At 44.2% G+C, this 49,497-nt stretch carries 39 protein-coding genes and 1 tRNA gene; 37 read left to right on the top strand and 3 right to left on the bottom strand.

The genetic code is table 11. From position 1 onward, the window contains the following. Window positions 1-28 precede the first annotated feature (28 nt). A complete protein-coding gene (locus tag ACYQ5K_RS14640; RefSeq protein ID WP_459777822.1) occupies window positions 29-436 on the top strand; it encodes a LysR substrate-binding domain-containing protein in 408 nt (135 codons plus the stop codon). Here the strand turns inward: ACYQ5K_RS14640 and ACYQ5K_RS14635 are convergent. Next, entirely contained in the window at window positions 433-1,317 is an 885-nt protein-coding gene (locus ACYQ5K_RS14635; protein WP_173687767.1) for a LysR family transcriptional regulator, read from the bottom strand. The two genes, ACYQ5K_RS14640 and ACYQ5K_RS14635, sit on opposite strands and share 4 nt — an antisense overlap. A gap of 223 nt (window positions 1,318-1,540) precedes the next feature. Between ACYQ5K_RS14635 and ACYQ5K_RS14630 the strand changes: the two genes are divergently transcribed. The 16 genes from ACYQ5K_RS14630 to ACYQ5K_RS14555 all read left to right on the top strand — a co-directional run bounded on the left by ACYQ5K_RS14630 (window position 1,541) and on the right by ACYQ5K_RS14555 (window position 17,851). Next, entirely contained in the window at window positions 1,541-2,419 is an 879-nt protein-coding gene (locus ACYQ5K_RS14630) for a shikimate dehydrogenase (protein ID WP_173687768.1), read from the top strand. Window positions 2,420-2,491: 72 nt separating this feature from the next. Further along, on the top strand, window positions 2,492-3,706 hold the full coding sequence (locus ACYQ5K_RS14625; protein WP_459777821.1) for an MFS transporter: 1,215 nt from the start codon (window positions 2,492-2,494) through the stop codon (window positions 3,704-3,706). A 21-nt stretch (window positions 3,707-3,727) separates the two neighbouring features. After that, window positions 3,728-4,492 (top strand): type I 3-dehydroquinate dehydratase, encoded by a 765-nt coding sequence (gene aroD, locus ACYQ5K_RS14620; protein ID WP_459777820.1) that lies wholly within the window; start codon window positions 3,728-3,730, stop codon window positions 4,490-4,492. A gap of 286 nt (window positions 4,493-4,778) precedes the next feature. Further along, window positions 4,779-5,294, top strand: a complete 516-nt coding sequence (locus tag ACYQ5K_RS14615; protein WP_173687771.1) for a TRAP transporter small permease — start codon at window positions 4,779-4,781, stop codon at window positions 5,292-5,294. After that, a complete protein-coding gene (locus ACYQ5K_RS14610) occupies window positions 5,279-6,568 on the top strand; it encodes a TRAP transporter large permease (protein ID WP_173687772.1) in 1,290 nt (429 codons plus the stop codon). The genes ACYQ5K_RS14615 and ACYQ5K_RS14610 overlap by 16 nt, the downstream gene beginning before the upstream one ends. A gap of 11 nt (window positions 6,569-6,579) precedes the next feature. Then, on the top strand, window positions 6,580-7,587 hold the full coding sequence (locus tag ACYQ5K_RS14605) for a TRAP transporter substrate-binding protein (RefSeq protein WP_173687773.1): 1,008 nt from the start codon (window positions 6,580-6,582) through the stop codon (window positions 7,585-7,587). A gap of 143 nt (window positions 7,588-7,730) precedes the next feature. Next, window positions 7,731-8,288 (top strand): elongation factor P, encoded by a 558-nt coding sequence (efp, locus tag ACYQ5K_RS14600; protein WP_022220387.1) that lies wholly within the window; start codon window positions 7,731-7,733, stop codon window positions 8,286-8,288. Between the two features lie 251 nt (window positions 8,289-8,539). Then, the gene (locus tag ACYQ5K_RS14595; protein ID WP_173687774.1) at window positions 8,540-9,373 is read left to right on the top strand and encodes a DUF5688 family protein; all 834 of its coding nucleotides are present in this window, start codon (window positions 8,540-8,542) and stop codon (window positions 9,371-9,373) included. A gap of 562 nt (window positions 9,374-9,935) precedes the next feature. Next, window positions 9,936-10,649, top strand: a complete 714-nt coding sequence (locus ACYQ5K_RS14590; protein ID WP_173687775.1) for a response regulator transcription factor — start codon at window positions 9,936-9,938, stop codon at window positions 10,647-10,649. After that, complete coding sequence (locus ACYQ5K_RS14585) at window positions 10,636-11,796, top strand: sensor histidine kinase (RefSeq protein ID WP_173687776.1); 1,161 nt, start codon at window positions 10,636-10,638, stop codon at window positions 11,794-11,796. Before ACYQ5K_RS14590 ends, ACYQ5K_RS14585 begins: the two co-directional genes overlap by 14 nt. Before the next feature lie 69 nt (window positions 11,797-11,865). Next, a complete protein-coding gene (locus ACYQ5K_RS14580; RefSeq protein WP_173687777.1) occupies window positions 11,866-12,531 on the top strand; it encodes an ABC transporter ATP-binding protein in 666 nt (221 codons plus the stop codon). Beyond that, a complete protein-coding gene (locus tag ACYQ5K_RS14575; protein ID WP_459777819.1) occupies window positions 12,528-14,924 on the top strand; it encodes an FtsX-like permease family protein in 2,397 nt (798 codons plus the stop codon). Before ACYQ5K_RS14580 ends, ACYQ5K_RS14575 begins: the two co-directional genes overlap by 4 nt. A gap of 12 nt (window positions 14,925-14,936) precedes the next feature. Then, window positions 14,937-15,236 (top strand): hypothetical protein, encoded by a 300-nt coding sequence (locus ACYQ5K_RS14570; protein ID WP_195231583.1) that lies wholly within the window; start codon window positions 14,937-14,939, stop codon window positions 15,234-15,236. Window positions 15,237-15,445: 209 nt separating this feature from the next. Next, window positions 15,446-16,744, top strand: coding sequence for an AAA family ATPase (locus tag ACYQ5K_RS14565; RefSeq protein ID WP_178025719.1), 1,299 nt, complete (start codon window positions 15,446-15,448; stop codon window positions 16,742-16,744). Beyond that, a complete protein-coding gene (locus ACYQ5K_RS14560; RefSeq protein ID WP_178025720.1) occupies window positions 16,745-17,413 on the top strand; it encodes an RloB domain-containing protein in 669 nt (222 codons plus the stop codon). Window positions 17,414-17,452: 39 nt separating this feature from the next. Continuing rightward, window positions 17,453-17,851, top strand: a complete 399-nt coding sequence (locus ACYQ5K_RS14555; RefSeq protein WP_178025721.1) for a hypothetical protein — start codon at window positions 17,453-17,455, stop codon at window positions 17,849-17,851. A 169-nt stretch (window positions 17,852-18,020) separates the two neighbouring features. Here the strand turns inward: ACYQ5K_RS14555 and ACYQ5K_RS14550 are convergent. After that, window positions 18,021-18,092: transfer RNA gene (locus ACYQ5K_RS14550), tRNA-Arg, on the bottom strand. A 179-nt stretch (window positions 18,093-18,271) separates the two neighbouring features. Here ACYQ5K_RS14550 and ACYQ5K_RS14545 point away from each other — a divergent pair. The 6 genes from ACYQ5K_RS14545 to ACYQ5K_RS14520 all read left to right on the top strand — a co-directional run bounded on the left by ACYQ5K_RS14545 (window position 18,272) and on the right by ACYQ5K_RS14520 (window position 29,104). Next, complete coding sequence (locus ACYQ5K_RS14545; RefSeq protein WP_173687780.1) at window positions 18,272-18,895, top strand: hypothetical protein; 624 nt, start codon at window positions 18,272-18,274, stop codon at window positions 18,893-18,895. A gap of 251 nt (window positions 18,896-19,146) precedes the next feature. After that, window positions 19,147-20,913, top strand: coding sequence for an arginine--tRNA ligase (argS, locus tag ACYQ5K_RS14540; protein WP_173687805.1), 1,767 nt, complete (start codon window positions 19,147-19,149; stop codon window positions 20,911-20,913). A gap of 51 nt (window positions 20,914-20,964) precedes the next feature. Continuing rightward, window positions 20,965-22,110, top strand: coding sequence for an alanyl-tRNA editing protein (locus tag ACYQ5K_RS14535; RefSeq protein WP_173687781.1), 1,146 nt, complete (start codon window positions 20,965-20,967; stop codon window positions 22,108-22,110). Between the two features lie 19 nt (window positions 22,111-22,129). Then, window positions 22,130-22,909, top strand: coding sequence for a CPBP family intramembrane glutamic endopeptidase (locus tag ACYQ5K_RS14530; protein ID WP_173687782.1), 780 nt, complete (start codon window positions 22,130-22,132; stop codon window positions 22,907-22,909). A 147-nt stretch (window positions 22,910-23,056) separates the two neighbouring features. After that, window positions 23,057-27,592, top strand: a complete 4,536-nt coding sequence (gene gltB / locus ACYQ5K_RS14525; RefSeq protein WP_173687783.1) for a glutamate synthase large subunit — start codon at window positions 23,057-23,059, stop codon at window positions 27,590-27,592. Between the two features lie 12 nt (window positions 27,593-27,604). After that, window positions 27,605-29,104: a glutamate synthase subunit beta gene (locus ACYQ5K_RS14520; protein ID WP_173687784.1), complete on the top strand. Its 1,500-nt coding sequence runs from the start codon at window positions 27,605-27,607 to the stop codon at window positions 29,102-29,104. A gap of 461 nt (window positions 29,105-29,565) precedes the next feature. Here the strand turns inward: ACYQ5K_RS14520 and ACYQ5K_RS14515 are convergent, their stop codons facing one another. Continuing rightward, window positions 29,566-29,934: a VOC family protein gene (locus ACYQ5K_RS14515; protein WP_173687785.1), complete on the bottom strand. Its 369-nt coding sequence runs from the start codon at window positions 29,932-29,934 to the stop codon at window positions 29,566-29,568. Window positions 29,935-30,261: 327 nt separating this feature from the next. Between ACYQ5K_RS14515 and ACYQ5K_RS14510 the strand changes: the two genes are divergently transcribed. The 14 genes from ACYQ5K_RS14510 to ACYQ5K_RS14445 all read left to right on the top strand — a co-directional run bounded on the left by ACYQ5K_RS14510 (window position 30,262) and on the right by ACYQ5K_RS14445 (window position 49,447). Continuing rightward, on the top strand, window positions 30,262-31,440 hold the full coding sequence (locus ACYQ5K_RS14510; RefSeq protein WP_178025722.1) for a C40 family peptidase: 1,179 nt from the start codon (window positions 30,262-30,264) through the stop codon (window positions 31,438-31,440). 199 nt (window positions 31,441-31,639) lie between these two features. Then, a complete protein-coding gene (locus ACYQ5K_RS14505) occupies window positions 31,640-33,358 on the top strand; it encodes an ATP-binding protein (protein ID WP_173687787.1) in 1,719 nt (572 codons plus the stop codon). Beyond that, a complete protein-coding gene (locus ACYQ5K_RS14500) occupies window positions 33,355-37,695 on the top strand; it encodes a leucine-rich repeat protein (RefSeq protein WP_173687788.1) in 4,341 nt (1,446 codons plus the stop codon). Before ACYQ5K_RS14505 ends, ACYQ5K_RS14500 begins: the two co-directional genes overlap by 4 nt. Beyond that, entirely contained in the window at window positions 37,692-38,633 is a 942-nt protein-coding gene (locus tag ACYQ5K_RS14495; RefSeq protein WP_173687789.1) for an AAA family ATPase, read from the top strand. Before ACYQ5K_RS14500 ends, ACYQ5K_RS14495 begins: the two co-directional genes overlap by 4 nt. Window positions 38,634-38,637: 4 nt before the next feature. Then, complete coding sequence (locus tag ACYQ5K_RS14490; protein ID WP_173687790.1) at window positions 38,638-39,810, top strand: DUF58 domain-containing protein; 1,173 nt, start codon at window positions 38,638-38,640, stop codon at window positions 39,808-39,810. Window positions 39,811-39,823: 13 nt separating this feature from the next. After that, entirely contained in the window at window positions 39,824-42,148 is a 2,325-nt protein-coding gene (locus tag ACYQ5K_RS14485) for a transglutaminase-like domain-containing protein (RefSeq protein ID WP_173687791.1), read from the top strand. A 47-nt stretch (window positions 42,149-42,195) separates the two neighbouring features. Continuing rightward, window positions 42,196-43,050, top strand: coding sequence for a 4-hydroxy-3-methylbut-2-enyl diphosphate reductase (gene ispH, locus ACYQ5K_RS14480; protein ID WP_173687792.1), 855 nt, complete (start codon window positions 42,196-42,198; stop codon window positions 43,048-43,050). After that, window positions 43,031-44,110, top strand: coding sequence for a 30S ribosomal protein S1 (gene rpsA, locus ACYQ5K_RS14475; RefSeq protein WP_173687793.1), 1,080 nt, complete (start codon window positions 43,031-43,033; stop codon window positions 44,108-44,110). Before ispH ends, rpsA begins: the two co-directional genes overlap by 20 nt. 324 nt (window positions 44,111-44,434) lie before the next feature. Then, window positions 44,435-45,754, top strand: a complete 1,320-nt coding sequence (rsxC, locus tag ACYQ5K_RS14470) for an electron transport complex subunit RsxC (protein WP_173687794.1) — start codon at window positions 44,435-44,437, stop codon at window positions 45,752-45,754. Window positions 45,755-45,779: 25 nt separating this feature from the next. Continuing rightward, window positions 45,780-46,751 (top strand): RnfABCDGE type electron transport complex subunit D, encoded by a 972-nt coding sequence (locus ACYQ5K_RS14465; protein WP_173687795.1) that lies wholly within the window; start codon window positions 45,780-45,782, stop codon window positions 46,749-46,751. Next, entirely contained in the window at window positions 46,751-47,353 is a 603-nt protein-coding gene (locus tag ACYQ5K_RS14460) for an RnfABCDGE type electron transport complex subunit G (protein WP_459777818.1), read from the top strand. Before ACYQ5K_RS14465 ends, ACYQ5K_RS14460 begins: the two co-directional genes overlap by 1 nt. Continuing rightward, on the top strand, window positions 47,346-48,047 hold the full coding sequence (rsxE, locus tag ACYQ5K_RS14455; protein ID WP_195231650.1) for an electron transport complex subunit RsxE: 702 nt from the start codon (window positions 47,346-47,348) through the stop codon (window positions 48,045-48,047). Before ACYQ5K_RS14460 ends, rsxE begins: the two co-directional genes overlap by 8 nt. Window positions 48,048-48,061: 14 nt before the next feature. Beyond that, window positions 48,062-48,637, top strand: coding sequence for an electron transport complex protein RnfA (locus ACYQ5K_RS14450; RefSeq protein ID WP_055155598.1), 576 nt, complete (start codon window positions 48,062-48,064; stop codon window positions 48,635-48,637). 18 nt (window positions 48,638-48,655) lie between these two features. Further along, entirely contained in the window at window positions 48,656-49,447 is a 792-nt protein-coding gene (locus ACYQ5K_RS14445) for an RnfABCDGE type electron transport complex subunit B (protein ID WP_173687798.1), read from the top strand. Window positions 49,448-49,497: the final 50 nt, after the last annotated feature.

Here is a 49,497-nt window from a genome sequence, read left to right as displayed (position 1 = left end):
TTGACAGGTAGCACACCATTTTGTACCGATCGCCAAGGAAAAGCTGGTGGTTGTTGTTCCGAAAGGGCATGAACTGGCAGGAAGGGGATCTGTTGATCTGAAGGAAACACTTCCTTATCCGCAGGTGTATTTCACCAAGAACAGCGGACTCAGACCGGTGATCGACCAGCTGTTTGAACAGACCGGAGGGACACCGAAGATCGCTTATGAGATCGTGGAAGATGCTTCCATGGCGGGGCTTGTGGCAGAGGATTTCGGAATTGCAGTGATGCCGGAGATCCCGATCCTTAAGAATCTGGATGTGGATGTACTGGATATTGAGAATCCACCATATGAGCGTTATATTTATCTGGCAAAACTAAAAGAAAAGTATCTGGCGCCGGTTGTAAAAGAATTTATTGAATATGTAAAAGAAAGTAATGGGAAGGCACTTTAATAGGCCTTCCCATCTCTTTTGACAAACTGAATGAAACGTTTGACAGCGGGGATCTGGTATTTGTCGCGGATGTAGCCCATATAAACCGTATGGGTAAGATCGGCGTCGGCAAGCGGCAGAATCGTTACGTTTGCCTGGTCTACTGCGTCTACCTTTGCAACAAGGGCAATCCCAAAATCTTCGGCAACAAGAGCGGCGATCGCGTTCTCATCCGGGCATTCACAGACAATGTTTACTTTTAGCTTCTTTTCTTTATAGAAGTTACGCGTAAATCCACCGAGTCCGGAATAGCGGTCATAACCGATCAGAGGATATTCGGTGAGGTCACTGCAGGATACCGTATCTTTCTGCGCCAGGGGATGATTTTTCGGCGTGATCACAACCATGTCCTGATGCAGGATCGGGATAAAGGAAATATCCGGTTCATCCGCAACAAAAGAGCCAAAGATCACATCGTGGCGGTCGGATTTGAGTCCCTGGATCATATCGGCGGTATGTGTCTGGTTGAAATTGAAGGTAACGTGCTTGTTTCGGTCCAGATCCAAGAAGGAGCGGACGGTATGGGGAATATAGTAGTTCGCTAGAGGGAATACATAGGCAATATCGATGTGTCCGCCACTTCCGGCAAGCTGCTTCATCTTATGCTCGGCAATGTGCACCTCCTCGAGGATTCGGTTGACGTGTTCCAGAAAGACGCGGCCAGATTTGGTGAGGACAACATTACGTCCCTGATGTTCAAAAAGCATCAGTCCGAGTTCCTCTTCCAGAAGCGCCATGGACCGGCTGAGGCTTGGCTGGGAGATCTTGAGAGCTTCGGCAGCCTGCCGGAAATGCTGCAGGGTTGCTACTTTTTGGAAATATTCAAGCTGATTGAGGGTCATGATAAAAAATCCTTTCTATATTAAATAAAAAGATTGTAACATAACTGATGTTAAAAAGCTATCAAAAATGCATATAAGATGTATTTGAACTATCAAAGGATATCGTCTATAATTTAACTATCAAGAGGTTGTTTAAAAATTAACAAAAGTTGGGCAAACGTTAAAAACATTCTCAAAGAACAAAGAAACAAATTTCTATGGAAGAAGAAAAGGAGAACAAATCATGGCAGAGAGAATTACAGGACACACAGAACTTATTGGACTTATGGCTTATCCGATCAGACATTCAAGTTCACCGGCAATGCACAACGAAGCATTTGCTTACCTTGGACTGGATTATGCTTACCTTGCATTTGAAGTTGACAACAGCACACTGGAAGATGCAGTAAAAGGACTTCGTGCTCTGAAAATGGTAGGATCTAACGTGTCTATGCCAAATAAAACAGTTGTTGGACAGTATCTGGACAAATTATCTCCGGCAGCAGAGCTCTGTGGAGCAGTAAACACAATCGTAAATGAAGATGGTGTTTTGACAGGACACATCACAGACGGTATCGGATTCATGCAGTCATTAAAAGACAATGACATCGATGTAATCGGAAAGAAGATGACAATCGCAGGAGCGGGCGGAGCTGCTACAGCAATTGAAATCCAGGCTGCACTTGATGGTGTAAAAGAAATCTCCATCTTCAACATCCATGATAAATTCTGGGCAAACGCAGAAGAAACAGTAAGAAAGATCAATGAAAAGACAAACTGTAAAGCAACTCTTTACGATCTGGACGACAAAGAAAAATTAAGAGAAGAAATGAACGATTCTTACATTTTTGTAAACGGAACAGGTGTTGGTATGAAACCACTCGAAGGAATGTCTGTTGTACCGGATAAATCATTCTTCCGTCCGGAACTGATCGTAATCGATGTTCCTTACTCACCACTGGAGACAAAGATGCGTTCTATGGCAAAAGAAGTTGGATGTAAGACAATGAATGGTCTTGGAATGATGTTATTCCAGGGAGCAGCTGCATTCAAACTCTGGACAGGAAAAGAAATGCCGATCGAACACATGAAAGAAGTATTAAATATCAGATACGATGACTAATATCCGGCAGGCTGGTATTTAATTTAAGAAGAAATCGAAAAAAATTGAAAAACAGGAATGTGAGGAAAAGAGATGAATAAGAAATACATACCTAGCGCCTTGATACTTTATTTAAACTACTTTATCCACGGTGTTGGATGTTCCATCCTTGGACAGGCAGTCATCAAGGAAGCACTTGCTGCTTCCTGGGGCGTAGAAGTTATGGCAATCACTGCAATTTCGGCAGCACTTGGACTTGGACGTCTGATCGCGCTTCCGTTCGCCGGACCGCTTTCTGACAAACTCGGACGTCGGATTTCAACCGCGATCGGTAGTGGATCCTATGCAATCTACCTGATCGGACTTGCACTTGCATTTAATGCAGGAACAAATGGCGGATACCAGATCGCATATATCTGTGCAATCGTTGGTGGTATCGCAAACTCTTTCCTGGATACAGGAATTTACCCGGCTGTTTCAGAAATCATTTACAAAGCACCGGGCGTTGCAACTATGGGGATCAAATTCTTTATTTCTGTATCACAGATGCTTTTGCCGTTCGTACTTGGTGTAACTGTTGCTACCACAGCGACAGGAGCAACTTCTTACAACACGCTGTTCTATGCATGTGGAATCGCTTATCTTGTACTTCTGGTACTGGTTATGATCTTCCCACTCCCGGATACAGATCAGAAAGCGGCAGGAAAGAAAGAAGGACTGATCGACAGCTTAAAGCATACCCATTTCTCTGTAGAATCCATCGCAATGATCCTGATCGGATTCACATGTACAGGTACTTTCCAGTTATGGCTGAACTGTGCACAGAACTTTGCGAAAGAGAATGTAGGCTGGGCTGATCCGTCTATTATGCAGACATATTATTCAGCAGGAACAATGCTTGCACTTGTTGTAACTGCACTTTTAACAAGAAAGATCAAAGACGTAAGATTTATCCTGGGATACCCGGTAATCTGTCTTGTAACGATGATCGCTGTTCTGGTTGGAAAGAGCCAGACACTTATGATCGCAGGTGCATTCCTGATCGGATGGGCAGGAGCAGGCGGACTTCTTCAGATCGCGACTTCTGTATGCAACATGCTGTTCCCGAAGATCAAAGGAACCGTAACAGCACTTGTAATGATCGCATCTTCCCTGTGTAACTACACCATCCTTACCGCAGCATCCAAAATGCAGCCGGAACAGGTTATGGTTATGAATATTGTTCTTACAGCAGTCGGAGTCCTCCTTGGATTATTCGTAAACTTACGCTATACTAAGATGGTAGAACAGGCACAGGCTGACAACTAAGAAAAAGAGGAGAAAATAGACATGAGTAAATATGTAGAAGTTCGTGGCGTTGAAATCGGCGAAGGTGTTCCGAAGATCTGTGTACCGATCGTTGGAAAGACAAAAGAAGAAATTCTTGCAGCAGCAAAATCTTTTGAGGATGTTGCACTAGACGTTGTAGAATGGCGTGTGGACTGGTTCGAAGGAGTATTTGACTTTGCACAGGTTGAAGATGTATTAAAAGACCTTCGTCCGGCACTCGGCGAAACTCCGATCCTTTTCACATTCCGTACTTCCAAAGAAGGCGGCGAAAAAGCAATCGAAGCAGATGCATATGCAGAGCTTAACAAGAAAGCAGCAGCAACAGGACTGGTTGACCTTGTAGATGTAGAAGCATTTACAGGTGATGAAGTGGTAAAAGATATCATTGAAGGTGCGCATGCACACGGCGTAAAAGTTGTTGCATCCAACCATGATTTCGATAAGACACCGGACAAAGACGATATCGTAGGACGCCTTGTGAAAATGCAGGAACTCGGTGCAGATATCCCGAAAATTGCAGTAATGCCACAGTGCAAAAAGGATGTGCTCACACTTCTTGAAGCAACACGTGAAATGGCAGAAGAACATGCAGACCGTCCGATCATTACAATGTCTATGGCAGGTACCGGACTGATCAGCCGCCTGTGCGGTGAAGTATTCGGTTCCGCACTTACTTTCGGGGCAGTTGGAAAAGCTTCTGCACCTGGTCAGATGAATGCATCAGATTTAAGAGAAATCCTGACGCTGATCGATAAGAGCATCTAGTAAAGAAACATCCGGAGAAGTCCTGTGGCAGATCCGTTATGTTTAACCTGAATGAAGAGTGAAAAAAAGGCAGGATAATAACCCGCAGTCATACCGGGGATTCCGGTGAGACTGCGGGTTATTTATATCTGATGTTTGTTAAAAATCTAACCGATGCCCGGAGCGGAACGGTTATAGAGATTTTCACTATTTAAAGGGATAAAATCAATATGGAAAATAATAGACAACTTCCACAGAAATTGTTATCATTTTTCTATATGACTACATGAATGGAGGGCAAACGTGAATGAAGAAAACAGTAATCTGGCTGGATAACTATCTGGAAGAATTTCTCATGGTGGTCAGCCTGATCTTGATGACGGTGATCATGGGAATCCAGGTGTTTTCCAGATATGTACTCGGCTCAGCTCCGTCCTGGTCGGAGGAGATTACCCGATACCTGTTTGTATGGTCGGGCTTTTTGAGTGTCAGCTATTGTACGAGAAAGTGTATTTCTATTAAGATCGAACAGTTTGTGGCGATTTTTCCGAGAAGAGGAAAGGCAATGTTTAAATTGGTCAATCATACTTTTGAGCTTATGGTATTCCTCTATCTGATTCCATTTGCATTCAAGTATATGATGTCGGCAGTGGAGAGCGGGCAGGTGAGTCCGGCGTGCCACATTCCGATGTATTATGTACAGGCAGCACCGCTTGTCAGCTTTATCCTGGTGGCGATCCGTATTGTCCAGCGGTGGTTTGCAGAGTTAAAAGTCGTAAGAGATAAAGAGGAGAAAGGAGACAAAGCATGCCGGCAGCAGTAGTATTTATCTTATTTGTAATCTGTCTGATTATTGCCATTCCGGTATCGATCGCGCTTACGATCGCATCGGTTCTCCCGGGTGCTTTTGATCCATCTTTCACAGCCAGCGGACAGTTCGTGATCCGTTCCATGCTGGGAGGAATTGACAGTTTCCCGCTCCTTGCGGTTCCGATGTTTGTACTTTCCGGAATCATCATGGCAAGAGGTGGTATTTCCAAAAAATTATTTGATGTATTTTCGTATTTCCTTGGAAATCTGACAGCAGGTCTTCCGTGCGCGGTCATTGTAACCTGTCTGTTTTATGGCGCAATCTCAGGTTCCGGACCGGCGACGGTTGCAGCAGTCGGAAGTATGACGATCCCGATTCTGATCGAGCTTGGATACGATAAGGATTTTTCCGCGGCGATCGTAGCCGTTGCAGGTGGTCTTGGAGTTATTATTCCACCAAGTATTCCGTTTATTATGTTCGGAAGTGCTTCCGGCGAATCAGTAAGTGACCTGTTTATCGCAGGGATCATTCCGGGACTTCTGATCGGCGGACTTCTGATGGTTTATGTAGTCTATTACTGTAAAAAGAATGGAGAAGACAAAGAAAAGATCCAGAAAGTAGTCGGGGAGCTTCATGAGAAAGGACTTTTGAAGGTTTTAAAAGAAAGCTTCTGGGCACTTTTGAGTCCGGTCATCATTCTGGGATGCATCTATTCCGGAATCGCATCGCCGACAGAAGCGGCAGTCATTTCGGTATTTTATGCATTGATCGTCAGCCTGTTTATTTATAAGACGATGACGTTTAAAGATATCTGGCCGGCACTGGTGGAAGGGGTGCGTACTTATGCACCGATCATGTTCATTCTTGCGGCATCGATTGCGTTTTCAAGAGTTCTGACTCTGATGCAGATCCCACAGATGGTCAGCACCTGGATCCTGACGCACTTTACCAATAAGATCGTCCTTCTTCTGGTGATCAATGTATTCCTTCTGATCGTGGGAATGGTCATGGATACCACACCGGCAATCCTGATCCTGACACCGATCCTTCTGCCGATCGTAACAGCAGTCGGCATGAATCCGATCCACTTTGGAATCATGATGGTTGTCAACCTTGCGATCGGATTTGTAACACCGCCGATCGGGGTTAACTTATTTGTGGCAAGTTCGCTTACAGATATCCCGATCATGCGGATTTCCAAACATGCGATGCCGATGATCGGCTACTTCCTTGTTGCGCTTTTGTTAATTACGTTTATCCCGGCGATCAGCCTGGCACTGATATAGGAGGTGGCAGCATGAAGAAAGCAGTAAGAATGGCAGTAGCGGCAGGAATGTGTGCGGCACTTGCACTCAGTGCGGGATGCCAGAAAAAGACGGTTACGGATGATGAAGTACAGCGATATGCATGGCCGCTTGCAACGGCGAGTCCGGAGGATACCGTAACACAGATCTATGCAGAAAAATTTGCGGAAGAAGTAGAAGAATTAAGTGATGGCAAGATGAAGATCCAGGTCTATCCGAACGGTACGATCGGAGGGGACAGGGAGCTTCTGGAGAGTTGTAAGGATGGGGACATTCCGTTTGTGATCCAGAATACAGCTCCGCAGGTAACCTTTATGCCGGATCTGGCGGTATTCGATCTTCCGTGCCGTTTCAGCACGATTGATGAAGTACGTAAAAAGGCCGATGATCCGGAATTCTACGGACTTCTGGAGAATGTCTATGAAAATGGCGGATACAAGCTTCTTGGTTATGCAGATCAGGGATTCCGCGTGATGTCAACGAATAAAAAGGTCGAATCATTGGCTGATTTTAAAGGACAGAAGATCCGTACCATGGAGAATTCCTACCATATGGATTTTTGGAAAAAACTGAAAGCATCTCCGACACCGATGAGTTTCAGTGAGGTGTATATCGGGCTGCAGCAGGGAACCATTGACGCCCAGGAAAATCCATACGAGGTTATCGTATCCAACAAGCTTTATGAACAGCAGGATTATGTGGTGGAGACCAATCACCTGCCACATCTGATCTCTCTGATCGTCAGTGATGAATTTTTTCAGGATCTGCCGGAAGATAAGCAGGCGATCCTTGTAGAAGCTGCAGAGATCGCCAAAGAAGAGGCTCGCCAGGCATCGGATGACCGGATTGCGGACAAGATCAAAGTAATTGAGGACAGCGGAACACAGATTGTTACACTTAGTGATGAACTGAGAGTGGAAATCCGTGAGGCAGTGCAGCCGGTTTACGATGAAATCGAGAAAAATGTGGATAAAAAGCTTTATAATTCCTATATGAAATAGCAAAAAAATACGGAAAATCAGGGAAATCTGTAATTGATTGAAATTTTTTGTTGAAAAATAGAGTTTTTTATTATAGAATTATAAGTAATGTATATAAAAAAGTAAAAGGAATGCCTCAGGGCATATATAAGGAGGATATTACAATGATTTCAGCAGGCGATTTTAGAAATGGTCTTACAGTACTGATCGAAGGAAATATTTATCAGATTCTGGAATTCCAGCATGTAAAACCGGGAAAGGGAGCAGCTTTCGTTAGAACAAAACTTAAAAACATCATCAGTGGTGGTGTAGTAGAAAAGACTTTCCGTCCGACAGAGAAATTCGATACCGCTCATATCGACAGAAAAGATATGCAGTATCTGTATTCTGATGGTGAACTCTATCATTTCATGGATGTTGAGACATTCGACCAGATCGCAGTTGATGGAGATACAGTAGGAGATTCTCTCAAGTTCGTAAAAGAGAACGAGATGGTTAAAGTATGTTCACATGAAGGTAACGTATTCTCAGTAGAGCCGCCGATCAGTGTGGAACTTGAAGTTACAGAGACAGAGCCGGGAGTAAAAGGTGACACAGCTACAGGCGCTACCAAACCGGCTATCGTTGAGACCGGAGCAAGCGTTCTTGTACCTCTGTTCGTTAACCAGGGTGACAAGATCAAAATTGATACCCGTACAGGAGAGTACAGCTCAAGAGCATAATCCTTTCGTCATAATTCACAAAATTAAGACAGAGATAAAAGCCGAAAGCAGAGGCAAGTCCTCATGCTTTCGGCTTTTTTGCATGTCAATGCCATTTTGGAAGGGAAAAGAATGTTCTTGTAATCTGAAAAAAGGGCAGATATAATTGGCAGTACACACCTGCTTGAATGCAGGTGATATTCAAATCATAAGCTGCCTTAAGATGGCAGAAAAGGTTCTTTGCGGCGCATGGCTTTCGGGAAGGAGAACGGATGAATTATACAGAATTTATGAATGCTATGTTATGCGAGATCAGAGGACAGGTAGATGCGCAGGTGAGGACAGAGCTGTACACTGTGACAAAGAATAATGGAACCAGAAGAACGGGGATTCTTTTTAAGCAGGAGGACAGCAACCTTGCACCGACGATCTATCTGGAGGAATTTTACCAGAAGTACCTGAAGGGGCAGCAGGTACCGGATCTGGCGGATTCCATTTGCAGTATTTATCAGGAGATTCGGGTGAAGAAGACCTGTGATTGTCAGAATCTGTTTGATTTTAATCATGTAAAAGAGCATATCGTGTACAAGCTGATCCGGCGGGATGCCAACGAAGAACTGTTAAAGCAGATTCCTTATGAGCCGTTCCTGGATCTGGCAGTGGTCTATTATATCCAGATAGACAACACACGCTTTGGTTCGGCGGCGATCCAGATTCGCAACGAGCATCTGCGGTACTGGCGTGTGGAAAAGGAAGAGATCCGGCGTCTTGCCGAGAAGAATACACCGCGGATCTATCCGGTGCAGATCCAGAAGATCGTGCGCTTTATGTATGTGGCGACGAACGAGCAGTGCAGTCTGGGGGCAGCAGTGATGCGGTATCCGGATTTCTTGGAAAAGGTCTGGGGGATGATCGGAGAGGGGTTTTATATCCTGCCAAGCAGTATCCATGAAGTCATTCTGGTGCCGGAAAGCTTTGGAATGGAGCCGGAGCGGATGCAGGAGATGGTCAAAGAGATCAATCAGATCGGAGTGGCGCCGGAGGAAGTGCTTTCGGATTCCGTGTATTACTCTGATGGGGAGGAGATTCGGATCGTGGCGAAGTAGGGATAGATTATAAACGTGTATAGAGTAGGGAAAATTGACAGGGAAATATACCATTGTATAGCAGAGGATATAGTAACAGATGAAGTTATTATAACTGTTGTGCAGATTATGCATATTAGGGAAAGACATCCCAATGATTATGAACTTTTTTCTACATACAAATTCTTTACAAAAGAGAATAATATTGATATACTGAAAGTAGAGAAAAATTTATTCATATGATTATTTAAGGTGGAAGATTTCGTGCGATCCACACGCCGATGGTATAGACAGGGGAAACCTGAGAGATGCAGGAGAAGCGCACGCCTGCTGGATAATCATTTGAAGAAGACTTAAAGAGGTGTCGCAGGTTTGCGGCACCTTTTTGTGTATACGATGAGCCAAGTGCAGATTTGTGCTTGCACAAGAATCTGCATTTGGCGAATGTACATCATCTGGCTGTTAAGCGAGATGGTGTACAAAGTATACGAATCAAGTAGGAGTCAGCCTGCTCGATTATATAGATCAAGTAGGAGTCAGCTTACGCAATCATACAATAGAAATAAAGAAAGGAATTCCAAGCATGAACACAGAAATTTTAGTAATTGAAGATGACGATCTGGTAAGACAGGGAATCGTAGACATCCTGGACCTAAAGGGATGGAATGCGGTCGCAGTAAAAAACTGTAGTGAGGCGCTTACAAGGATCCGAGAAGAAGAATATATGCTGTATGTACTGGACATGAAGCTGCCAGACGGGAACGGAATCATGCTCTGCAGGGAGATCCGCAGATATACAGACAATCCCATTCTTTTCTTATCAGCCTATGACAGTGAAGAATTTATTGTAGAGGGATTTGAGGCGGGAGCAAATGATTATGTGATAAAGCCTTTCCGCACATTTGAATTTATTGCGAGAATCAAGGCTTTGCTGCGACGTACCGGTATGCAGAATGGCAAGAAAGTGAAAAAAGGAATCAAAAGCGGAGAATATGAACTGGATTTGCAGAATCAGATTTTGCAGAAGGATGGTGTCCGGATCGATCTTACAAGGACGGAGTACCAGGTTCTGCGCAGTCTTCTGGAAAATGCACCGAATCTTGTCGCACGGGAGTTCCTGTTGGATACTATCTGGGATTCCAATGAAAATTATATCGATGACAATACCTTGTCTGTACATATGAACCGGCTGAGAAAGAAGCTGACTGCAGAAAGTGAGCAGGATCCGATTGAGACAAAGCGTGGAGTCGGTTACGCATGGACGATGAAAGCAGAGGATGTGTATGATGAAATCTGAGAAAAAGACAGAAAAATGGAGAATACCGGGAAAATGGATTCTGATTTTTCTTTTGATATTGCTGGCTTTTTATGGATATCAGAATATTCTTGCAGAAAATTATGAAAGACAGGTTGTTTCCTGGATTGGACAGACAGAAAAAGACAGAACGGTTTCTGCCTTTACAGAACCGGATGAAGAAGCATATCAGAAGGGCTGCGAGGCATTGAAAGAGGCAGGATATGGAGAGACAGGAAAAGTCTGGCTGGGAAAAAGAATCCGAAGCTATGGAAGAGGCACGTTTGTGTTTGCAATCGGCATCATCTGCATTGCTGGTCTGCTGACAGAACTGCACATGGAGAAAAGACGGAAAAAAACACTGAATAATCAATTTGCAGAAAAAGACAGGGAATTGGAAGCAAAGCTAGCGGAAGAAAAAGAATTTCTGCATCGGGACCGGCAGAAAATGGGAACTTATATGGAAAATATTTCCCATCAGCTAAAGACGCCGATCGCGGGAACACTTCTGAATCTGGAGGTGCTTCTTGCGACAGAAGAGAATGAAAAGCGGTATCAGAAGCTGGAAGACTGTGTGAAAAAAGTGCAGTGGATGTCGGATATGACGATCGTGCTTCTGAGGCTTGCACAGATTGATTCCGGGAAAATCTGGATGAAGCGGAAAAAAGAAAATCTGACCGGACTCATCGAAGAATGCATGGACAGAACACAGCCTTTAGCGGAAGAAAAAAGCGTTGGATTTGAAAAGGATGTTCCAAAAGAATGCCTGCTTTCCTGTGACGGATTCTGGCTGAAAGAGGCAATGGAAAATGTACTGAAAAATGCCATAGAATATGCAGATACAGGAAGCAAGATACAGATTCTTCTGAAAGAAGATACAGATTATTACAAGCTGTATATCACTAATCAGGGAAAACGGATTGAAAAAGAGAAAAGAGAGCTGATTTTTGACCGTTTTTACCAGATGGAACAAGGCAGTGGAATCGGGATTGGCCTGCATCTTGCAAGGGAAATTGTCACGCTTCATCGGGGGACACTGAAGGTTGTAGAGCGGAGTGGTCTGGAAGAGGCGACAACCTTCCAGTTTATACTGCCAAAGATGATCGCAAAGGATCATGGGCGGGAAGTGAGTAATCTTACGATATCGTAAGATTAGGGTAAGTGAATCGAAAGACAGATCTGGTATAGTAAGACTAACAAATGAAGGAGGTGATGGAAGATGAAAACCGTAATCAGACTGGACAAGGTAAGCAAAAGCTATACCCTTGGTGAAAAGAAAATCACAGCATTAAAGGAGTTTTCTTTTGAAGTGAAAAGTGGTGAGTTTGTGGCAGTGATGGGGCGAAGCGGATCCGGGAAATCTACTTTTCTTAAGATTGCAGGAACACTGGAAAAGCCAGATACCGGAGCAGTCTTTCTGAATGGAATACAGATCAACGGACTTTCCCAAAAGAGGATCTGCAAGATCAGGCAGAAGAAAATCGGGTTTATTTTCCAACAGTATCAGTTACTGCCGGAGTATACGATCTGGGATAATGTATGTATGCCGCTTTATATCGCACATACAGTACCGGATAAAGCCTATATCCGACAGCTTCTTGAAAAGGTCGGATTATGGGACAGGAATGGAGATTATCCGGATCAGTTATCCGGTGGAGAGCAGCAGAGAGTGGCAATTGCCCGTGCAATGGCGGCAAAGCCGGGAGTGATCCTTGCGGATGAACCGACCGGGAATCTGGACTATCAGACCGGGCAGGAGATCATGAAGCTGATCTGCGCATCCAGAGAACTTTACCGTCAGACAATTGTCATGGTGACACATGATATGGACAGTGCCAATTATGCGGACAGGATTGTGTATATGGAAGATGGTGCATTGCGATGAAAAGAGAGAAAAGACATGGAATTGAACGGGAACTCAGTATAAAAAGAATTCGCAGCCAGAAGAAATACAGCATCCTGATTGTCTCAGTCCTGCTTCTTACCTGCACACTGGTCCAGATTGGCTTCCAGATGTCAGAAGGACTGAAAGCCGCATATATCGAGAATCGCAAGGCGGTATATGGGGAATGGGAACAGGTATTTGTGGATATGGATGAAAGCTCGGTGAAAGTAGCAGAAGAGAATCCATTTCTTGCACAGACCGGGAAAATAAGGATCTATGGTGCGATCTCCGGGGATTATCTGGAAAACCGTCAGATGAATATCGGGACGATGGACGAGACGGCGTGGAAGCTTGGCAGACTGGAAATGAAAGAAGGGCGCCTGCCGGAAAATGAGCATGAGATCGCAATGGAATACAGTACACTTCGCTCACTTGGATATGAGGAGATGCTTGGAAAAGAAATTACACTGGACGTTACATCGGCGCTTTCCATTCTGGAGCAGGGGGAATCGAAAAGCTATGCTTATACTTTGTGCGGGATTCTAAAAGATTATCAGATAAACTGGGAGATCTGCAACCGGCATCGGTTCCCGACCGGGATTGTGACCCGGGAAGGCGGTGACAGGATTGGATCTATTCAGGATATGCATATGCTTGTAAAAGCGAAAGAAGGCAGTGAAAGTGTCTATGAAGATCTGAAAGACAGTGAAGAATTTACCTGCGGCATGGATGAAAATGTGGAACAGGACAAACTTTCTGATGTAAGTCTTCCGTATATGGATTTTCTGGAAAATATCCGTTTGCTGATTGGTGGTGCGTCGATCTGTATCCTGTTTCTTACGGTATCGCGTTCGATTATCTCAAGAGAACAGTTCTGGAGGTTCCTGGATGCACTTGGAATGAGAAGAGGGCAGATGTACCAGATTATTTTCTGGGAAGCAGTTCTGTTTGGTGCAGGGGCTGTTATTGTTGGAAATCTTGCAGGAATTGGGATTTACCAGCTGGTTATCCCTGTTTTTGAAAAGATAACCGAGCAGACATTACCACAGGCAATTGCTTGGGAAGGAGTTCTTTTTGGAACTGGATTCAGTGTGTTATGCATTGGGGCAAGTTATGGACTCAGTGCAGTGCAGCTTCGCATACTTCTGAAAGAAAAAAAGAAGAAAGTTCAGAAAAGAAGAGAAAAATATAGGAAGATCGTAAGGTTTACGCCGGGGAGAGTTTTACTTCATAAATGGCAGATGCATCGTGTGCGTAAGAGTGTGGAAATCGTTCTTCTGGCAAGTGTTTTACTGGTTGCGGGATTTGGGAAGATAGAGATCTCAACCAGACAGGAAAAGCTGAAAGTATATCAAAGACTGACAGGAAATGGATATTATTTAAGTACAATGGAGATTACGAATTCTCCTGGAATTTCCAGGCAGACAGTGGATAAACTGGAACAGGTTGCCGGAGTAACTTCTGTAGAGCAATATCATAACAATGAAAAAGAGGAGTTCTGGATTGATCTGTCAGAATATGCCGAAAGTGAGTATTTTCAGAAAGTAGTCGAAACATTGTTGGCATATCTGAATGAGACATCAATAAAGGAAAAGATATCTATTGAGAAAGTGAGATTGTCTTTGCTTACAATAGGCGGATGGCAGGATATACAGCGTTTCCTGAGAAATCTGGATGAAGGCAGCCTGACAAAAGAAGAATTTGAACAGGGAGATTTTTGCATTCTGGATCTTACAGAACTGCAGGAATATGATGGGAAATATCTGAGCGCATTCAGCCCGGACGGACAAGGAATATCAGAAGATACGGTACAGGTTGGTGATGAACTTCCGGTTTATACATTGAATGAGGATGGAAGCAGAAACGAAAACCCGATTCCGGTAACAGCGATTTTACGTGGCATGAAGGAAGAAGATGTGCGGAATCCACAGATAGGTGGATCTGGTATATCGATGATTGTTGGAAAGAATTTCTGGAAGAAATTTGGGAAAAGCAGAATTATGGAATATGATCAGATTGTAAAAATTCTGGTATCGGATGATGCGGATGCGTATGATACGGAAGGGCATATTCTAAGTATATTAAAACAGGGAACAGCTGTAAATGTGCAGAATAACCATGAAGAGTATAAGAAAATACGTCAGGAATTGTATTCCTTTATAGGAATGTACAGCATTTTTGCAGTGTTTTACATGATTCTGATTTCCATAGTTCTGTATCAGATGTTCCTTGCAGAGAAGCAGGAAGAAAAAAGAGAATGGGAAATCCTGCAGTCACTTGGAATGGAAGAAAAGTTTCGGAAGAAAATGCATCGTATAGAAGTTCTTTGGATGATGGGAATTGCGGGAGTAATTGGCGTTCTTACGTTATGGAGTATTTGTAGACGGAAATAGGAGGAAATGAATATGAAAAAAATTTGTGCATTTATTATGATTATGATGTTCGGATTAAGCTTCGGTGGGCAGAAAGTATTAGCAGCAGATATTGTTACTTATGGAATGGCGTGTACTTGTGGAGGTAGTTTAAATCAAAATAGAGTGTCGTATGACGCATGGGAAACATATGCTTCTACTAAATGCTCAAAAAACAATAATCTTTATGATTCTAAACAAAGGACAACGAAACACACGACATACAAGTGTAATAGATGTGGATATCAGGTCACAATCGATACTAAAGTGGAAAGAACGTTATGTACGCATTAAATAAATAGTGACAATTAGTTAAAAGCAGTCAGAAATGGCTGCTTTTGATGACAATTATTGGAAGAGTAGAACAGAAAGACTCATATTATTCTGTATTTTAAAAGCTTATAGCAGATTATAAGAAATTGAATGCAATAAATTAAAAAAACAAATAAAATAGATTGTATTTCTTGCGGAAAATGGATATACTGTAACCAGAGGTGGAAAATATGCTAATAGAATTTCGTTTTAAAAATTACAGATCATTCAGAGATGAAGCGGTTCTTTCGATGGAAGCAGTAGGACTTGGTTCTTTCAAAAAGAGTCTGATTGAACAAAATAATATGAAACTTTTACCAGGGGTAGCCATTTATGGAAAAAACGGTGGTGGTAAAAGTAATGTGATAAGAGCATTCTGGCTTGGCGTACAATTTATTCGGAATGCACAAAGAATCCAGCATGAAAAGGCAGCAGTTCCGGTAGTGCCTTTTTTGCTTAATGACTATTCGATGAATGAGCCAACGGAGTTTTCGTTTGATTATATTGAAGATGGCGTTAAATATTGGTATTCATTTGCTGCGACCAGAGAAAAGATCATAAAAGAGTCATTGTATCATGCTCCGAAAGGTCAGAAGGCGCTGGTATTTTCAAGAAAATTGCAAAAATTTAGTTTTACAGAAGAGAAAGCCCGGAGAAAATTGATCAGTGAAACTGTGGCAGAGAATCAGCTGTTTTTCTCTATTGCATGTACAATGAATGATGCAGCCTGTGCAAGGGCAATGAAATGGTTTCGGGAAGCTATATTTTTTTCGAGAGATTATACAGATATTCCTAAACAGCTTCTGGAATATTCAGGAGACAGTAATATGCTGAATGCAATTTCGGATTATGCGAAAACAGCTGATTTTGGAATCGAGGAAATGCAGTTTGAGATTGAAAACAAAGAAATTGAAGGAACAATTGATTTCCCGGAGAACATACCAGAAGATATGAAGACAGCATTGACGTCATTTATACAGATTTTATCGGAAACGTCGAACAATTCAGAAGGAAAATTAAAGATGTGCCAGATAAAGGCTCAGTCGAAACACAAAGGTGTATTAGAAAATGGAGATACAGGGTTATTTAATCTGGAATTGGAAGATGAATCGGATGGAACAAGGAAACTGATGTCATTGGCACCGGCAATCGAATCTGTTTTGGAAAAAGGAGGAGTCCTTTTGGTTGATGAAATAGAACGAGAACTGCATCCGATGCTTGTGAATTTTATAATTGCAAAATTCCAGAGTAAAAACAGCAATCCAAATGGAGCACAAATTATATTTACTACGCATAATACTGAGCTGATGAATATGGAATTTATGCGAAAAGATCAGATTTATTTTGCGGATAAAAATAGAGAGGATGGTTCGTCTGAACTCTATAGTGTTACCGATTTTACAACCAAAACAGCAGACAATATCAGGAAAGGATACCTGGCTGGAAAGTATGGAGCCACTCCGGAACTGGAAATTGAGGAGGTTGAATAAATGCCCAGAAAGAGGCGAGAGTGTGGGAGTAGAGGTGCAGGGAAATCTATCATAAAAGTATTTTGTGAAGGAGAGAGTGAACAGGCTTATACAGAATATCTGAAGAGAAAATTTAGTGATGTGGCAGTTATACAATATCCTAAAGAACCGGGGCTGTTTGACCGGGCAGAGGAAAGATTTAAAAAGGATTCCAAATATCGGGATTATACAGAAGTTATCGATGAGGTATGGTTTTTCTTTGATGTTGAAACTAAGGATATCAATAAATGGAATGAACGGTATCGGATAATTAAAAAGCTTCGGAAATTGCGAAAGGATCAGAATATCAGAGTAAGACTTCTGATGACAAGTGGATGTATAGAATATTGGTTCATGCTACACAAAAAGTATTATATACCACCACTGCAATCAGTTGCAGAAAAGGAAAAAGTTATTGCTGATTTGAAGGTTGAGGAACCATTGTATGAAAAAGGAAATCGAGCAATAACTGCAAAAATTGCGGAAGATTATCCAATAGCTGTAAAAAATGCAGCGCGTACTATGAACAGGTTATTAGAAGATGGGATGCCTATGTTAGAAGATACGGATGTAAGAAATCAATGGCTTTGTAAGAACTGTAAAACTTTTTCTAATGTACATGAGGCAATTAAGTATTTGGAGAATCTTTAAAAGTTCATAAGGGAAAAGATTATCTGAGGAGGATTCAAGATGAAGAAAACCTATATCCTGTATTGCTACATAATCAGCATGATTCTAATGCCGTTCAAATGGTTTGCGCCGGAGTATATGACGGAGTTATCAGAATGGGGATTTAAGAGTATTGCCAATCCGGTTGGGATTGGACTGCTTATCATTGGTGTCCTGCTAATCCAGGCAAAAGACATAGGAGCAAAAGAACGGATTCTGGCAGGAATCGGATTAGTGGCAATCGTTCTTGGTGAACTGTATGCTTATTTTACCTGGTATAAAGGATGGTATTATCCGATGGTTTCCTTTGATGGCGCAAAATCCAGTGCGTTGCCAACATTTTATATAGGTGTGTTCTTAAGTGCTCTTGCGTGTGTTGTTTTTCTTGTGTTGTGTATGAGAGAAAAACGCAAAAAGTGATACTTTATTTAGAATGGATTTCCTGACTGAAAATACAAATTACGATGTTAGATCTTTTGTCAGGATAATTGCCTATATGAAAGCGATAACTTAAAAAATGACAATAAAGAAAAGACGATCAAGTTATTAAAAAAGACTGTCAAGCTACAAAAGCTTCACAGTCTTTTCACGTCCCTGATCAGAATCGAACTGACGCACCCGCCTCCGGAGGGCGGTGCTCTATCCACTGAGCTACAAGGACATCTACTAATATAGCACTTGCATGAGAAAAAAGCAAGCAGAAATTTTGGATGTAAGAAAGAGCTTATGAAATTTTGGATGTGAGAAAGAGCTTCGACAAAACCCGTCAAAACAAGTCTTTCTTCGCTATTGACGCAAAAGCTGGCATTGCGTATGATAGGTGGCAAAGGAGGAAATGCCATGTCGGAAGAAAAAAGGATGCCCGTCCTTACAGGCAGAAAGAAGCAGATTTTCTACACTGGTCTTGTGTATCTGCTGGTCTGCTTTATGACGGCGGGAGTCACCGTTTTTCTTACGAAAGAGAAAAAAGATGAGGTAAAAGAAGTAAGTGCAGTTGTTACAGAAGAGCCAAAAGTAAATACCGGGTACGCAGCGATGGAAACCAATCCGCTTCTGGAGAATCAGGACGAAGAGCTTGCGGATGCAGTAGAAGCATACTATCAGGAACTTTCCGGAAAAGAAGCCTATGCCGAAGCATACGATGGGATTGCGATTTACACGAAAGACGGCAAAGCAGAAGGCAGCAGGATCCTGTATGTACGGTACAATATGAAGATCCGTGGAATTTACACCGAAGTACCGGGGCTTGGAACCTTGTATGTGGTTAAGGATAAAGAAGGGAAATTCGATATTCAGGCAGAGATCTCTGACGAGCAGATTCAGACGGTGATTGAAGAAGTTTCCACACAGACAGATGTACAGGAGCTGTTTGCACAGGTAGAAACGGATTACGAACAGGCACTTGGTTCAGATGCAATGCTCGCACAGGCAGTGGAAGATCTGAAAAAAGCAGTGGATCAGTAACACTGTAAATACAGTGAGCCAGTAACGTCTGAAAAAAGCGGTAAAGTCTATGAAAAATGTTGTGCGTCAGCAGAAGTGGATGCTGTCTTGCCCCAAATTCATAAAGAATGCAGAATTTCAGGCAACATCCAGTCCCCAGATTACGATTTTCTATTGCGCTTACATAAGGATTCCGATATAATAAATAAAGCGGCGCAGGCAGAGAGTCTGCGCTAACGTTTATGATGAAAAAGAGAGGAACGATCGATACTATGAAGAAGATCCTGGATCTGATAACAGAAGAACTGGAACAGGCATTTGTAGATGCCGGATATGAGAAAGAGCTGGCGCGGGTTACACTTTCCAACCGCCCGGATTTATGTGAATATCAGTGTAATGGCGCGATGGCAGGTGCAAAGAAATACCACAAAGCACCGATCATGATCGCCGAAGAAGTCGTGGCAAAGATTCCGGAAAATGGATATGTCAGCGAAGCAGAAGCCGTAAAGCCAGGTTTCATCAACCTGAAGACCAACCCGGCAGCAGTCGCAGAATATCTGAACCAGATGGAAGCAGATAAAAAGCTCGGTGCGGAAGAAGTAGCAAATCCAAAGACAATCGTCATTGATTACGGCGGACCGAACGTGGCAAAACCGCTTCACGTTGGACATCTCCGCTCCGCGATCATCGGAGAAAGCGTAAAGAGAATCACCCGTTTTATGGGCAATAAAGTAGTTGGTGATATCCACCTTGGAGACTGGGGATATCAGATGGGACTGATCATCACAGAACTGAAGAAACGCCAGCCGGATCTTCCGTATTTTGATGATAATTTCACCGGAGAATATCCAAAAGAGGCACCATTTACCATCAGTGACCTGGAGGAAATCTATCCGGCAGCATCCACTTATGCAAAAGAGCATGATGATTACAGAGAAGAAGCACTGGATGCGACCTTCCAGCTGCAGAGTGGAAAGCGCGGTTACCGTGCAATCTGGGATCACATTATGAATGTGTCTGTGACAGACTTAAAGAAAAACTATGCGAACCTGAATGTTGAATTCGACCTCTGGAAAGGGGAATCTGACGCACAGAAATACATCCCGGATATGGTAGAAAGACTGAAAAATGAAGGCTATGCACATATTGATAACGGAGCCCTCGTTGTAGATGTCAAAGAAGAGACCGATACCAAAGAGATTCCGCCATGTATGATCCTGAAGTCCGACGGTGCAGCACTTTATGACACCACAGACCTTGCAACACTGGTAGAACGTGAAGAACTGTTCCAGCCAAATGAAGTCATCTATGTGGTTGACAAGCGTCAGGAACTGCATTTTGTACAGGTATTCCGCTGCGCGAAGAAGACCGGTATCGTAAAAGACGATACCAAGCTGACCTTCCTTGGATTCGGTACGATGAACGGAAAAGACGGAAAGCCGTTCAAGACCAGAGAAGGCGGCGTCATGCGTCTTGAGAACCTGATCCGTGAGATCACCGAGAAGATGTATGAGAAGATTACTGAGAACCGTACCGTATCGGAAGAAGAAGCAAAAGCGACAGCGAAGATGGTCGGAATGGCTGCGATCAAATACGGAGATCTCTCCAACCAGGCAGCAAAAGACTATGTATTTGATGTGGACAGATTCACTTCCTTTGAGGGAAATACAGGTCCGTACATCCTGTACACCATCGTTCGTATCAAATCCATCCTGAACAAATACAAAGAATCAGGAAAGAGCATGGACGATATTAAGATCCTTGCGGCTGCAAGCGAGAGCGAAAAAGCTCTGATGCTGGAAGCTGCGAAGTTTGGAAGCGTAATGCAGAACGTCTACGAAGAGCTTGCACCACACAAGATCTGTGCATATATTTACGATCTTGCAAATGCATTCAACCGTTTCTACCATGAGACCAAGATCCTGGCAGAAGAGGATGAACAGAAGCAGAAGAGCTACATTGCCCTTCTCACACTGACAAGAGACATTCTGACAACCTGCATCGATCTGCTTGGATTTGAAGCACCGGAGAGAATGTAAAAAGGCAGAAGCATCAGAAGTAATGACAATATGATAAAGAGGCGAGGACATATGACAGAGAAATTGTTTTACACAGACAGTCACCGGCAGGAATTTACTGCGGAGGTTGTGTCCTGCCGCCCGTGCGATAACGGATATGAGGCAGTTCTTTCAAGAACTGCCTTTTTTCCAGAAGGCGGCGGTCAGGCAGCTGATACCGGACTGATTGACGGGATCAGAGTATATGATGTACAGGAAAAAGGAGACCAGATCTTCCACTATCTGGAAGGGGCACTGGAAGAAGGAAAGACCGTGACCGGTCAGATTGACTGGGACAAACGTTTTTCACGGATGCAGCAGCACAGCGGAGAACATATCGTATCGGGAATCGTTCATGCACGTTTTGGATATGATAATGTGGGATTCCATTTGAATGATGAGCTCTGCACTCTGGATTTAAGCGGTCCGCTCACAAAAGAAGAGCTCCGCGAGGTAGAGGATGCGGCAAATGAAGCGGTATTTGCAAATGTGCCGGTTCAGGTAAGCTATCCGTCCAAAGAAGAACTGAAGACGCTGGATTACCGCAGTAAGATTGAGATTGACGGTCAGGTGCGTATCGTAACGATTCCGGGATACGATGTGTGTGCCTGCTGTGCACCGCACGTGAATTTTACCGGAGAGATCGGTCTGATCAAACTGGTACAGAGCCAGAATTACAAAGGCGGAATCCGGATCACCATGCTCTGCGGAAGACGGGCGCTGAAGGACTATCAGCAAAAAGAAGACAGTGTCAGGGCAATCATGGGCAGCCTTTCGGCAAAAGAAGAGCTGATCGCAGAAGCTGTAGAGCGCGTCAAAGACGAAGGGACACAGCTGAAAAGTGAACTCGCTGAGGCAAGAATGCAGCTTCTTGCAGTGCAGGCAGAAAAGATACCGGAAGGACAGAAGATAGTCTGTATTTTTGATGAAAAATTAAGTGGAAATGAGCCACGAGAACTGATGAATCTTGTGCTGAAACGAGAAACCAAAGTGTGCGCGGTATTTGCAGGAACAGAGGCAGACGGATACCGTTACGTGATCGGAAGCGAGACCGAAGATGTGCGCCCGTACAGCAAGATCCTCAAAGAACAGTTTGACGGAAGAGGCGGCGGAAAACCGGTCATGGTACAGGGGTCCGTAAATGGAAGCGAAGAAGCAATCCGGAAAGTATTTGAGTAAGAAAAGGCGGAGATAGAGAATGCGAGACAGGAAAACAGGAAGAATCATCTGGTATTTATTCAGTGCGGTTCTGATCAAATGGGGTGTGGAGATCGCAGTAGCGACATTTGCACTTTCCTGCGGTCTGCGCAGCAATATGGGAATTGGGGCAGTCTCTTCGATCATTACGATCCCAATGATTGCGTGGATCTACCGGAAAGATAAGGGACGATATGAAAAGCAGCAAGAATCCTGGTGGAAATATAAGGCAGCTTCCGGATATGGAATGTGGCTTGTTATGCTCGTCGGTGCAGTGACTGCGTGTGTGGCGATGAATGATATCGTCATGCTGATGAATATGCAGAGGATCAGCCAGGTTTATCAGAGCACAGAGCAGATCATTTACAGTGCACCACGCTGGCTTCAGCTGGCGGGAGGCGGGATCCTGGCTCCGGTCGCAGAAGAACTTGTTTACCGCGGGATGATCTACCGGCGGATGCGTGAGAGCCTTACCGCTGTGCAGGCAGGTGTGTTTGTATCCATTTTGTTCGGTGTCGGTCATGGAAATCTGCCACAGGGACTTTATGCAATGATACTCGGACTTCTGCTTGCCTGCATTTATGAGAAATTCCGGAATATTGCAGCGCCGGTCCTGTTCCATATTGTTGTGAATATTACATCATTATTGCTTTCGTGGTACGGAGGCTTTGACTGGATCCTGGAAACAGAAGGAAAAACGGTTGGAATTACCATGCTGGCAACGCTTGTTACAGTTCTAATTTATGTAAAAATCAAAAATATAAGACAAGAAATACGATAATTAACTGAAAATTATAGAAAAAGTTCACAAAACAAATAATATCTGACAATTTCTGTAAAATTAGGGGTTTACTTTTTGAGATAAATGCTGTATAGTGTTAAATCATAAAAGCAACAACAAAACCGTTTTACAGAAAGGGCAGGTTATATGAGCGTAGTACAACAGAAGAAAGACCAAGGCTTATACAGCCCTGATTTTGAGCATGACAACTGCGGTATCGGAGCTGTTGTGAACATCAAAGGGCAAAAGAGTCATGACACAGTCGCAAATGCGCTGAAAATTGTAGAAAATCTTGAACATAGAGCTGGCAAGGATGCCGAAGGGAAGACAGGAGACGGTGTAGGAATACTGTTACAGATTTCGCACAAGTTCTTTACAAATGTCTGTCATCCCCTCGGCATCTTTTTAGGTTCTGAGAGAGATTACGGTGTGGGAATGTTTTTCTTCCCGCAGGATGAACTGAAAAGAAATCAGGCAAAAAATATTTTTGAAGTCATTGTCGAAAAAGAAGGACTGAAATTCCTCGGATGGAGAGAAGTACCGATCCACAAAGACATCCTCGGTAAGAAAGCACTTGAATGCATGCCGTGCATCATGCAGGGATTTATCGAACGTCCGAAAAAGGTAAAACAGGGACTGGATTTTGACCGTCGCCTTTATGTGGTAAGACGAGTCTTTGAACAAAGCAGCGATGATACTTATGTGGCATCCCTGTCAAGCAGAACCATCGTGTACAAAGGAATGTTCCTGGTAAAACAGCTCAGGATGTTCTTTGAAGATCTGCAGAATCCGGATTATGAATCAGCAATCGCAGTGGTTCATTCCCGATTCAGTACGAACACCAACCCGAGCTGGGAAAGAGCACATCCGAACCGGTTTATCGTACATAACGGAGAGATCAATACCATCCGTGGTAACGCAGACAAGATGCGTGCCAGAGAGGAAAACATGGAATCCGAGCATCTGGAAGGAGAACTTTATAAAGTCCTTCCGGCAATCAACACCGCAGGTTCCGATTCTGCTATGCTGGATAACACACTGGAATTCATGGTCATGAGTGGCATGCCGCTTCCGCTGGCAGTCATGATCACCATCCCGGAACCATGGGCACAGAATGCAACGATGTCACAGAAGATCAAGGATTTCTATCAGTATTACGCAACGATGATGGAGCCATGGGACGGACCGGCATCCATCCTGTTTTCAGATGGAGATATTTTAGGAGCCGTACTTGACCGAAATGGTCTGAGACCTTCCAGGTATTACATCACGGATGATGATACATTGATCCTTTCTTCTGAAGTCGGAGTCCTGGATATCCCGCCGGAGAAGATTGTGGTCAAAGAAAGAATCCATCCTGGTAAGATGCTTCTTGTCGATACTGTACAGGGACGCGTCATCGATGACCAGGAACTGAAAGAAGAATATGCGGCAAGGCAGCCTTATGGTGAATGGCTGAACAGTCAGCTGGTAAATTTAAGTGACTTAAAGATTCCAAACCAGAAAGTACCGCAGTATTCGAAAGAAGAATGCCAGAGATTGCAGAAAGCATTTGGCTATTCTTATGAAGAAGTAAAGACTTCGATTTTGAATATGGCAATGAATGGAAGTGAAGGAATCGGAGCTATGGGTATCGATGCACCGCTTGCCGTTCTTTCTGAGCAACATCAGTCTCTGTTTGGATATTTCAAACAGTTATTTGCACAGGTAACGAACCCACCGATCGACGCGATCCGTGAAAAAATCGTGACTTCGACAACGGTATATGTCGGAGAAGAAGGAAACCTTCTGGAACAAAAGGAGGAAAACTGTCATGTACTGAAGATCAACGATCCGATCCTGACAGATACCGATCTCCTGAAGATCCGTAACATGAAAGTCGACGGTTTCCGTGTGGCAGAAATTTCTACTACCTATTATAAAAATTCCAGCCTGGAAAAAGCGATCGATTATCTGTTTATCCAGGTAGACCGTGCAATCCGTGAAGGCATGAATATCCTGATCTTGAGCGACAGAGGTGTGGATGAATATCACATTGCGATCCCGTCCCTGCTTGCAACCTCAGCGGTTCACCAGCATCTGGTAAGAACTAAGAGAAGAACAGAGGTTGCCATGATCCTTGAGACCGGAGAACCAAGAGAAGTACATCATTTTGCAACCCTTTTGGGATATGGTGCATCTGCGATCAACCCGTATCTTGCACATGAATCGATCAAACAGCTGATCGATACAGATATGCTTCAGAAAGATTATTATGCAGCAGTCAATGACTATAATGAAGCTGTTATAAGCGGAATCGTCAAGATTGCATCGAAGATGGGAATTTCCACGATCCAGTCTTATCAGGGATCCATGATCTTTGAAGCGATTGGATTAAAACAGGAATTCATTGAAAAATATTTCACCGGAACTGTCAGCCGTGTTGGTGGTATCGGATTGGAAGAAATCGCAAAAGATTATATGGCAAGACATTCCGAGGCCTTTGATCCGCTGGGACTTTCCGTAGATCTGACGCTGAACAGTGTGGGACAGCACAAGTCGAAGAGCGGTGGTGAAAAGCATCTGTACAACCCGAGAACGATCCATATGCTCCAGCAGTCCACAAGACGCGGCGATTATGAGATGTTCAAACAGTACACACAGATGGTTGATGAAGAGTCCAAAGGAATCACCCTTCGTGGACAGATGGATTTCAATTATCCGAAGAAAGGAATCCCACTTTCAGAAGTAGAGAGCGTGGACTCAATCGTGACCAGATTTAAGACCGGAGCAATGTCTTACGGATCGATTTCGCAGGAAGCCCACGAAACCCTTGCCCTTGCAATGAATGCACTGCACGGTAAGTCAAACTCCGGTGAAGGTGGAGAGGATATCGAGCGTCTTGGAACCGACAGAGGCTCTGCAATCAAACAGGTTGCCAGTGGACGTTTTGGCGTTACAAGCAGATATCTTGTCAGCGCAAAAGAGATCCAGATCAAGATGGCGCAGGGAGCAAAACCTGGAGAAGGTGGTCATCTGCCGGGTGGAAAGGTTTACCCTTGGGTAGCAAAAACCAGACATTCTACGCCGGGTGTGGGACTGATCTCACCGCCGCCACATCACGATATTTACTCGATCGAAGATCTGGCACAGTTGATCTATGACTGTAAAAATGCAAATAAGGATGCAAGAATTTCTGTCAAACTGGTTTCTGAAGCCGGTGTCGGAACGGTCGCAGCAGGTGTGGCAAAAGCAGGAGCCGGACTGGTACTGATCTCCGGTTATGACGGAGGTACAGGAGCTGCACCGAGAAGTTCTATCCATAATACCGGACTTCCATGGGAGCTTGGACTTTCCGAGACACACCAGACGCTGATCCAGAACGGACTGCGTGAAAGAGTCCGCATTGAAACAGACGGTAAGTTGATGAGCGGCCGTGACGTGGCAATCGCAGCACTTCTCGGAGCAGAGGAATTCGGATTTGCAACCGCACCGCTTGTAACTATGGGATGTGTTATGATGCGTGTATGTAACCTGGACACCTGCCCGGTCGGAATTGCAACCCAGAATCCGGAGCTGAGAAAGCGGTTTGCCGGAAAACCGGAATATGTGATCAACTTCATGCGTTTTATCGCAGAAGAATTAAGAGAATATATGGCAAAACTTGGTATTCGTACCGTGGATGAGCTGGTAGGAAGAACCGATCTTCTGAAAGTAAGAGATGTGCCGACATCCAAACGTGCCGCAACACTGGATCTTTCCGGAATTCTCAATAATCCGTATGCAAAAGAAAAGAAAGGCATGATCTTCAATCCGAAGAAAGTCTTTGATTTTGAGCTGAATAAAACACTGGATGAAAGAGTTCTGGTAAAAGAACTGCTTCCGTCACTGGAAAAGAAGCAGAAGAGAATCCTGGAGCTGGATGTCAAAAATACAGACCGTACATTTGGTACGATTTTCGGTTCTGAGCTTACAAAACGTTATCCGGACGGACTGGAAGAGGACAGCTACGTTCTGAAATGTAAGGGTGCAGGCGGACAGTCATTCGGAGCATTTATACCAAAAGGTCTGACACTGGAACTGACCGGTGACAGCAATGATTACTTTGGAAAAGGACTTTCCGGTGGTAAACTGATCGTCTATCCACCGACTGGTGTGAAATTCAAAGCTGATGAAAATATTATTATCGGTAACGTAGCGCTTTATGGTGCAACAAGCGGAAAAGCCTATATCAATGGTGTGGCAGGCGAACGTTTCTGTGTCCGTAACTCCGGAGCAACAGCAGTTGTAGAAGGGGTCGGTGATCATGGATGTGAATATATGACCGGTGGACGTGTTGCAATCCTTGGAAAAACAGGCAAGAACTTTGCCGCAGGTATGAGTGGCGGTGTTGCCTACGTTCTGGATATGGACAGTGATCTTTATACAAAAGTCAACAAACAGATGGTTAATATCGAAAAAGTAACATCCAAGTTCGATGTATCTGAATTAAAAGGCATGATCGAAGAACATGTAGCAGCAACCAATTCCGAGACGGGAAAAGAAATCCTGGATCATTTCAAAGAATACCTGCCGAAGTTCAAGAAGATCATTCCGCGTGATTACGAGAGAATGCTGACCCGCATCCTTCAGCTGGAGGAAAAAGGTCTCAGCAGCGAACAGGCAAAAACAGAAGCATTTTATGCAATCAAAGAAGGAAGATAGGAGGCGGAAAACGTGGGAAAAGCAACAGGATTTATGGATTATGACAGACGCGATGCCGAGTGCGAATCTCCAAAAGAGAGAATTAAGCATTTCCGGGAATTCCACACGCCTCTGTCAAAAGAAGAGCAGGAAATACAGGGCGCCAGATGTATGGCATGCGGCGTCCCGTTCTGTCAGGCAGGTCAGATGATCGCAGGGATGGCAAGCGGCTGTCCTCTGCACAATCTGGTGCCGGAGTGGAATGACCTGATTTATCACGGCAACTGGGAAGAAGCATATTACCGGCTGAAAAAGACAAACAATTTCCCGGAATTTACTTCCAGGGTATGCCCGGGGCTTTGCGAGGCGGCATGTACCTGTAACCTGCACGGAAGCCCGGTGACGACTAAAGCAAATGAATATGGGATTATTGAAAATGCTTACGAAAAGGGATATGCAAAAGCATGTCCGCCGAAAGCGCGTACCGGCAAAAAGATAGCGGTAATCGGTTCCGGACCTTCAGGTCTCGCAGTCGCAGATCAGTTAAATAAACGAGGACATCTGGTGACAGTATTTGAGCGGGAAGATAAGCCGGGTGGACTTCTCCGCTATGGAATCCCGAATATGAAGCTGGAAAAACAGTTCATCGACCGGAAACTTGCAGTAATGGAAGAAGAAGGCATCCGTTTTGAAACTGGCTGCAATATTGGAAAAGATAAGAAATCCGCAGAGCTTCTGAAAGAATTTGACCGGGTGGTGCTTTGCTGCGGTGCATCCCATCCGCGTGATATAAAAGCACCTGGAAGAGATGCAAAAGGAATCTACTTTGCAGTAGATTTTCTGAAATCAACTACGAAATGTCTCTGGAAAAATGAGATGCAGCTGAAAGAAGGCGAATATATTTCTGCAAAGGGCAAAAATGTAATTGTCATCGGTGGCGGCGATACGGGAAATGACTGTGTGGGAACGTCAATCCGTCATGGCGCAAAATCCGTTCTTCAGTTGGAAATGATGCCGAAGCTTCCGGATGAGAGAAGCGCTATGAATCCATGGCCGGAGTGGCCGAGAGTCTGCAAGACAGACTATGGTCAGCAGGAAGCAATTGCTCTTTGGGGACATGATCCGAGGGTTTATCAGACAACGGTAAAGGAATTTGTCAAAGATAAGAATGGAAATCTTTGCAAGGTGGTACTTGTGAAACTGGAAAGCAAGAAGGATGAAAAGACCGGACGTATGATGATGGCAGAGGTCGCAGGAAGTGAGTATACGGTAAATGCAGAACTGGTGCTGATCGCAGCGGGGTTCCTCGGAAGCGAGGATTATGTGACAAAGGCATTCGGTGTGGAAGTCAATGAGCGTACGAATGTGAAGACAGCACCGGGTGAGTATAAAACGAATGTGCCGAATATATTTACGGCAGGAGATATGCACAGAGGACAGTCGCTGGTTGTGTGGGCAATCCGGGAAGGAAGAGAAGCGGCACAGCAGATAGATCTGGATCTGATGGGGTATACGAATCTGTCGGTACAGTAGTGGTGTTTGGTTTATGAAGGGGGACGCCCGCCGCGAGGTGCAGGAAGTGGTTCCGGCGCTGTGGGTGGCGGAAAAGCAGATGTAAGAAAAGGAAAGAGACCGTTGATAACGGAATCGGGATTATTCGATGAGAAATCTTGATGATTTCTCACCTCAGAATCCCTTGAACTGTGTTTTGGGAAACACAGTTCATCCGCTATCCCCGGTCTCTTTCCTTTTCACATCTGCTAATCCCACCACCCAGTGGCTGTTTGACGGAAGATTTTTTGAGCAAGGTAGGGATTGTGTTTTATAAGATATAGATTTCTGAGGGGATTTAGATGTGTTTGATTTGTTTGTGATAAAGGGCGCTGGTATGTGGCTGGCGAAAAAAGAATTGGGATTAGAATAAAGAGGAATAAAAAAATAGCAGGGGATTCGGGCGGAAAGCGGGAATCCTCTGCTGAAAATGTGTGGGAGATTTATTTCTCAGGTACGATTTCTAACCAGTAGCCGTCCGGGTCTTCGATGAAATAGATGCCCATGGACTCATTTTCGAAACAGACACAGTTCATTTCTTTATGGTGTGCCAGGGCGGCATCCATGTCGTCTACGGTAAAGGCGAGGTGGATTTCATTGTCGCCGAGGTCGTATGGGCGGTCCATATCGCGAAGCCAGGTGAGCTCGAGCTGATGAGCGGAGCTTCCATCACCGAGGTAGACGAGCTTAAAGCTTCCGTCGGCAGCATCTTTTTCGCGGACTACGGTGAGTCCGAGTGCATCTTTGTAGAATTGAATTGATTTTTCAAGGTCACGTACATTTAAGTTATTGTGGTTGAATTTGAAATTCATAGTGGAATCCTTCTTTCTTACTTAATATTATAAAGTGGTTGAATTATGAAGCTAGTTTAGCATAAGAAATAAGTGCTGCGCAAGCAATTCTCAATTCTTCTGCGATTAAGTGTTTAAAAGCAGTTACCATAATCCCAGCGACAGCGCAGCGTCTCACGTTCCCTGACCTCACCCTCCCCTGTTTCCACTTTCACCTTCCAAAAAGAAACTTTTATGGGACGTAATGTTACAAAAATGTTAAATTGTATTGCAAAAATTAGGAAAATGGTATATAATCGAGCACAGGGTTAGGAAAATAATTAGTAAAAAAACATAGGATGGGTGATTATGAGAAAATTTAAACATGTATTTGTGGCATCTATTCTTGCAAGTTCAATGGTAGTTACACCAGTATTTGCAGATGATGTCAGCAATCTGCAGAATAGTAAAAATGCAGCACAGAGCGAAGTGAATTCTCTTCAGTCAGAATTGCAGACACTAATTGAAAAAATGAGTAAGCTGGAAGATGAACTGGTGTCAACAGGTCAGCAGATCACGCAGGCACAGGATGATCTTACGGTTGCCGAAGAAAAAGAACATCAGCAGTACGAAGATATGAAGAAGCGTATCAAGTATATGTATGAAGAAGGCAACTCGACTGCGATTGAGACTCTGATCAGTGCTGAGAATTTCTCGGATTTGCTTAACAAAGCAGAGTATGTTCAGAATGTACATAGTTATGACAGAAAGCAGCTTCAGGAATACATTGATACCAAACAGCAGATTGCAGATCTGAAAGCACAGCTTGAAGAAGATCAGGCGAATCTGGAATCTATGCAGTCTGATTATGAAGCAGAGCAGACGACGCTGAGTAATACGCTGGAATCTAAGAAAGAAGAAGTCGCAGATCTGGATGAACAGCTTCAGGCAGCTGTAGCAGCAGCTGAAGCAAAGAGACAGGCAGAAGAAGCTGCAAAGGCAGCAAAAGCAGCTGAGTCAACAAAGTCAAATTCGACCGTTGCATCGACAAGCAACAGCGGTTCACAGACTGCAAATAATACAACAAATAACGATAGTAATAACAACACAACCGTTACACCTAGTACACCGAGTACCCCAAGTACCCCAAGTACCCCGGCAGTGACTCCGGATACAAGTAATAATAACAGCAGTAGTGATAACGGTGGAAGTACATATGGCAACGGAAGTGCTATTTTAAGTGCAGCAGCAGCATACCTTGGAGTTCCTTATGTATGGGGCGGTACTTCAGGAAGTGGTGTTGACTGTTCAGGTCTTGTATACCTGGCACATCAGGCATGTGGTATTCCAATTACACGTAACTCATACAGTCAGGGAAGTGGCGGACAGGCAGTGTCAGACCCACAGCCGGGTGATGTTGTATGTTACGGAGGACATGTGGGAATCTACGCAGGTGGCGGACAGATGATTCATGCACCGCAGCCGGGCGAGGTCGTATGTTATACAAGTGTTAATTATGCATACCACTGGTATAGAAGATACTGGTAAGAGAAGTAACGAAGTGCGTAACGGAAAATTCTGTTACGCACTTTTTTTCGTGCCCCTTTTTCAGCTCGATATTTCTTCCATGTTTTCTTGAATACATTGCGAAAATATGTTATGTTAATTTCGAGATAATTTGCAAAAAATACTATGCTTTTTTGTAATGATAAATGTCTCTCCGTAAAAGAGAAAAAGGGAGAATGATATGGGACAGATAACAGAACTAATATCTATGCTGGGATCACACATGGAAATTGTTGTGATCGGATGCGCGGAGATTGCGGCTGCAGTGGCACTGATAAGTACGGGGATAGCCAGAAAATTCAGAAAAGAGAAAAAACCGGATACCAGATCCGCAGAACAGCTTTTTCTGTATGAGATCGGAAGAAGCCAGGATGAAGGCTATATGGTTGTGCGACACAAAGATATGATGCCGGTTTATGGAACCGGAGATCTGGAAGGACTTCTTGGTGTCAGTCTTTTACAGGTGCAGGATGATATTACATCCATTCGCAGTAAAATGAAAAATGATGCAGCAGTAAAACGGTTCTGGAAAAGCTATCGTAGCTGGGACAGAGAGAAACCACTGTATGCAGAGATCCAGATGAAGGATGGACAGTGGATCCGTGTAGCTGTATATGGTTGCAAGGATGGCAGGCATGATCTGATCAGTTTCGTCCGTACAACAGGAATGCATAAGCAGATAGAAGCATATGAAAAAGAACTGGAGCAGGCAGAAGAAGCAAGCCAGTCAAAAACCAGCTTTTTGTACCAGATGTCGCATGAGATCCGTACTCCGATGAACGGAATTATGGGTATGCTGACCCTGGCACAGGAAAAACTGGATGCCAGCCACCCGGCAGCCCAATATCTGACCAGAGTAGAAGAACTGTCCGGTCATCTGTTATCCCTGATCAATGATATCCTGGATATGTCCCGTATCGAAGCCGGTAAGGTAGAACTGGAAGAAAAAGCATTCAGCCTCAGAAGTCTGGGGAATAAACTGTATGATATGTTTGCAAAGAACCTGGAGAGCAGGGGAATCAATTACGAAGTAAATTTTGAAGATATGACAATAGATTATGTGATTGGAGATGAGTTGCGTATCAGCCAGATCATCATCAACTTTCTGTCGAATGCAGTAAAATTTACACAGGAAGGAGAGATCATCGTAACCTTCCGGCAGATGTTTCTTCAGGATGGAAATGCAGATCTGATGATCCGGGTACATGATACCGGAATCGGAATGGATCCGGAATTTATCAACCGTATTTTCAGACCGTTCGAACAGGAAGGTGCAGATACCACCAGAAAATATGGCGGAACTGGTCTTGGAATGGCGATCACGGATCAGCTTGTCAAGTTGATGAATGGAGAGATCGTGGTAAAAAGTATACCAGGAGAGGGATCGGATTTTTCTGTGTTTTTACACCTTCCGGTTGCAGAAGGAACGGTACCGGCAGAGCAGATTGAAAAAGAAAATACCGCCGAAGAGGCAGAATCGGAAGAAATTGAAGTGTTCCGCGGCAGACGGATCCTTGTGGCAGAGGATAATGAGATCAATGCAATGGTTGCCCGGGAAATTCTGGGACAGATGGGAGCCGGAATCGATGTGGCAGAGAACGGACAGAGGGCTGTTGAAATGTTTGACGAGAAGCCGGAAAATTATTACGATTTCATTTTGATGGATGTACAGATGCCGGTGATGAACGGACGAGACGCCGCAAAGGCGATCCGAAGGCTGCCGAGAAAAGATGCAGGAGAAATCCTGATTTTTGCACTTTCCGCAGATGCTTTTGTTGAGGATGAGAGAAAGTCTCTTGAAAGCGGAATGAACGGACATTATGCGAAACCGGTAGATTTTGAAGCACTTCAGAAGAATGTAGGGGCGATTCTCAGAGAGAAAGAGCGGTGCAGCAGATGAGAAAGAGAAGAATAGGAAAAAAAAGACTGATAGTAACCGCAATTCCTGTGCTGACAGCCGGGGCGGTAGCATCGGTAGCTGCTTATCAGGCGGGAGTTGGCTTTAAGCCCAAAGCGTCTGACAGGAACCTGCAGGTCAATCAGGTCGTTTTTTCCGATAATAAAGATACCACGGGAAAGGATCAGCAGAAGAATAATGATGAGAGTGAACTGTGGCAGAAGGATAAAGATTCGCAAAATGAGCAGAGCCCTCAGCTGAATGAGAATGCAGATTATCTGTTTGAAAATACGCAGATGGCGGAGAATACTGAAAGTACGGTGGGGGTTATCAGCGATGACAGGAACCGGGCACAGCTGAACGACAACGTACTGCCGGATAAGGTCTACGATGTATCAGGTAATGGTGAAAAAGGTGATACAGTGATCGGAACAGGCGGTCAGAACACCGGAACAAATGGAAATACATCGGGAAACAACGGTGGAAACGGCACATCTGATGCCCTGCTTCCGAATCCGGGAGATCAGCCAACACCAGATACGGGCAATACAACCAGACCATCTGATACAGCAAAAGATCCGAAAAATGGAAAGTATACCCCTGGAAGCGCCTGGGGAGAAAAGGACTGGAACAAGCCTTATACAGAAGATATGACTCCGAATAAAGATACAAAAGAAGACGGAGATAATGACAGTGTAATTATTGAGCAGCCGTATGGATATACAGACGAAATGCTGTATGAAGGACAGTTGGTTGATCAGAAAACGATTTTCAATGCGCTGATGACCTATGTACAGGGAAGCGATAAAAAATTCTATCTGTGGGGAGCAGATGCACTGAACCGCTATGTGCGGATCGATGCTGTGTCTTTTGACGGCGGTATAAGCTGGCAGAGTGGATTTCCTGTCGCGATACCAAAGGGACTGGAAACGGGACAGATGAAGATCAGGGCGTCTTATCGTCTGTCTGTGTCCGGCGAAAAATGGGTTGAGCGTATTGTGGATTATGTGCCGGCAAATAACCGCCTGTTTGTATTGAAGGAGCAGATCAAGAAAGAAAATGCAACGATTGATACAAGTAAGCTTCTGAATATGGATGGACAGTTTCAGGAGGAGGGAACGATCATCAATCTGTTTGGATATATTGATGATCTTTTCCGCGGGCAGAATGCACTGACAGAGCTTTCACCCGGATGGACGGAGGACGGAAAACTGGTTCCATGGTATTATAAAGTAACCGCCGGCAGGCATATTCTGGAACCGGCAGATATGGTCCCGCTTTCCGGTGATTATATAGTGAAGATCGAGTATGTATGGATGTCGGATGATTATCAGGTTGGCAACCAGTATTCAAATCTGTCTTATTTACAGACACTGAAAAATTATAAGGGCGGAGGATCCTACAAGACACTGGATGTACCGGAATATATTCAGGCAATCCGGATTGACGAGGATACTTCTCTGAAAGTAGACAAACTCAGCATTCCATCGACTGTTCTTTATATTGAAATGACAAATAGTGGGCTTGAGGTTGAGGATGGTTATGAAGTCAGCAAAGATAATCTGTTTTACAGTGCTTCGGATGACGGAGTCCTGATGAATAAAGCAAAAACAGAGATGATCGGAATCCCGAGTAAGGTTAAGCAGATTGAGATTCCGGATACGGTTAAAAAAGTAGTGCTTCCAAAAGTAAACAGGCTTAAGACTATTCGGATCGATGCGTCCACAATAGAAGATTTCCCGGAGATTGATTATGCAAATCTTAAAAACTGCAAAGTAATCGTGAAGGAAGATCTGTTGAATGAGTTTTTGCAGAAGGAAAGCAAATATTTTAATGGGACTACCGGGAACAGTATCGCATCGGAACAGGATGAGGACACAACGTATACCCTGGAAAATGATATGATCGTAGATAATAACGGATGGGTCCGGAGAGTGACACAGTCCGGAACCAGTATCAAACTGGCGAAAAAAATCAGAGGAATACAGGAAGGTGCATTTAAAAATGCAGGTAAAGCAAGTATACTAATCATGCCGGAGAATGGAAATGTAGTGAAACTGGAAAAAGGTTGCTTTACCGGAAGCAGTCTGGAAAGAATCCTGTGTTATACCAAGAAGCAGCATGAAAAGATGCAGGCCGAGATTGGAAAGCTTGAGGAAGCAGACCATATTAGTGTAGAACTTCTTGAAACTTCAAAAGAAGGATACGCCTATTGCAGCACAAAGATCAATAGAACGAAAAGGAATACACTGATTTCGGCGCCGGAAGGGATCACGTATTATGATGGAACCGTGACATCTGAAAGCGGAGAACCGATAGCTATCCATGAAATCGGTGCTCAGGCATTTGCAGATTGTGACGATTTGAAGTGGGTGGAACTTCCAAAAGAAACGGATACGATCGGCTACCGGGCATTTGCAAACTGCAGTTCTATGGAAGGTCTGCTGATCGATCAGCAGGATACGGTTACGATTGGCAATCAGGCACTGGATGGATGTACAGCTCTTCGATTTGCGGCATCCAATGCGATGCATGGGATGATGGAGGATGGATATGCAGTTCTGTATTCTGAAGAACACGGTGCAGGAAGTGACAGATTTTCTTCTTTCTACATACCGACTAACTCGGATGGTTATGAAGGCTACTGCCAGAATTTTACAGTAGAATCCAATGTAACCGGATATGCAATGACAGAAATCGGTGGAACGATGATGCTGTACGGAACGAATGCCGAACAGGGATTGTGGCTCGGAATAAGGTCAGGAAAAACGGTGGATGAGAAAGTGGCCCTTCCACTGACAACTGTGGAGATTTTCCAGTATGCGATGGCGAATACGACGTCGGAGACAGGAAAATATACCGTTAACTGGGAAGAGCTGACAAAATGTTTTGCACTGGATGATGGCGCATTTTATCGTTCAGATCTTGCGGGAGATCTGAAGCTTTATGGAGACAATCTGTTCTATCTGCTTACTGAAGCACTGGCATACTGCCCGAATATTACCAGTGTACGGATAGCTGCGGATCAGACTTATCTGGGGCAGTTCATATTTGAAGAAGACAGTGCACTGAAAACCGTCGAGTTTAACTGGACAACAACGATGGCAGCAGGTACATTTACCGGATGTGACAGCCTGGAAAGAATCGTTTTTAACAGTTATACACCAATCGCATTATGCATTTTTGGAAACAGCGATTTTCAGTTTAACTATAGCTGGACGGAAGAAGAAGAGACGGAAAAGCTGTCTGTCCAGATTCCGGAGACTGCCGCCGTGAACTATATCAAGAAATGGAGATATTTGTTTGCCGGTTATTATGACTTTGACGGTCAGAGTGCGTACCAGTGTCTTTGGAGTGATCTGGAAAGTGCGTTGACCGACTGGGATACCGGCAGGGTACCTGACGAGGAAGAGGTTGACGAATTTGTTGAGGCGGTTGTCCTGAAACATGAAAACCGGATACGAAAAATGATGGGAATGGCAGAAGCAGTGGATCCAACAGAATTTTACCCGTATCGTGTGGATAAAAATGGAAATATTACACTGATCGGTGCATCCAGTGATATCGATTATGCACTTCTCTGGGGAGATGAGATAGGACTTCCAAGTGGATGGACACTGGATTATATCGGAGAAGGAGCATTTAAAAGATGTAAAAATCTGCGAAATGTCTGGATTGATGCGTCATTAATTGGAATTTATGAAAATGCTTTTGAAGGTGTTGAAAGTGACAGCCTTTCAATTATCTTCTGGGGCAGTACACCACCAAAGCTTCTCGGACTGACAGAGGGAACGCCGTTTGATTTTGGCGTGGATTATGATAAGATCAGTCTGGTTATGCTTGATGAAGAAAGCAAGTCAGAGTATCTGGAAGCCTGGAAATATCCGATGGCAGGATATGAAGATGAAATCCATATGAAGGCTGCTGTTTATAAGGAACTTTCGGCAGACGGAACGGAACCGTCTGATGAAGAAGTAGAAAAAGAGATCAACAAAAGGCTGAAGCCTGTGGAAAAACAGCTTCGCAAAATGCTTCATCTGCCGGAAGCGGAAGAGCAGGAAGATGAAGAAAAGACTGATCAGAAGGAACCGGAAGTGGCAGCAGATCCAGCGTCAGATGCTGTAGAATCGGATATTTCCGTAACTGGTAAGACAGAAGAAAATATTTCCGGAGAAGACAATGCAGATTCGGAGAAAAAAGAAGATGCATCAGCAGACCGGAACAACGGGGACGGATCTGCAAATGAAGAAATAGAGCCGGATCAGGAGCAGGAAGAAGAACCTGCAGATAAGGAAGAGATGAAGGCAGAGGAAAATGAGGAGGATACAGAAGAAAAATGATCGTTGAACAGTCAAAAGAGATTATTGCTGAAGTAAATAAAGCATTTATCGGAAAGAATGACATTGTAGAAAAAGTACTTATGACCATCTATGCCGGTGGTCATGTACTGCTTGAGGACTGCCCGGGAGTGGGGAAGACAACGCTTGCACTGGCGTTCTCGAAAGTGATTGGACTTAGCAATAAACGTATCCAGTTTACAACCGATACACTGCCGTCAGACATTACCGGTTTTAATATGTTTAACAGAGAGACCAATCAGTTCGAATACCGGGAGGGTGCGGCAAACTGCCAGCTGCTTCTGGCGGATGAAATCAACCGTACCTCACCGAAGACACAGTCAGCGCTTCTGGAAGTCATGGAAGAACATACGATCAGTATTGACGGACAGACCTTCGCACTACCGGAACCTTTCATCTGTATTGCGACGCAGAACCCGCTTGGTTTTGCAGGAACCCAGCCACTGCCGGAATCACAGCTGGACCGTTTTATGGTCTGCCTGTCCATTGGTTATCCGAGCCTGGAAAATCAGATGAAGATCATCAATGCACAGAGATACCACAACCCGCTTCAGGATGTGAAGACGGTGGCAAGTGCACAGAATGTACTGGAAGTTCAGAATTACCTGACATCGATCAAAGTAAAGGATACCGTGCTTGCCTATGCGATCAGGCTGTGCGAAGAGACCAGAGAGCACCCACTTGTAGAACTTGGGATTTCTCCACGAGGTGTGGCTGCACTCATAAAAATGGCACGTGCAAATGCAGTACTCAGGGAACGGAATTATGTGATTCCGGAAGATGTTCAGAATGTGTTCTGTGATGTCTGTGCCCATCGTCTTGTACTTAGACCACAGGCGCAGGTAGAAGGTGTCAGCGCACGGAAGCTTCTGCAGGATATTATGGCTGTGATCAAGCCGCCGACAAGGACAGAGAGGTAGAAACATGTGGAAAAATCGGTTGGGATACATCCTTTTTTTCGCAGCAGTAATGATCATGCTGGTGATTTCCGGAAAGCCGTATCTGCTTGGAGTATTGATTGTTCTGTTTCTGCTTGCAGTGGCAATGGGCGTTTTTACAAGACATGATGTGACGAATTTAAAGATTTCCGCAAGTGCACCATCCGGAGCACAGGAAGGAAAAGAAAACTTTTTCACTATAGATGTCTTCGCGGCGAAGAAGATACGGACGGCAGGATATCTGATGATAACTGTTTGTGAAAAGAATGAAATGTTCGGCAGGACCTGGGAGAGAAAGCTTCTGTTGCGGTTAAAAGGAGAAAAGAATCATTACAAAATACCACTTGCATGCAGACTGTGCGGTGAAATCCGGCTTACCTGTAAAGAGATCTGGGTACGTGATCTGCTGAAGCTTTTTCAGGTCAGGGCGAATCTGTTTGGAGAAATCCGGACGGTCATTTATCCGAGAAAAGTAAATTTGCAGGTAGAGCTTTCGCAGGCTACGATCGGAGCACCGAAAAGTGAAGGGATGATGCAGAACCGGAAAGGAAATGATCTGAGCGAGATCTATGATATCAGGGAATATGTGCCTGGAGATGATATCCGTTCTATTCACTGGAAGCTTTCAAGCAAGACAGAGAATCTGATCCTGCGGGAGGCGAGTGATCCTTCCCATTACAATGTTGTTTTGCTGCCGGATTTCGGGCAGGATTTTATGAAAGAAGAACAGTCGGAAAATGTAATAAATGCGGCAGTTGCAGTAGGGGCATCAATCGGGCAAAGACTGATCGAAAAAAGAGTAGCTTTTTGCATGGCACTTCCATCGGTGAGTGGACTTCAGATCTGTGAAATCAAAGACCGCCGGGAATTACAGAGAATCCTTGCCCTGTGGCTTGCGTGTCCGGTTGCGCCGAAAAGCGGTGACGGGCTGCAGTGTTTTATGATGGAACGACTGGAACAGTATTTTACAAGACTTCTGATCCTGACTGCAGGAGAGTACCAGCAGAATTTAAGTGGTCTGAATGAACGGATCGGAATTACGGTCCTTCACATATCAGCAGCGGCCGGGTACGTAAATGCAGAGAGTGGAAATGGATGCGAGATCATAGAAATACCGGCAGGAATTGATAATCAGGAAACTTACCGGATACGATGTTAAGGATGTACAGAAGATGAAAGAGAAAATGAAAGAGATTCCCGTTCAGAGAGTAGAATCGGATGAGGGAAAAACTTTATATAAGATTGCAGGATGGACAGCTTTTCTTGCCTGTATATTGTTGCTCGGCGGAGTATCTGTTCTTCAGAAAAGCTGGGGAGATCTGGCACCGTCTGTCTGGATGACAGGAGGAATGGCAGTTGTCGGAATACTGATCTGCATTCTGGGAAAATGGCTTCAGAGACGATACGCATTTGCATGGATAGCCGACCAGCTTCCGTGGCTGATACTGCTGATCTGGGGAACGCCGGTCCGGTGCCTGAACGGCGCAAAGGAATGGCTCGATCTTATGAGCACCAGATGGAATTTTGCACATAATGGTGGGACTGCGGTTTTTGTAGCAAGTGCCACAAAAAAAGAGATTCTGGTTGTCTCGCTTTTGGCGGCACTTCTTCTTGGACAGGCTGTATTTAAGCTGACAGAAAGCCATTCGCATCTGGCGGGAATCTTCTTCTGTACCTTGCTGATCGCGGTTGAAGTGGCCGGTGATACTTTTGATCCGATAACCAGCAGTTTTCTGATCATTGCGCTTCTTGGTATGAACATGTCTGATGCGGGAACAATGGTAACACGGACGTGTCTGCGGTGGATCATTGGAATAGGGGCACTTTTGTTTGCAGGGGCAGTATTTATCCCAAATGGTGAGGTGGAATCCATCCGTCAGCTGCGTGAAAACACAAAGCAGGCGGTTCATGAGATCCGTTATGGAAAGGACAGCCTTCCTAAGGGAGATCTGGGAAAAGCTGCAAAACTAAAAGAAAGCGAAGCCGTCATGCTGGAGGTACAGTCGGAGCAGGAAAAATCCATGTATCTGCGTGGATTTGTCGGAAGTGTCTATGAAGGTGGAGTCTGGAAAGAGACAGAAGATTCTGCATATGGCGGAGAAAATGCAGGAATGCTGAGGTGGCTGAAACAGAAGCATTTCGATCCGCAGACACAGGTGGCAACGTATTATGAGCTCGGAGAGGACGAAAATGCTCCGGAAAGTAACCGCGTCCGGTACAAGATTGAGGATGCATCCAGATATTATGTATATCTTCCGTCCAGCATAAAGGAAGTAACCGATGGAAGACTAAAAGAGAAAAAGGATATCAGATATGTAAGCCGTGGCTTTATCGCCGGAAAAGGATATGAGATCGAGGAAGTCTCGGGTTCCAGGCCATCTGAGCTTATGGTAGCAGACGGCTGGGTGTCTGATCCGCAGACGGATGCACAGAAAGAATACTGTGAGGCAGAATCCGTATACCGGCAGTTTGTATATGACAATTATACAAAGGCAGAAGCTGATCTGGCAGATTTGATAGACGAAGTATTCTGGAAAGATTATGAAACAGAAAATGACGGGATTTACAGTGCACTTTCACATATCAGGGAGATTCTGAAGGAAAAGGTACAGTACACAGATGCGCCTGCGGCAGTTCCGGAAGGAGCAGATCCGGTCCGGTATTTTCTGAACGGCTCTCATCAGGGAAATGCAATGCTCTATGCCACGACAGCAGTAGAAGCACTTCGTCTGCATGGAATTCCGGCAAGATATGTAGAAGGCTATTATCTGTCGGGAAATACGGTTGCGGACAGTCAGGATGCACCTGCTTTGCTTAGCGGTAAAGACGCACATGCCTGGGCAGAGGTGTATTTTGACGGAATCGGCTGGCTCCCGGTAGATGTGACGCCGGGATACTATTATGAGGCGGTGGCGTTACAGCAGATGGTAGGAACGCCGGATATGGTACGGAAAACTGCATCTGTGAATAATAATTCTTTTGAAGCGAATCAGCTGACCGGTGAAAACGGCACGGCTTCTGAGAAACAGGAAAATTTTCGGGTTGCGAAAAAAACCATGCGGATCCTGCTTGGAATTGTGGCTGTTTTCCTGATGCTCCTGGTTATTATTTTTGCGCTGGCAGAAGCGGTGCGCGTATTGGCCGCCTGGCTGATGAAGAAGGAATATGACCGGACAGCCGGAGAAGAACAGGTGCGGAGGGCAGAGCTGATCATCCGCGGATATCTCGGACTCTGGGGAATAGAAGCGCATCTTGGATGGAATACAGAAGAAACAGACAGAAAGATTGCTGAAAAGACAGGAACACTCCGGAGGGGTGAGTACTGTCGGGTGTGCGAGCTCCTTGAAAAAACGATCTATGGAGAGGAAGAACTGGAAGAATATGAGAAACGTACACTGAACCGGTTCATAAAAAAACTAACTGTTCCGGGCGAAAAATGTAATCTGAAGACGCGGATGAATCTGCGCTATGCATGTTTCAAATTTCTAGGTATGTAAAAAGAATCACTTATCAGAAAAATAAAAACAACAGGAGGAACCTAAAGATGGAAGTAATACGCGCAAAAAGTGCCGGATTCTGCTTTGGCGTAAAACGCGCTGTCGATACAGTATATGAGCAGGTCAAAAAACAGATGGGAAAACAGATCTATACTTATGGTCCGATCATCCATAATGAAGAGGTTGTAAAGGACATGGAAGCACATGGCGTAAAAGTCCTGCGCAGTGAGGAAGAACTGAAAGGTCTGGAAGAAGGGCTGGTGATCATCCGCTCTCATGGTGTTCCAAAGAGAATCTGTGACCTGATGGATGAAAAAGGCATCGAATATGTAGATGCAACCTGTCCGTTTGTGAAAAGGATCCATAAAATTGTTGCCGAAGAAAGTAAAAAAGGCAGCCGGATCATCATCATTGGTAATCCGGATCACCCTGAGGTTGAAGGAATCCGGGGCTGGGCAGAAGGAAATGTAACCGTTATAAAAAATGCAGAAGAAGCTGAAAAATTTGAAAATACTACATCCGAAAGAATTTGTATTGTGTCTCAGACGACATTTAATTACAATAAATTCAAAGATTTAGTTGAAATTATTTCGGAAAAGGGTTATGATATAAGTGTTTTAAATACGATTTGTAATGCGACCAGAGAGCGTCAGACAGAAGCAAGGAGCATTGCAAAAGAGGTGGATGCTATGATTGTAATCGGAGACAAACATAGTTCCAACACCCAGAAACTGTATGAAATATGCAGCAGGGAATGTCACAATACGTACTATATACAGACACTTGACGATTTTGATATGAATCAATTAAGGTCCGTGGAAACAGTAGGTATTACAGCAGGGGCATCCACGCCCAACAATATAATTGAGGAGGTTCAAAATAATGTCAGAATTAACTTTTGAACAAATGTTAGACGAGTCATTTAAAACAATTCATAATGGAGAGGTCGTAGATGGTACTGTAATTGATGTTAAGCCAGACGAAATTATCTTAAATATAGGATACAAAGCAGACGGTATCATCACCAGAAGTGAGTATACCAATGATAACAGTGTAGATCTTACAACTGTTGTTTCTGTTGGCGATCCAATGACTGTTAAAGTACTGAAAGTCAATGATGGAGAAGGACAGGTTCTTCTTACATATAAGAGACTTGTTGCAGAAAAAGGTAATGAAAGATTAAAAGAAGCATTTGAGAACAAAGAAGTCCTGAAAGCACCGGTTACTCAGATCCTTGGCGGTGGATTAAGCGTTGTTGTAGATGAAGCAAGAGTATTCATCCCGGCAAGTCTTGTATCAGATACTTACGAAAAAGACCTTTCTAAGTACAAAGATCAGGAGATCGAATTTGTTATCAGCGAATTCAATCCAAGAAGAAACCGTATCATCGGTGACAGAAGACAGCTTCTTGTTGCTGAAAGAGCAGAAAAGCAGAAAGAACTCTTCGCTAAACTTAAAGTCGGTGATGTGATCGAAGGAACAGTTAAGAACGTAACAGATTTCGGCGCATTTATCGATCTCGGCGGAGTAGACGGACTTCTTCATATCTCTGAGATGTCATGGGGAAGAGTTGACAATCCGAAGAAAGTATTCACAGTTGGTGAAACTCTCAAAGTCCTTGTTAAGGATATCCATGATACAAAAGTTGCACTCAGCTTAAAATTCCCGGAGTCAAATCCATGGGCTAACGCAACTGAGAAGTATGCTGTAGGCACAGTTGTAACAGGAAAAGTTGCAAGAATGACAGACTTTGGTGCATTCGTAGAACTTGCTCCTGGAGTAGATGCACTTCTTCATGTATCACAGATCTCAAGAGCACATGTTGAAAAACCTTCAGACGTACTTTCTGTAGGTCAGGAGATCACAGCTAAGATCGTAGATCTTAACGAAGCTGACAAGAAGATCAGCCTTAGCATGAAAGCACTTGAAAATGCAGAAGCTCAGGAAGAAACTGAAGAATAATTAAACAAGATATACAAGGATAGAGGCTGATTGAAGTCTCTATCTTTTGTTTGAAAAAACTGATAGACATAACTAACTACAGCTAAAAAAGTTTTCGGATCCATAAGTGATCTCGATAAGTAAGATGAAAAATTTTACCGAATAGTCAGAAAATTCACAAAGAGAGGTCGTAGTAGCCTCTCTTTTTTTCGTAAAGAGACTATTGTGTTAAAAAAACGACAAGATGTACTGGAAAATATACAATAAAATGACGAAAGTTACTGGAATTGTAGGATTTATTTTAGTATATTTATAAGAGAGAAAACAGGAAGGAAGGATATCAAAATGGGACTTTTGACATTTAAAGGCGGAGTTCATCCAAACGACGGAAAAAGTCTTGCAAAAGACAAAGCAATCGTAGAGCTTCTGCCACAGGGTGATCTTGTATACCCGTTATCCCAGCATATCGGAGCACCAGCTAAGCCAGTAGTAGCAAAAGGTGACCATGTGCTTAAAGGGCAGAAAATTGCCGAAGCGGGGGGCTTCGTGTCTGCACCGATCTATGCATCCGTATCAGGTACTGTAAAAGCAATTGAACCACGTGTGAATCCGACAGGCTCTAAAGTGAACAGTATTATCATTGCAAATGACGGTCAGTATGAAGAAGTAGAATATCCACAGCCAAAACCTCTTTCTGAACTGACAAAAGAAGAGATTCTGAATATCATTGGAGAGGCTGGTATAGTAGGTATGGGTGGAGCAGGTTTTCCTACCAGAGTGAAGCTTTCACCAAAAGAGCCAGACAAAATTGATTATATCATTGCAAACTGTGCAGAGTGTGAACCATACATTACTGCCGATTACAGAAGAATGCTGGAGAATCCGGAGCTTCTGGTAGAAGGTATGCGTGTGATCCTGAAGCTTTTTGATAATGCGAAAGGTTTATTTGCGATTGAAGACAACAAACCGGACTGTATTGCAAAATTAAAAGAGCTGACCAAGGACGAGCCTCGTATGGAGGTCAGAGAGATGATGACTAAGTACCCGCAGGGGGCAGAACGTCAGCTGATTTTTGCAAATACGGGACGTGCGATCAATTCTACGATGCTTCCGGCAGACGCAGGATGCGTAGTAGATAACGTAGAGACGATCATCAGCGTTTACAATGCAGTTGTAAAAGGCATTCCGTCTATGGAACGAGTTGTTACCGTAACAGGAGATGGCGTTGTAAATCCAGGGAACTACAAAGTACTTTTCGGAACCAACCAGAATGAACTGATCGAAGCAGCCGGCGGACTCAAAGAAGGCTGTGAAAAAGTGATTTCCGGTGGACCGATGATGGGATTTGCGATGTACACAACAGATACACCGGTCACCAAGACATCTTCATCTATTCTGTGTATGTCAAAGGATGAAGTATCAGCCTGTGAACCGACAGCATGTATCAACTGCGGACGGTGTGTTGACGCCTGTCCAAGCCGCATTATTCCGTCAAGACTGGCTGATTTTGCAGAGCGCCACGATGAAGAAGCGTTCCTTAAGTTCAATGGTCTTGAATGTGTAGAATGCGGATCCTGCAGTTATGTATGCCCGGCTAAGAGACAGCTGAAGCAGGCAATCGGATCTATGAGAAAAACCGCACTTGCCAACAAAAAGAAAAAATAGAATAGAGAGGAAGAGGTGAACAAAAGTGAGTGAACAGTTAAAAGTATCATCTTCACCACATATTCGTTCTAAAGAGACAACCGGCAATATCATGCTGTGGGTTATCATCGCTCTGTTACCGGCAACTTTCTTTGGAATTTACAACTTCCGTGACACACATGCATGGCTGCTTGTTATTGTGACAACAGCTGCAGCAGTTCTTACGGAGTACATTTACGAAAAACTGATGCATAAAAAGATTACGATCAAGGATTACAGTGCTGCAGTTACAGGACTTCTGCTTGCACTCAACCTTCCGCCGACAGCCCCAATCTGGATGGGAATCATCGGAAGTGTATTTGCAATCCTGGTTGTAAAGCAGCTCTTCGGTGGACTGGGACAGAATTTCATGAACCCGGCGCTCGGAGCAAGATGTTTCCTTCTTATTTCCTTTACAGGAAGAATGACAAGCTTCGTATATGACGGCGTATCCGGTGCAACTCCACTTGCAACGATCCGTGCCAATATCGAAGCAGGAAACGCAGCACTTGACGGTGTGAACAGCATGGACATGCTGATCGGAAATATTGCCGGAACTATTGGTGAGACATCCGTTATCGCAATCGTGATCGGTGCGATCATCCTGATCCTCAAAGGAATCATTGATCTTCGTATCCCTGGTACATATATTGTGACATTTGCACTTTTCATCGGAATCTTCGGTGGATTCGTAGACGGAGTCGGATTCTTCAATGTTCAGTACATGACAGCAGAGCTCTGTGGTGGTGGTCTGATGCTTGGAGCATGGTTTATGGCAACCGATTATGTAACTTCCCCGATCACGAAAAAGGGACAGATCGTATACGGTATCCTTCTTGGATGTCTGACAGGTCTTTTCCGTCTGTTCGGTGGTTCAGCAGAAGGTGTATCTTATGCGATCATCTTCAGTAACCTTCTTGTACCGCTGATCGAGAGAGTTACTCTTCCAAAACCTTTCGGTAAAGGAGGAGAAAAATAATGAATAAGATTATCAAAAATACACTGATCCTTGCAGCGATCACAGTAGTATCCGGTCTGGTGCTCGGAGCAGCTTATGAAGTAACAAAAGATCCGATCGCCCAGACACAGGCAAAGCAGAAACAGGAAGCCTGCCAGGCAGTTTATCCGGAAGCTGATTCCTTCGAAGCAATGGACGTAGATCAGAAAGCTGCAAAAGAAGCAATCAAAAAGATGGGAACGAATGCAACAGTAGATGAAGTCTATTCTGCTGTTATGGATGGAAGCGAAGCTGGTTATGTTATAACAGTAACAGACAAAGACGGTTACGGCGGAGATATCCAGATCACAGTTGGTATCATGGCTGACGGTACGTTCAATGGTATTTCTTTCCTTTCCATCAGCGAGACAGCAGGTCTTGGTATGCGTGCGAAAGAACCGAACTTCTATAATCAGTTTGCAGGACAGCAGGCTGAAAAATTCTATGTATCCAAAGATGGCGGAGACGGACAGCCGATCGATGCTTTAAGTGGTGCAACCATCACTTCCCGTGCAGTCACAGGAGCTGTCAACACAGCACTTGGATATTACCAGACAGCGTTAGGAGGTAGTGGAAATGAATAAATGTACAGAAAGATTGTATAACGGTCTTGTAAAAGAAAATCCGACCTTTGTTATGATGCTTGGTATGTGTCCGACACTGGCGGTTACAACATCCGCAATCAACGGTATTGGTATGGGACTTTCTACCACAGTGGTACTGATCTTCTCAAACCTTTTGATTTCCCTGCTGCGTAAGATCATTCCGGATTCTGTTCGTATGCCGGCATTCATCGTAGTCGTAGCAACACTCGTTACCGTGGTACAGTTCCTTATGGAAGGTTTTGTACCTGGACTTTATGCATCACTTGGTGTATATATTCCTCTGATCGTAGTAAACTGTATCATCCTCGGACGTGCAGAAGCATACGCATCAAAGAACCCGGTTCTTCCGTCTATCTTCGATGGTATCGGTATGGGACTTGGATTTACCTTTGGTCTTACCTGCATCGGTATCGTCAGAGAGCTGATCGGTTCCGGAAAAGTATTCGGTCTTCAGATTATGCCGGATATCTACGAACCTGTTACAATTTTCATCCTTGCTCCTGGTGCATTCCTTGTACTTGCATTCCTTGTGGCTGCACGTAACAAGATCATGAAGAGACTGGAAGCAAAAGGCAAGAAAGTTGTCAAAGCACAGGGATGCTGCGAAGGCGGATGCGCTTCATGTGGCGGATGCGACGGACACGTATTCCCGACAGGTCAGGAAAAGGAATAGGAGGGAGATAAGAGATGAAAGAATTACTTATTATAGCAGTTGGTTCGGCGCTTGTTAACAACGTCGTACTCAGCCAGTTCCTCGGTATCTGTCCTTTCCTTGGCGTTTCTAAGAAAATTGAGACAGCAGCCGGCATGGGCGGCGCAGTTGTTTTCGTTATCACGATTGCATCTTTTATTACTGGTGCGATCTACCAGTTTATCTTACACCCTGCAGGATTTGAGTATCTGCAGACCATCGTATTTATCCTGGTCATCGCAGCACTCGTTCAGTTTGTAGAGATGTTCCTCAAGAAGGTTATGCCTCCGCTTTATAATGCACTGGGTGTATATCTTCCGCTGATCACAACAAACTGTGCAGTACTTGGTGTATCACTGAACTGTGTAACAAAAGGATATAACATCCTTGAAGGTGTTGTATACGGATTCTCCACAGCAGTCGGATTTACGATCGCGATCGTAATCATGGCTGGTATCCGTGAGAAGATCGAATACAACGATATCAGTGAGTCTTTCCAGGGAACCCCGATCGTACTGCTTACTGCAGCACTGATGTCCATCGCGTTCTTTGGATTCTCAGGAATCATTTAACAGAAGGAGGACCGTGTTATGAGTATAACAGGAGTATTGATTGCTGCACTTATCGTAGGCGGTACCGGCGTATTCATCGGTGTCTTCCTTGGAATTGCAGGCAAGAAATTTGCAGTTGAAGTAGATGAAAAAGAAGAAGCGATTCTCGCTGAGCTTCCGGGCAACAACTGTGGTGGATGTGGATATGCCGGATGTTCCGGTCTTGCAGCAGCCATCGCAAAAGGAGAAGCTCCGGTCGGACAGTGTCCGGTCGGCGGTGCTCCGGTAGCAGCAAAAATCGCAGCGATCATGGGCGAAGAAGCCGGTGAAAGCGTACACGAAGTTGCATTTGTAAAATGTGCCGGAACCTGTGAAAAAGCAAAACAGGCATATGACTATACAGGAATCACAGATTGCCAGATGGCAGCCATGATGCAGAATGGCGGATCAAAAGGATGTTCCTTTGGATGCCTTGGATTCGGAAGCTGTGTCAAAGCATGTCCGTTCGATGCAATCCATATCGTAGACGGAATTGCAGTCGTAGACAAAGAAGCATGTAAAGCCTGCGGTAAATGTATCGCTACCTGTCCAAAACATCTGATCGAGCTTGTACCTTATGAACAGAAGCATCTCGTACAGTGCAGCTCAAAAGATAAAGGAAAAGACGTTATGAGCGTATGTTCCGTAGGATGTATCGGTTGTAAGATGTGTGAAAAAGTATGTGAGTCTGATGCAGTACATGTAGTAGATAATATCGCACACATTGATCCGGAAAAATGTACAAACTGTGGAAAATGTGCGGAGAAATGTCCGAAGAAGATTATTAAGTAAATAAATGATGAAAGAAAAGGATCCGGATGCTGTGATATGCTACCCTCATA

The organism is Allocoprococcus similis (genome assembly GCF_054660775.1).
Note: the sequence above shows the minus strand (reverse complement) of the source record. Positions and strands in the feature narration are given on the sequence as shown.

Coding starts and splice junctions, on each gene's coding strand:
- ACYQ5K_RS14635 (WP_173687767.1), bottom strand. CDS start 1,317: ATGACCCTCAATCAGCTTGAATATTTCCAAAAAGTAGCAACCCTGCAG.
- ACYQ5K_RS14630 (WP_173687768.1), top strand. CDS start 1,541: ATGGCAGAGAGAATTACAGGACACACAGAACTTATTGGACTTATGGCT.
- ACYQ5K_RS14625 (WP_459777821.1), top strand. CDS start 2,492: ATGAATAAGAAATACATACCTAGCGCCTTGATACTTTATTTAAACTAC.
- aroD (WP_459777820.1), top strand. CDS start 3,728: ATGAGTAAATATGTAGAAGTTCGTGGCGTTGAAATCGGCGAAGGTGTT.
- ACYQ5K_RS14615 (WP_173687771.1), top strand. CDS start 4,779: ATGAAGAAAACAGTAATCTGGCTGGATAACTATCTGGAAGAATTTCTC.
- ACYQ5K_RS14610 (WP_173687772.1), top strand. CDS start 5,279: ATGCCGGCAGCAGTAGTATTTATCTTATTTGTAATCTGTCTGATTATT.
- ACYQ5K_RS14605 (WP_173687773.1), top strand. CDS start 6,580: ATGAAGAAAGCAGTAAGAATGGCAGTAGCGGCAGGAATGTGTGCGGCA.
- efp (WP_022220387.1), top strand. CDS start 7,731: ATGATTTCAGCAGGCGATTTTAGAAATGGTCTTACAGTACTGATCGAA.
- ACYQ5K_RS14595 (WP_173687774.1), top strand. CDS start 8,540: ATGAATTATACAGAATTTATGAATGCTATGTTATGCGAGATCAGAGGA.
- ACYQ5K_RS14590 (WP_173687775.1), top strand. CDS start 9,936: ATGAACACAGAAATTTTAGTAATTGAAGATGACGATCTGGTAAGACAG.
- ACYQ5K_RS14585 (WP_173687776.1), top strand. CDS start 10,636: ATGATGAAATCTGAGAAAAAGACAGAAAAATGGAGAATACCGGGAAAA.
- ACYQ5K_RS14580 (WP_173687777.1), top strand. CDS start 11,866: ATGAAAACCGTAATCAGACTGGACAAGGTAAGCAAAAGCTATACCCTT.
- ACYQ5K_RS14575 (WP_459777819.1), top strand. CDS start 12,528: ATGAAAAGAGAGAAAAGACATGGAATTGAACGGGAACTCAGTATAAAA.
- ACYQ5K_RS14570 (WP_195231583.1), top strand. CDS start 14,937: ATGAAAAAAATTTGTGCATTTATTATGATTATGATGTTCGGATTAAGC.
- ACYQ5K_RS14565 (WP_178025719.1), top strand. CDS start 15,446: ATGCTAATAGAATTTCGTTTTAAAAATTACAGATCATTCAGAGATGAA.
- ACYQ5K_RS14560 (WP_178025720.1), top strand. CDS start 16,745: ATGCCCAGAAAGAGGCGAGAGTGTGGGAGTAGAGGTGCAGGGAAATCT.
- ACYQ5K_RS14555 (WP_178025721.1), top strand. CDS start 17,453: ATGAAGAAAACCTATATCCTGTATTGCTACATAATCAGCATGATTCTA.
- ACYQ5K_RS14545 (WP_173687780.1), top strand. CDS start 18,272: ATGTCGGAAGAAAAAAGGATGCCCGTCCTTACAGGCAGAAAGAAGCAG.
- argS (WP_173687805.1), top strand. CDS start 19,147: ATGAAGAAGATCCTGGATCTGATAACAGAAGAACTGGAACAGGCATTT.
- ACYQ5K_RS14535 (WP_173687781.1), top strand. CDS start 20,965: ATGACAGAGAAATTGTTTTACACAGACAGTCACCGGCAGGAATTTACT.
- ACYQ5K_RS14530 (WP_173687782.1), top strand. CDS start 22,130: ATGCGAGACAGGAAAACAGGAAGAATCATCTGGTATTTATTCAGTGCG.
- gltB (WP_173687783.1), top strand. CDS start 23,057: ATGAGCGTAGTACAACAGAAGAAAGACCAAGGCTTATACAGCCCTGAT.
- ACYQ5K_RS14515 (WP_173687785.1), bottom strand. CDS start 29,934: ATGAATTTCAAATTCAACCACAATAACTTAAATGTACGTGACCTTGAA.
- ACYQ5K_RS14510 (WP_178025722.1), top strand. CDS start 30,262: ATGAGAAAATTTAAACATGTATTTGTGGCATCTATTCTTGCAAGTTCA.
- ACYQ5K_RS14505 (WP_173687787.1), top strand. CDS start 31,640: ATGGGACAGATAACAGAACTAATATCTATGCTGGGATCACACATGGAA.
- ACYQ5K_RS14500 (WP_173687788.1), top strand. CDS start 33,355: ATGAGAAAGAGAAGAATAGGAAAAAAAAGACTGATAGTAACCGCAATT.
- ACYQ5K_RS14495 (WP_173687789.1), top strand. CDS start 37,692: ATGATCGTTGAACAGTCAAAAGAGATTATTGCTGAAGTAAATAAAGCA.
- ACYQ5K_RS14490 (WP_173687790.1), top strand. CDS start 38,638: ATGTGGAAAAATCGGTTGGGATACATCCTTTTTTTCGCAGCAGTAATG.
- ACYQ5K_RS14485 (WP_173687791.1), top strand. CDS start 39,824: ATGAAAGAGAAAATGAAAGAGATTCCCGTTCAGAGAGTAGAATCGGAT.
- ispH (WP_173687792.1), top strand. CDS start 42,196: ATGGAAGTAATACGCGCAAAAAGTGCCGGATTCTGCTTTGGCGTAAAA.
- rpsA (WP_173687793.1), top strand. CDS start 43,031: ATGTCAGAATTAACTTTTGAACAAATGTTAGACGAGTCATTTAAAACA.
- rsxC (WP_173687794.1), top strand. CDS start 44,435: ATGGGACTTTTGACATTTAAAGGCGGAGTTCATCCAAACGACGGAAAA.
- ACYQ5K_RS14460 (WP_459777818.1), top strand. CDS start 46,751: ATGAATAAGATTATCAAAAATACACTGATCCTTGCAGCGATCACAGTA.
- rsxE (WP_195231650.1), top strand. CDS start 47,346: ATGAATAAATGTACAGAAAGATTGTATAACGGTCTTGTAAAAGAAAAT.
- ACYQ5K_RS14450 (WP_055155598.1), top strand. CDS start 48,062: ATGAAAGAATTACTTATTATAGCAGTTGGTTCGGCGCTTGTTAACAAC.
- ACYQ5K_RS14445 (WP_173687798.1), top strand. CDS start 48,656: ATGAGTATAACAGGAGTATTGATTGCTGCACTTATCGTAGGCGGTACC.